At 71.9% G+C, this 43,696-nt stretch carries 42 protein-coding genes, 1 tRNA gene and 1 pseudogene; 21 read left to right on the top strand and 23 right to left on the bottom strand.

Translation table 11 applies throughout. The features are described from left to right. Positions 1 to 155: 155 nt before the first annotated feature. Together ACWDZ4_RS16475 and ACWDZ4_RS16470 are read left to right on the top strand one after the other, a co-directional pair. Positions 156 to 827, top strand: a complete 672-nt coding sequence (locus ACWDZ4_RS16475; protein ID WP_451509080.1) for a FadR/GntR family transcriptional regulator — start codon at positions 156 to 158, stop codon at positions 825 to 827. A gap of 200 nt (positions 828 to 1,027) precedes the next feature. Then, positions 1,028 to 2,050, top strand: coding sequence for a PAC2 family protein (locus ACWDZ4_RS16470; RefSeq protein WP_451509079.1), 1,023 nt, complete (start codon positions 1,028 to 1,030; stop codon positions 2,048 to 2,050). A gap of 124 nt (positions 2,051 to 2,174) precedes the next feature. Here ACWDZ4_RS16470 and mshC read toward each other — a convergent pair whose 3' ends face one another. The 4 genes from mshC to ACWDZ4_RS16450 all read right to left on the bottom strand — a co-directional run bounded on the left by mshC (position 2,175) and on the right by ACWDZ4_RS16450 (position 5,675). Further along, entirely contained in the window at positions 2,175 to 3,404 is a 1,230-nt protein-coding gene (gene mshC, locus ACWDZ4_RS16465) for a cysteine--1-D-myo-inosityl 2-amino-2-deoxy-alpha-D-glucopyranoside ligase (protein ID WP_451509078.1), read from the bottom strand. Between the two features lie 123 nt (positions 3,405 to 3,527). After that, on the bottom strand, positions 3,528 to 4,367 hold the full coding sequence (locus ACWDZ4_RS16460) for an SCO1664 family protein (protein ID WP_451509077.1): 840 nt from the start codon (positions 4,365 to 4,367) through the stop codon (positions 3,528 to 3,530). Continuing rightward, positions 4,331 to 4,921: a DUF3090 domain-containing protein gene (locus ACWDZ4_RS16455; RefSeq protein WP_093801625.1), complete on the bottom strand. Its 591-nt coding sequence runs from the start codon at positions 4,919 to 4,921 to the stop codon at positions 4,331 to 4,333. The genes ACWDZ4_RS16460 and ACWDZ4_RS16455 overlap by 37 nt, the downstream gene beginning before the upstream one ends. Before the next feature lie 67 nt (positions 4,922 to 4,988). After that, complete coding sequence (locus ACWDZ4_RS16450; RefSeq protein ID WP_451509076.1) at positions 4,989 to 5,675, bottom strand: histidine phosphatase family protein; 687 nt, start codon at positions 5,673 to 5,675, stop codon at positions 4,989 to 4,991. Positions 5,676 to 5,734: 59 nt separating this feature from the next. On the opposite strand from ACWDZ4_RS16450, the gene corA reads away from it, so the two are divergent. After that, the gene (corA, locus tag ACWDZ4_RS16445) at positions 5,735 to 6,727 is read left to right on the top strand and encodes a magnesium/cobalt transporter CorA (RefSeq protein WP_451509075.1); all 993 of its coding nucleotides are present in this window, start codon (positions 5,735 to 5,737) and stop codon (positions 6,725 to 6,727) included. 35 nt (positions 6,728 to 6,762) lie between these two features. Here corA and ACWDZ4_RS16440 read toward each other — a convergent pair. Further along, positions 6,763 to 7,267 (bottom strand): annotated as a pseudogene (locus tag ACWDZ4_RS16440) (ferritin-like domain-containing protein); the annotation flags it as partial. 282 nt (positions 7,268 to 7,549) lie between these two features. Next, on the bottom strand, positions 7,550 to 8,599 hold the full coding sequence (locus ACWDZ4_RS16435; RefSeq protein WP_451509074.1) for an LLM class F420-dependent oxidoreductase: 1,050 nt from the start codon (positions 8,597 to 8,599) through the stop codon (positions 7,550 to 7,552). A gap of 147 nt (positions 8,600 to 8,746) precedes the next feature. On the opposite strand from ACWDZ4_RS16435, the gene ACWDZ4_RS16430 reads away from it, so the two are divergent. Together ACWDZ4_RS16430 and ACWDZ4_RS16425 are read left to right on the top strand one after the other, a co-directional pair. Continuing rightward, positions 8,747 to 9,730, top strand: a complete 984-nt coding sequence (locus ACWDZ4_RS16430) for an aldo/keto reductase (protein ID WP_451509073.1) — start codon at positions 8,747 to 8,749, stop codon at positions 9,728 to 9,730. After that, on the top strand, positions 9,727 to 12,030 hold the full coding sequence (locus ACWDZ4_RS16425; RefSeq protein ID WP_451509072.1) for an ATP-binding domain-containing protein: 2,304 nt from the start codon (positions 9,727 to 9,729) through the stop codon (positions 12,028 to 12,030). The genes ACWDZ4_RS16430 and ACWDZ4_RS16425 overlap by 4 nt, the downstream gene beginning before the upstream one ends. Before the next feature lie 21 nt (positions 12,031 to 12,051). Here ACWDZ4_RS16425 and ACWDZ4_RS16420 read toward each other — a convergent pair whose 3' ends face one another. Then, the gene (locus tag ACWDZ4_RS16420) at positions 12,052 to 12,759 is read right to left on the bottom strand and encodes a hypothetical protein (RefSeq protein ID WP_451509071.1); all 708 of its coding nucleotides are present in this window, start codon (positions 12,757 to 12,759) and stop codon (positions 12,052 to 12,054) included. A 686-nt stretch (positions 12,760 to 13,445) separates the two neighbouring features. Between ACWDZ4_RS16420 and ACWDZ4_RS16415 the strand changes: the two genes are divergently transcribed. Further along, positions 13,446 to 13,895, top strand: coding sequence for a nucleic acid/nucleotide deaminase domain-containing protein (locus ACWDZ4_RS16415; RefSeq protein ID WP_451509070.1), 450 nt, complete (start codon positions 13,446 to 13,448; stop codon positions 13,893 to 13,895). 386 nt (positions 13,896 to 14,281) lie between these two features. Continuing rightward, entirely contained in the window at positions 14,282 to 14,470 is a 189-nt protein-coding gene (locus ACWDZ4_RS16410) for a DUF5703 family protein (protein WP_093801618.1), read from the top strand. A 71-nt stretch (positions 14,471 to 14,541) separates the two neighbouring features. Here the strand turns inward: ACWDZ4_RS16410 and ACWDZ4_RS16405 are convergent, their stop codons facing one another. The 3 genes from ACWDZ4_RS16405 to ACWDZ4_RS16395 all read right to left on the bottom strand — a co-directional run bounded on the left by ACWDZ4_RS16405 (position 14,542) and on the right by ACWDZ4_RS16395 (position 17,257). Then, positions 14,542 to 15,408: a chaplin gene (locus ACWDZ4_RS16405; protein WP_451509069.1), complete on the bottom strand. Its 867-nt coding sequence runs from the start codon at positions 15,406 to 15,408 to the stop codon at positions 14,542 to 14,544. Positions 15,409 to 15,552: 144 nt separating this feature from the next. Next, positions 15,553 to 15,786 (bottom strand): chaplin ChpH, encoded by a 234-nt coding sequence (gene chpH, locus ACWDZ4_RS16400; protein ID WP_451509068.1) that lies wholly within the window; start codon positions 15,784 to 15,786, stop codon positions 15,553 to 15,555. A 145-nt stretch (positions 15,787 to 15,931) separates the two neighbouring features. Beyond that, on the bottom strand, positions 15,932 to 17,257 hold the full coding sequence (locus ACWDZ4_RS16395) for a M20/M25/M40 family metallo-hydrolase (protein WP_451509067.1): 1,326 nt from the start codon (positions 17,255 to 17,257) through the stop codon (positions 15,932 to 15,934). A 136-nt stretch (positions 17,258 to 17,393) separates the two neighbouring features. Here ACWDZ4_RS16395 and ACWDZ4_RS16390 point away from each other — a divergent pair. Then, positions 17,394 to 17,481, top strand: a tRNA-Leu gene (locus ACWDZ4_RS16390). Positions 17,482 to 17,519: 38 nt separating this feature from the next. Here the strand turns inward: ACWDZ4_RS16390 and ACWDZ4_RS16385 are convergent. From ACWDZ4_RS16385 to ACWDZ4_RS16370, 4 genes are all read right to left on the bottom strand, one after another. Beyond that, entirely contained in the window at positions 17,520 to 18,158 is a 639-nt protein-coding gene (locus ACWDZ4_RS16385; RefSeq protein WP_451509066.1) for an MBL fold metallo-hydrolase, read from the bottom strand. After that, positions 18,155 to 19,243 (bottom strand): S-(hydroxymethyl)mycothiol dehydrogenase, encoded by a 1,089-nt coding sequence (locus ACWDZ4_RS16380; protein ID WP_451509065.1) that lies wholly within the window; start codon positions 19,241 to 19,243, stop codon positions 18,155 to 18,157. Before ACWDZ4_RS16380 ends, ACWDZ4_RS16385 begins: the two co-directional genes overlap by 4 nt. Before the next feature lie 66 nt (positions 19,244 to 19,309). Further along, positions 19,310 to 20,956 (bottom strand): amidohydrolase, encoded by a 1,647-nt coding sequence (locus ACWDZ4_RS16375; protein ID WP_451509064.1) that lies wholly within the window; start codon positions 20,954 to 20,956, stop codon positions 19,310 to 19,312. A 26-nt stretch (positions 20,957 to 20,982) separates the two neighbouring features. After that, positions 20,983 to 21,786: a hypothetical protein gene (locus ACWDZ4_RS16370; RefSeq protein WP_451509063.1), complete on the bottom strand. Its 804-nt coding sequence runs from the start codon at positions 21,784 to 21,786 to the stop codon at positions 20,983 to 20,985. 23 nt (positions 21,787 to 21,809) lie between these two features. Here ACWDZ4_RS16370 and ACWDZ4_RS16365 point away from each other — a divergent pair, with 23 nt between their 5' ends. Further along, on the top strand, positions 21,810 to 22,601 hold the full coding sequence (locus ACWDZ4_RS16365) for a TetR/AcrR family transcriptional regulator (RefSeq protein WP_451509062.1): 792 nt from the start codon (positions 21,810 to 21,812) through the stop codon (positions 22,599 to 22,601). 58 nt (positions 22,602 to 22,659) lie between these two features. Here ACWDZ4_RS16365 and ACWDZ4_RS16360 read toward each other — a convergent pair whose 3' ends face one another. The 3 genes from ACWDZ4_RS16360 to ACWDZ4_RS16350 form a co-directional block, all read right to left on the bottom strand. Continuing rightward, positions 22,660 to 24,120 (bottom strand): amino acid permease, encoded by a 1,461-nt coding sequence (locus tag ACWDZ4_RS16360; protein ID WP_451509061.1) that lies wholly within the window; start codon positions 24,118 to 24,120, stop codon positions 22,660 to 22,662. After that, positions 24,113 to 24,850: a FadR/GntR family transcriptional regulator gene (locus ACWDZ4_RS16355; RefSeq protein ID WP_451509060.1), complete on the bottom strand. Its 738-nt coding sequence runs from the start codon at positions 24,848 to 24,850 to the stop codon at positions 24,113 to 24,115. The genes ACWDZ4_RS16360 and ACWDZ4_RS16355 overlap by 8 nt, the downstream gene beginning before the upstream one ends. A gap of 99 nt (positions 24,851 to 24,949) precedes the next feature. Continuing rightward, positions 24,950 to 25,651, bottom strand: a complete 702-nt coding sequence (locus ACWDZ4_RS16350; RefSeq protein ID WP_451509059.1) for a FadR/GntR family transcriptional regulator — start codon at positions 25,649 to 25,651, stop codon at positions 24,950 to 24,952. A 135-nt stretch (positions 25,652 to 25,786) separates the two neighbouring features. Between ACWDZ4_RS16350 and ACWDZ4_RS16345 the strand changes: the two genes are divergently transcribed. Then, positions 25,787 to 26,317, top strand: a complete 531-nt coding sequence (locus tag ACWDZ4_RS16345; RefSeq protein ID WP_451509058.1) for a gluconokinase — start codon at positions 25,787 to 25,789, stop codon at positions 26,315 to 26,317. Positions 26,318 to 26,350: 33 nt separating this feature from the next. Next, positions 26,351 to 27,748, top strand: coding sequence for a GntT/GntP/DsdX family permease (locus ACWDZ4_RS16340; RefSeq protein WP_451509057.1), 1,398 nt, complete (start codon positions 26,351 to 26,353; stop codon positions 27,746 to 27,748). A 198-nt stretch (positions 27,749 to 27,946) separates the two neighbouring features. Here the strand turns inward: ACWDZ4_RS16340 and ACWDZ4_RS16335 are convergent, their stop codons facing one another. Next, positions 27,947 to 29,500 (bottom strand): APC family permease, encoded by a 1,554-nt coding sequence (locus ACWDZ4_RS16335; RefSeq protein ID WP_451509091.1) that lies wholly within the window; start codon positions 29,498 to 29,500, stop codon positions 27,947 to 27,949. Between the two features lie 71 nt (positions 29,501 to 29,571). Next, positions 29,572 to 30,522, bottom strand: coding sequence for a hypothetical protein (locus ACWDZ4_RS16330; protein WP_451509056.1), 951 nt, complete (start codon positions 30,520 to 30,522; stop codon positions 29,572 to 29,574). A gap of 167 nt (positions 30,523 to 30,689) precedes the next feature. Between ACWDZ4_RS16330 and ACWDZ4_RS16325 the strand changes: the two genes are divergently transcribed. Then, on the top strand, positions 30,690 to 31,130 hold the full coding sequence (locus ACWDZ4_RS16325) for an ASCH domain-containing protein (RefSeq protein ID WP_451509055.1): 441 nt from the start codon (positions 30,690 to 30,692) through the stop codon (positions 31,128 to 31,130). Between the two features lie 94 nt (positions 31,131 to 31,224). On the opposite strand, the gene ACWDZ4_RS16320 is transcribed toward ACWDZ4_RS16325, so the two are convergent. Further along, positions 31,225 to 32,880, bottom strand: coding sequence for an FAD-binding dehydrogenase (locus ACWDZ4_RS16320; RefSeq protein WP_451509054.1), 1,656 nt, complete (start codon positions 32,878 to 32,880; stop codon positions 31,225 to 31,227). A 181-nt stretch (positions 32,881 to 33,061) separates the two neighbouring features. On the opposite strand from ACWDZ4_RS16320, the gene ACWDZ4_RS16315 reads away from it, so the two are divergent. The 7 genes from ACWDZ4_RS16315 to ACWDZ4_RS16285 all read left to right on the top strand — a co-directional run bounded on the left by ACWDZ4_RS16315 (position 33,062) and on the right by ACWDZ4_RS16285 (position 38,104). Then, on the top strand, positions 33,062 to 33,601 hold the full coding sequence (locus ACWDZ4_RS16315) for an NUDIX domain-containing protein (RefSeq protein ID WP_451509053.1): 540 nt from the start codon (positions 33,062 to 33,064) through the stop codon (positions 33,599 to 33,601). 10 nt (positions 33,602 to 33,611) lie between these two features. Next, positions 33,612 to 34,010, top strand: a complete 399-nt coding sequence (locus ACWDZ4_RS16310; RefSeq protein WP_451509052.1) for a YidH family protein — start codon at positions 33,612 to 33,614, stop codon at positions 34,008 to 34,010. Beyond that, positions 34,007 to 34,333, top strand: a complete 327-nt coding sequence (locus tag ACWDZ4_RS16305; RefSeq protein WP_451509051.1) for a DUF202 domain-containing protein — start codon at positions 34,007 to 34,009, stop codon at positions 34,331 to 34,333. The genes ACWDZ4_RS16310 and ACWDZ4_RS16305 overlap by 4 nt, the downstream gene beginning before the upstream one ends. A gap of 111 nt (positions 34,334 to 34,444) precedes the next feature. Beyond that, entirely contained in the window at positions 34,445 to 34,741 is a 297-nt protein-coding gene (locus ACWDZ4_RS16300; RefSeq protein ID WP_451509050.1) for a hypothetical protein, read from the top strand. A gap of 100 nt (positions 34,742 to 34,841) precedes the next feature. Continuing rightward, positions 34,842 to 35,753 (top strand): MBL fold metallo-hydrolase, encoded by a 912-nt coding sequence (locus ACWDZ4_RS16295; RefSeq protein ID WP_451509049.1) that lies wholly within the window; start codon positions 34,842 to 34,844, stop codon positions 35,751 to 35,753. Between the two features lie 101 nt (positions 35,754 to 35,854). Next, complete coding sequence (locus tag ACWDZ4_RS16290; protein ID WP_451509090.1) at positions 35,855 to 36,880, top strand: phosphotransferase family protein; 1,026 nt, start codon at positions 35,855 to 35,857, stop codon at positions 36,878 to 36,880. 9 nt (positions 36,881 to 36,889) lie between these two features. Continuing rightward, the gene (locus tag ACWDZ4_RS16285; protein ID WP_451509048.1) at positions 36,890 to 38,104 is read left to right on the top strand and encodes an acyl-CoA dehydrogenase family protein; all 1,215 of its coding nucleotides are present in this window, start codon (positions 36,890 to 36,892) and stop codon (positions 38,102 to 38,104) included. 226 nt (positions 38,105 to 38,330) lie between these two features. On the opposite strand, the gene ACWDZ4_RS16280 is transcribed toward ACWDZ4_RS16285, so the two are convergent. The 3 genes from ACWDZ4_RS16280 to ACWDZ4_RS16270 are packed head-to-tail and all read right to left on the bottom strand — an operon-like array spanning position 38,331 to position 41,453. Continuing rightward, positions 38,331 to 38,924, bottom strand: coding sequence for a TetR/AcrR family transcriptional regulator (locus ACWDZ4_RS16280; protein WP_451509047.1), 594 nt, complete (start codon positions 38,922 to 38,924; stop codon positions 38,331 to 38,333). Positions 38,925 to 38,973: 49 nt separating this feature from the next. Continuing rightward, positions 38,974 to 40,692 (bottom strand): class I adenylate-forming enzyme family protein, encoded by a 1,719-nt coding sequence (locus tag ACWDZ4_RS16275; RefSeq protein WP_451509046.1) that lies wholly within the window; start codon positions 40,690 to 40,692, stop codon positions 38,974 to 38,976. Next, a complete protein-coding gene (locus ACWDZ4_RS16270) occupies positions 40,689 to 41,453 on the bottom strand; it encodes an SDR family oxidoreductase (RefSeq protein WP_451509045.1) in 765 nt (254 codons plus the stop codon). Before ACWDZ4_RS16270 ends, ACWDZ4_RS16275 begins: the two co-directional genes overlap by 4 nt. A 171-nt stretch (positions 41,454 to 41,624) precedes the next feature. Here ACWDZ4_RS16270 and ACWDZ4_RS16265 point away from each other — a divergent pair, with 171 nt between their 5' ends. Together ACWDZ4_RS16265 and ACWDZ4_RS16260 are read left to right on the top strand one after the other, a co-directional pair. Then, the gene (locus tag ACWDZ4_RS16265) at positions 41,625 to 42,878 is read left to right on the top strand and encodes an exo-beta-N-acetylmuramidase NamZ family protein (RefSeq protein WP_451509044.1); all 1,254 of its coding nucleotides are present in this window, start codon (positions 41,625 to 41,627) and stop codon (positions 42,876 to 42,878) included. Between the two features lie 166 nt (positions 42,879 to 43,044). Beyond that, positions 43,045 to 43,656 carry a hypothetical protein gene (locus ACWDZ4_RS16260; protein WP_451509043.1) on the top strand — a complete coding sequence of 204 codons (612 nt, stop codon included), beginning with the start codon at positions 43,045 to 43,047 and terminating at the stop codon, positions 43,654 to 43,656. Positions 43,657 to 43,696 lie beyond the last annotated feature (40 nt).

Here is a 43,696-nt window from a genome sequence, read left to right as displayed (position 1 = left end):
GCGCGCCCGAGCACACCGTCGACCCCGAGGTGCACCGCATGATGGGCGGCGACGGCACGTACTGGCCCGTCGCCCGGGTCGTGTACGGCCGTCACCGCTTGCCACCCACATAATGGGCTCATACATCGGATGTCTGAGTGACCGGGAGACCCACCGTGGCCGTCACCGACGAGGCGATCGAAAAGATCAAGGAAATGATCGTCTCGGGGGCCCTGGGCCCCGGCGACCGCCTCCCCAAGGAGAGCGAGCTCGCCGCCGAGCTGGGCCTGTCGCGCAATTCGCTGCGCGAGGCGGTGCGGGCGCTGTCGCTGATCCGGATCCTCGACGTACGGCAGGGCGACGGCACGTACGTCACGAGCCTCGATCCGCAACTGCTGCTCGAAGCGATGAGCTTCGTCGTGGACTTCCACCGGGACGACACCGTGCTGGAGTTCCTCGCCGTACGCCGCATTCTGGAGCCCGCCGCCACCGCGATGGCCTGTTCCCGGATCACCGAGGCGGAACTGGACTCACTGAGCAGTCAGTTGGACGGCCTGGGAACGGCTCCCTCGGTCGAGGAGCTGGTCGCGGGCGACCTCGAATTCCACCGCCGTATCGTGCAGGGCTCCGGCAACTCGGTGCTGTGCTCGCTGCTCGACGGGCTCTCCGGGCCGACGACCCGGGCCCGGATCTGGCGCGGGCTGACCCAGGAGGACGCGGTCAGCCGGACGCTGCACGAGCACCGCGCGATCCTCGCGGCGCTGCGCGCCCAGGACGCGGAGGCGGCCAGGGCGTGGGCGACGGCGCACATCGCGGGCGTCGAGCAGTGGCTGCGCTCCACTCTCTAGTACGTCCTCCAGCACGTCCTCCCGTAGGTCGGAGCTCCTCCGCCCGGCCGATCTCGAATGATTCGGCGGGCGCAGGGCACGCTCTCCGCGTGCGGCAGCCGCCACCGGGTCCGCCCGGTCGTATACGGGGGCTGCGACCGGACCTGCTGGACGCCGTAAGGTTGATACGTGCACAAGAGAACTTCGGAAGGAGGCACTGGGTGATCGAGCTCGAGGGGGTTCCCGAGCTGATCGACCCGGTCATGGTGGCCGCGTTCGAGGGCTGGAACGACGCCGGCGACGCCGCCTCCACCGCGGTCGCGCACCTGGACCGGGAGTGGAAGGGCGAGGTCTTCGCGGCGCTCGACGCCGAGGACTACTACGACTTCCAGGTCAACCGGCCCACGGTGTTCCTGGACGGCGGGGTCCGCAGGATCACGTGGCCCACCACCCGGCTCTCGGTGGTGCGGATCGGCGGTGACAAGCCCCGTGACCTGGTGTTGGTGCGCGGCATCGAGCCCTCCATGCGCTGGCGTTCGTACTGCAACGAGATCCTCGGCTTCGCGCACGAGCTGGGCGTCGAGATGATCGTGATCCTCGGCGCGCTGCTCGGCGACACCCCGCACACGCGGCCGGTGCCGGTCAGCGGCGTGACGTCGGACGCGGACCTGGCGCGGACCATGGACCTGGAGGAGACCAGGTACGAAGGCCCCACGGGCATCGTCGGAATCCTCCAGGAGGCGTGTACGCACGCGGGCGTACCGGCGGTGAGCCTGTGGGCCGCCGTGCCGCACTACGTCTCGCAGCCGCCGAACCCGAAGGCCACGCTGGCGCTCCTCAACCGCCTCGAAGACCTCCTCGATCTGCGGATCCCGCTGGGCGAACTGCCCGAGGACGCGCGGGCCTGGCAGGTCGGCGTGGACCAACTGGCCGCGGAGGACAGCGAGGTCGCGGAGTACGTGCAGTCGCTGGAGGAGGCGCGGGACACCGCGGAGCTTCCCGAGGCGTCGGGCGAGGCCATCGCCCGCGAATTCGAGCGGTACCTGCGGCGGCGCGACGGCGGACCCGGCGCGGGGCCCGGCACCGGCCCCGGGCACGCCACGGACGGTGGCGAGGGCAGCGGCACGTACCTGCGGGAGAACTCCGGCGGCCGTACGCGGCCTCCCAGGCCGCCGCGCGCGGAGCCCGGCGCCTCGGAAGGCACGGACGGTACGGACGGCGCGGACGACGCCTCGGAGGAGTAGCGGAGCAACTGCCGCCGCTCCGGGCCGTGGTGACGCCCTGACGCCCGCGTGAAGCGGCAAGGCGCAACGCAACCGCCCCTGGTCCCCTTCGGGAGGGGGCCAGGGGCGGCGGGGCGGAAAGCGACTACAGAGCCACACCCAGCAGGGCGTCGACGGCACGCGACACCACACCGGGGGCACCCTCGTCCGTACCGCCGTCGGACGCCTGACGTGCGGCCCAGCGGTCCACGGCGGCGAGTGCGGCCGGGGCGTCGAGGTCCTGGGAGAGCGCCTCGCGGATCTCCTCGACCACGGCGTCGGCGGACGGCCCGTCGGGGCGGGAGACGGCCGCGCGCCAGCGCCCGAGCCGCTCCAGGGCGTCTTCGAGCGCCTGGTCCGTCCACTCCCAGTCGGCCCGGTAGTGGTGGGCGAGCAGGGCGAGGCGGATCGCGGCCGGGTCCACGCCGTCGCGGCGCAGTTTCGACACGAAGACCAGGTTCCCCTTGGACTTCGACATCTTCTCGCCGTCCAGGGCGACCATTCCGGCGTGTACGTACGCCTTGGCGAACGGGTACTCGCCGGTCAGCGCGTGGGCGTGGGACGCCCCCATCTCGTGGTGCGGGAAGGCGAGGTCCGATCCCCCGCCCTGCACGTCGAAGCCCATCCCCAGGTGGTCCAGGGCGATCGCCACGCACTCGATGTGCCAGCCGGGCCTGCCCCGGCCCAGCGAGGCGCCGTCCCAGCTGGGCTCGCCGTCACGGGCGGCCATCCAGAGCATCGGGTCGAGCGGGTTCTTCTTGCCGGGCCGCTCGGGGTCGCCGCCGCGCTCGGCGGACAGCAGTCGCATCGCCTCGGCGTCGAGCCCGGAGACCTCGCCGAAGTGCGGGTCGGCCTCGACGGAGAAGTACACGTCCCCTTCGAGCTCGTACGCCGCGCCCGCGTCCCGCAGCCGCTCGACGAGCGGCACGATGCCGGGTATCGCCTCGACGGCGCCGATGTAGTGCCGCGGCGGAAGCATCCGCAGGGCGGTCATGTCCTCGCGGAACAGCGCGGTTTCGCGCTCCGCGAGTTCGGTCCAGTCCTGTCCGTCGCGGATCGCCCGCTCCAGCAGCGGATCGTCCACGTCCGTGACGTTCTGGACGTAGTGAACCTGCCGCTTGGTGTCGAGCCACACGCGCTGTACGAGGTCGAACGCGTTGTAGGTCGCCGCGTGACCGATGTGGGTCGCGTCGTACGGCGTGATGCCGCAGACATAGATACGGGCGACGGGACCGGGGTCGAGGGTGATCAACCCACTGGTCGCGGTGTCGTGGATCTGGAGGTCGCGGCCCTTGCCAGGCAGGGCGGGGACCTCAGAAGCGGGCCAGGCATACATGCCTTGAGCGTAACCGGACGCAGGTTCCGGATACGAACCGGATACGGAAACGTGTCCGGTAAGCCACTCTTGCGCAGGCGCACCGACCGACCGCACCGGGGCCGGGCCGGGACCGAACCGGGACTAGACCGGTGGCCACGGAATGGCCGGCCACTCCCCGCTCGGCTCCGGATGGCGGGCGGCCGTGCGCAGCGCCGTCACACGGTCCCGCAGCGCCTCCACCTCCACCGGGGTGATCAGTTCGGCCATACGGGTGGCGAGCGGGCCTCCCGGCGCCAGTTCCTCCGACAGCCGGGCCAGCACCTCGACGGCCTCCGCCGTCAGCGGCTCCCCCGCCCAGCCCCACAGCAGGGTGCGGAGCTTGTCCTGCGCGTGGAAGGTGACGCCGTGGTCGATGCCGTACAGCTTCCCGCCCGCGGCCGGCAGCAGGTGACCGCCCTTGCGGTCGGCGTTGTTGATGACCGCGTCGAGGACCGCGAGGCGGCGCAGGCGCGGGTCGTCGGCATGGACGAGAAGCGCCGTGCGCCCCTCCCCCACCTCGGCGAAGGCGATCGCCTTCCAGCCCTCGGCGGGCTCGTCGTCCTCGACCAGGGCCAGCAGGCCGCCGTCGGCCCCTTCCGGGTCCGTCTCGATCCACAGCTGGCACATGCCCTCGCCGTACGGACCGTCACGCAGCACGGTCGGCGGCACCAGGCCCCACCCCGTCGCCTGCGAGATCTCGTACGCCGCGACCTCGCGCTGGGCGAGCGTGCCGTCGGGGAAGTCCCACAGCGGCCGCTCGCCGGCGACCGGCTTGTACACGCAGGACGCCGTCACGCCCTCGTACTCGATGCCGCAGTGGAGCACCGCGTTGGACGCTTCACCGACGCGCCCGCGCACCGTGAGCCGCCCCTTCACCAGCACGGTGAGGAGGTCGTCCGCGGCGGTCACGCTCCGCGGCGGTATCCGTTCTGACGCGGGCATACGTGTCCCTCCGGGTCGAGCGGCAGGCTGCACAGCGGGCACGGCGGCCGGCCCGCGTTGACAACGTCGAGGGCGCGCTTGGCGAAGGCCCTGGCCTGCGCGCCGCTGAGCCGGACCCGCAGCATCGGCGGGCCGTTCTCCTCGTCCTGGAGCAGACGTTCCTCGGCTTCCGCGAGATCCTCGTCGGTCTCCACGTCCAGCTCGACGAGGGCCTGCGCCTCGATGATCATGCGCTGTTCCTGGCCGTCCCAGGCCAGCGCCATGGTGCCGACGCGGAACTCCTCCTCGACGGGGGCGTCCAGCGGCGCGCTGTCGGTGACTTCGGCGGGGGCCACGGCCGGCACGGGGGCGCTGCCCCCGGTGCGGCGTACCACTTCGTCGAGCAGCTCGTCGATCCGTTCGGCGAGCGCGGCCACCTGGGCCTTCTCCAGGGCGACGCTGGTGACACGGCCGGCCGCGGATGCCTGCAGGAAGAACGTACGGCGTCCAGGCAGCCCGACCGTACCGGCCACAAAGCGGTCCGGCGGGTCGTAGAGGAACACCTGACGGGACACGTTCTGTCTCCCTTGAAATCGTCTGTATGCGCGGTCTGGGGCGCGTCCACCCTACTGCGCGGAGCGATCACGGTGCGCCCGCGCCGCCCCCTACGGCCGCGTCTCCGTCACTGCCGCTTTCCCGCGGCGCCAGCGAGGCGAGGTCCCCGGTGTCGCCGAGGCGCACGAGAAAGGGGCGGAGCCCGGTGTACCGGATGGCCGTCAGGGAACACGGGTCTACGTGAATCCGCTGGAAGAGGTCAAGGTGAAGGCCCAGTGCGTCCGCGACGACGGACTTGATGATGTCGCCGTGCGAGCACATCACGTAGACGGCGTCCTCGCCGTGCTCGGCCTCGATGCGCGCGTTCCAGTCCCGTACCGCGTCGACCGCGCGCGCCTGCATGGCGCGCATCGACTCCCCGCCGGGGAACGTGACGGAGGAGGGGTGCTGCTGCACGGCGGCCATCAGGGGCTCGTCGGAGAGCTCGGCGAGCTTGCGGCCCGACCAGTCGCCGTAGTGGCACTCGCCGATCCGCTCGTCGGTGTGCAGCGGGAGACCGGGCCGCGCGTCGAGCAGCGGCTGGAGGGTCTGCCGGCAGCGTTCCAGGGGGCTGCTGACGGCGGCGACCAGCGGCAGCTCGGCCAGCCGGCCGGGAAGAGCGGCCGCCTGGGAGGCGCCGCGCTCGTCGAGCGTGACACCTGGCGTCCAGCCGGCGAGCAGCCCGGCGGTGTTGGCGGTGGAGCGTCCGTGGCGTACGAGGATCAGCGTGGCCATGACGGCCAGCCTAGGCGGAGGAGGGCTCCAGGGTGCGCCCGGGGCCGTACCGGGGGAGAATGCGCGCCGTGATCGTCGACTGTGCCATCTACCGGGAAGGGTGCCGCACTGAGGGCCCCTCCGACTTCTCCGACGCCCTCTCCGAGGCGCGGGCCGCCGGAGACGCCTTCCTGTGGATCGGGCTGCACGAGCCCACCGAGAAGGAATTCGATCTCGTGAGCAGCGAGTTCGGCCTGCACCCGCTGGCCGTCGAGGACGCCCTGTCGGCCCATCAGCGGCCCAAGCTGGAGGTGTACGACGACTCGCTCTTCGCGGTGCTGAAGCCGGTGCTCTACGAACCGGAGAGCGACACCGTCACGACGGGCGAGCTGATGGTCTTCGTGGGCGACTCGTTCGTGGTGACGGTGCGGCACGGCGAGGGGGCGCCGCTGGCCGCCGTGCGCCACCGCCTCGAAGCCGATCCCGGCGTTCTGCGGCACGGCCCCACCGCCGTCCTGTACGCCGTGAGCGACGCCGTCGTCGACGACTACATAGAGGTCGGCGCGGAGCTCCAGACCGACCTGGAGGAGCTGGAGGCGGAGGTCTTCGCACCGAACGGCGGAGAGTCCAAGAACACCGCTTCGCGGATCTACACGTTCAAGCGGCAGGTGCTCGAATTCCGCCGCGCGACCGTGCCGCTCGCCCAGCCCATGCTGCGGCTGTCGAGTCCTGGCCTGCCGTTCGTCGACGAGCACGCGCAGCCGTTCTTCCGGGACGTCAGTGACCACCTCACCCGCGCGAACGAGCAGGTGGAGGCGCTCGACCGGCTGCTGTCCGACATCCTGTCCGCGCATCTCGCGCAGATGAGCGTGCGGCAGAACGACGACATGCGGAAGATCTCGGCGTGGGCGGCGATGGCGGCCGTCCCCACGATGGTCGCGGGCGTCTACGGCATGAACTTCGACCACATGCCCGAGCTGAAGTGGGTGTGGGGCTACCCCGCGGTGATCCTGCTGATGGTGGTGTGCGAGGTCGGCCTGTACCGCCTGTTCAAGCGCCGGGGCTGGCTCTGACGGAGGGCCGCCGTGCCGGTCGGACGGATTCCGGCGGCGGAGGCCGCCGGGCCTCCCAGCGCGTCGTGCCGTCGCGGCGTCGTCAGGCCGGCCCTGCGTCGCCGGCCGCCGAGGCGCTCGTACGCGTACATGGCGTGCGTAGGCGTACATGGCGTGGATTCCCGCCGTGAGGGCGGCGGACCGGGACCCGGACCGCTTCAGGACGCGCCCCGAGCGGGCCATGACGGCGGGTCCGGCGTCCCGGTGGACACGGCTCTCCGCCACGGCGCACTCGCGCAGGACCCGCCGGACCGTACGGCCGGGTCCGGCACGGGCCGGCCGGAACAACTCCTCGTGGCAGGAGGCGAGGTGGTTCTCCTCGTCGCGGCTGATCATCCTGAACGGCCTGCCCACCTCGGAGTGGCCGCCGAAGTGCTCGACCAGCATGCCCGTCCGGCCGGCGGCCCGCTGCTCGGTCACCCGGCTGTGCGCGAGGTGGACGAGGACCTCGTCCTCGGTCAGCGGCTCGTCGCGGCGCAACGTGCCGTGGGCGAGGCCGAGCCGTCGAGGGCTCCTGGAAAGGGCTTTGGGACGAGAGCACCACTGACACCTCCGTGCAGGCATCCGCAAGGAGCAAGTCAATTCCGCTACGGAACGGCAGGCGACAGCTGCGCCCGTCAACACGGTCGGAAGGATGAACCCCCGGGCGGCGCGGACGCGTAACCCCACCGGCCCGTACGGCGTTGTTGTGCATGACGGCCGTGGCGGGGAAGACCCCCGAGCCCCCACCACGGCCGCGGACTTTCCTTCCGTTTCCCCGCGCCGGCTCCCCGCCCCGCCGGGTTACGCGAGACCCGCCCGCTCCAGAGCCTCGGTGCCGGCGCGCAGGGCCGTGATCCGCTCGTCGAGCGTGAACCCGGCGGGGGCCAGCGTCAGCGTCGTCACTCCGGCGGCCGCGTAGGCCGCCATCCGGTCGGCGATCCGCTCCACGGAGCCCAGCAGGGTGGTCTGGTCGATCAGCCGGTGCGGGATCGCGGCGGCGGCGCCCGCCTTGTCGCCGGACAGGTACCTGTCCTGGATCTCGGCGGCTTCCTTCTCGTAGCCCATGCGCTGCGCCAGCCGGTTGTAGAAGTTCTGCTCGCGGCTGCCCATGCCGCCGACGTACAGCGCGGTGTACGGACGGAACAGGTCGGCCAGCGCGTTCACGTCGTCGCCGACCGCGAGCGGCAGCGTGGGGCAGACGTCGAAGTCCTCCATGGTCTTGCCGGCCTTCTCCCGGCCCGCGCGCAGGTACTGGATCGCCGTGTCCTCGATGTGCTCGGCGGAGGGGAAGATCAGCAGGGCGCCGTCGGCGATCTCGCCGGTCTGCTCCAGGTTCTTGGGGCCGATCGCGGCGATGTAGAGCGGGATGTGCTCGCGCTGCGGGTGGACGGTGAGCTTCAGCGGCTTGCCGGGGCCGCCGGGCAGCGGCAGCGTCCAGTGCTGCCCCTCGTACGACAGGCGCTCGCGGGTCATGGCCTTGCGGACGATCTCGACGTACTCACGGGTGCGGGCCAGCGGCTTGTCGAACTTCACGCCGTACCAGCCCTCGGAGACCTGCGGGCCCGAGACGCCGAGTCCGAGGCGGAAGCGGCCGCCGGAGAGGGAGTCGAGGGTGGCGGCGGTCATCGCCGTCATGGCGGGCGTACGGGCCGGGATCTGGAAGATCGCGGAGCCGACGTCGATGCGCTCGGTCTGCGCGGCGACCCAGGAGAGGACGGTGGCGGCGTCCGAACCGTAGGCCTCGGCGGCCCAGCAGACGTCGTAGCCGAGCCGGTCCGCTTCCTGGGCGACGTCCAGATTGTCGCCGTCCGTCCCCGCGCCCCAGTAACCGAGGTTGATGCCGAGCCGCATGCCACTCCCCTTACTGATCAGTAACGTACCTGTGCGGGGACTCTAGCGCGCGAGGCCCCGATCCGTCAGGGCGCGGAGGGCGGGCACTCGGGTGCCGGTTGTCCACAGGTCACCTGCCGGGCGGCCCCCGGCCAGTAATCTCGCGCCATGGAGCAGAGGCATCTCGGCCGCACGGGCCTGCGCGTATCGAGGATCGGGCTCGGCACTCTCACCTGGGGGCGGGGCACCGACGAGCACGACGCCGCCGATCTGTTGAAGGCATTCTGGCGCGCGGGCGGCACGCTCGTCGACACGGCGGACGTGTACGGCGACGGAGACGCGGAGCACCTGCTCGGACACCTCATGGAGCGGCTCGTTCCGCGGCGGGACCTGGTCATCGCGACCAAGGCGGGCAGCGTGCCCGACCCCGACCGGCGCTTCGACGGCTCACGCGGCCATCTGCTGGCGGCGCTCGACGCGTCGCTGGCGCGGCTCGGCACGGACTACGTCGACGTGTGGCAGGTGCACGCCTTCGACCCGGCGACGCCGCTCGACGAGACGCTCCAGACGCTCGACATCGCGGTCGGCAGCGGCCGGGCGCGGTACGCGGGGGTGTCCAACTTCTCCGGGTGGCAGCTGGCGAAGGCCGCCACCTGGCAGCTCGCCGCGCCCGGTGTGCGCACCCGGCTCGCCAGCACACAGATGGAGTACTCGCTGCTCCAGCGGGGCGTGGAGCGGGAGGTACTGCCGGCCGCGCTCGATCTGGGGGTCGGGCTGCTGCCGTCGTCGCCGCTCGGCCGGGGCGTGCTCACCGGCAAGTACCGGCACGCCGTACCGCCCGACTCGCGCGGTGGGTCGGAGCAGCTGTCGGGGTTCGTGGCGCCCTATCTCGGCGACGCGGCGAGCCGGATCGTGGACGCGGTCGCGACGGCCGCGGACGGGCTGGCCGCGACCACGCTCCAGGTGGCCCTCGCCTGGGTCCGGGACCGGCCGGGCGTGGTGGCCCCGATCGTGGGCGCGCGCAACGCGCAGCAGCTCACGGAGGCATTGTCAGTGGAGACGCTTAGTCTTCCGGATGAGATCTGCCGGGCGCTCGACGACGTGTCGGCGCCCGTGCACCGCTACCCCGACCAGGACTGGAGCACGCTGTGACTGCGCTTCCCCGGGGGGCAACCCCCGGACCCCCGGCCGAAGACCGCGACACCACCGCGGCGGACGGCGCCGGCCCGACCGCCGATTCCGCGGTCCCGGCGCCGGGAGCCGCGGTGGGCGGTGCGACGGACGACGCGACGGAAACCGACGGGGGCCCTGCGCTCACCGGCGAGGACGCGGGAGCCGGCGCCGGAGAACCGGCGGACGGTGCCGGTGCCGGTGCAAGTCCGGTGGGCGCCGAAGGGCCGTCGAGCGAGGGCGAGGCCGCTGCTGAGACCGGCGGTGCGCCGCAGTTGTCGGAGGCCGAGGCGGAGATCGCCGCCCAGCGGGCGTTGCGGGAGAAGATCGAGCAGCGCAAGGCCGAGAAGACCGCGCCCGTCGAGGCCGGTGCCAAGCTGAGCGGGCAGGCCGCCGAGCTGCTCGCGGCGGTACGGGCCGTGGAGAGCGGCGCGAAGTCCGGGGACGCGTTCTTCGCCTCCCCGGCGCCCGCGCCGCACCGCAGCGCGCCCGGGCCCGGCCCTGTCGCGGCCGCGCCGGTACGGGCTGCCGAGCCCGCCCCCGCCGCACCGGAGACCGTGGCGTCCGTACGGGCCGTACTGGCCGAGGGCGGTGCCCCCGAGGCACTGGCCGGGCCGGTCGCGGGCGTGCTCGGGGAGCAGGCCGGGCAGGTGCTGCGCGACGACCCGTGGCAGCTGCTGTCCGTGCCCGGGGTGCGGCCCGAACAGGCCGACGGATTCGCGCGCGCCCTGCTCGGCGCCGAGTGCGGCCCCGGCGACCAGCGACGGACGGCGGCGCTCGTCGGACGGCTCCTGGAGCGGGCGGCGGTCCGGGGCCACACCGCCCTGGAGTCGGGCGCCGTCCGCAAGGCACTGAGCGAACACCAGGTGCCCGACCCGGACGAGGCCATTCAGAACGCGGTCGCCGAGGGCGTGGTGCTGGCCTTCCAGGACGGCGCCCAAGGCGGCGCGGCCGACGAGCCCGCCGACGGCGAGGCGCCTGTGGAAGTCCTGCTGGGGCTCGACCGGTACGCCCTCGCCGAGGAAAGCCTCGCCGAGGGCCTCGCCCGACTGGCCAGTACGTTCGACGGCGAGGCGGCGGAAACGGCCGGCTGGGACGTCGGCGGCGTCCCGCCCTCCGCCGCCGAACTGATCCGCGCCGTCGCCGTGAACGGCCTGGTCGCCCACAGCGGCGGCGAGGCCGCCCGCGCCGAACCGGCCGCGCTGGTCGCCGCGGCGCGCGGCCTCGGTCTGCGGGCGTACGCCGCGTCGCACAGCGCCGACGGCCGCCGGCGTCTCGCCGCCGCGCTCGACGACGCGTCGGCCTCGGTCACCGTCTCCGGCCTGCTCGCCGGGGTCGAGGGCCCCGGCCGGGACGAGGACGGCGCGTTCGTCCTCGATCTACTGGTCGTGCTGGACGCCCCGCAGCTGGACGTGGAGCGCGCCGCGGTCCTCGTGGAGTCGCTGGCGGACGGCACCCGGTTCGTCCTCAGCGGCGACCCGAACATGCTGCCGTCCGCGGGCGCGGGCCGGGTCTTCGCGGACCTGCTGGCCTCCCGCGCGTGCCCGCACATCGTCTCGCGTACGCCCGACCCCGGCCCGATCGGCGAGCTGGTCTCCGGTGTCGGGATCGGCGAGCTCAACCAGGTCGAGGCGCCCGGCAAGGAAGTGGTGATCGTTCCGGTCCGTGAGGCCGGGGAGGCCGTGCACCGGACCGTCCAGCTGGTCGCCGACTCGGTGCCGCGCGCCTTCGGGGTGTCCGCCGCGCAGACCCAGGTGATCACCCCCGGGCACGGCGGTTCCGCGGGCACCCGCGCGCTCAACGCGGCGCTCAAGCAGCGGCTCAACCCCGGCCCGGGCCGGTTCGGCGGCTTCGACCCGGGAGACCGGGTCGCCCATGTCCCGGCGCCCGGCAGGACGCTGCCCGGCACGGTCGTCTCGGCGGACGCCGACGGCCTCCACCTCGACTGCGAGGGCACGCCCGTCGTCGTACCGAAGGACCGGGTGGAGACCGAGGTGCGGCACGCCTGGGCGCTCACCGCGCACCAGGCGACCGGGATGCGGTGGCCCGCGGTCGTGGTGGTCCTGCCCGGTGACGCCGCCCAGGCGCTGAGCCGCCCGTGGATCTACACCGCGTTCAGCCGCGGGGAGCGGCACCTGTCCGTGGTCCACGGCGTCGACCAGGCACTGCCCCGCGCGGTGGCCGAGATCCCGGACCGGCCCCGCACCACCCGTCTGCGCACCTTGCTCCAGCCCCCCGCCGCACGACCGGACGAGCAGCAGGGCGAGCAGCCCGCCCCCTAGGGATGCGGCGGAGGCCGACGGTCAGCGCTGGTCGTGACCGTCGGCCTCGTCCAGCTCGTCGTCGAAGACGGAGCTGACGTCGAAGCGGCACACGACCCGCTGCGGATCGGCCTGCTCGAAGGGTGCGTTCAGCCACTCCCCGGGCTCGGGCAGGTCTTCCGCTGCGGCGACCCACAGCGTGGAGTCGCCCTCCTCCAGCCCGAACTCCTTGTGCCGGGAGGCGATTTCGTCCGGTTCGTACTCACCGAAGAGCACGCCCAGGGCGGCATGGACGCTGCCGCCGACGATCGCCGCCGTACCGCCCCGCTCGTCGGCGTCGAGATCGGCATCGGCATCGGCATCGGCATCGGCATCGATCATCGGGCCGTCGACGTCCGGGTCGAGATCGGCGATCCGCTGTGCCTGGGCGAGCAGCCGTTGCGTCTCCACCACCGCGTAGTCGCGACGGATGAGGACGGTCACCGCATTGGGCTCCTCGGGCCCGGTGTACGGCGGCATGGAGTCGTCCGACCCCGGGATCTCGAAGGGTGTGACCTCGTCGTACCGGTCGTAGAGCCGCTCGTCGTACGCCTCGGCGGCCGCGGCGAGCTCGTTGAACGCGTCGTAGACGGCCGGGTCGTCGTCCCCGGTGCGGCGTTCGACCGCGTCGAGGTGACGGTCGAGCGCGGCTTTGACCGCCTCGGCGGCGGCGCGTACCTCGGCAGCGGTGGGATGCGCAGCATCAGACATAGTGCAGACGCTATCCGTACTGGGGCTCTGCCCGCACAATAGCTACGCATCCGACGCTGAGGCGACCTGCGGAAATTGCAGGCTTACCCTTCTGATCAGGCAAAACGCCCAACCTTCATCTCCCCCGGCTTCACACAGCTTCCTGCTGTCATGTGTACGGCATACGCACGGCCGTGCAACGGCCCCCTCTCTGAGCCGAGGCAGATGCGAAGGCGCCGCGTACGTCCTCGATGTCGGGCCGGTCCTCAGGGGCGTAGCCGAGCATCGCCTCGACTGTCCTGCCGAACGCGCCGAGCAACTCGAAGCTCCGCCGCTCGCCATCGCGGCGTAGACGATGACCTCGAGATGTCGGCGTCGGTCTCCTTCCGCCATGCCGGGAGGACGGGAGGCCGGGCCAGTCTGCGCCGCAGCCCGGCTTGGAATCCTCGGAGTGCTCGTACATCTGCGCTGTCCAGCACGCTGTCACGGCCCGCCACCGCAGCGAGGCGCCCGCCGCGAGGTCAGGATGCGGGAGTTCGACCTGGGCTGGGTCGTGTGGGCCGCGCCCGCGCCGCTGGAGCGTGACCCCCAGACCGGACAGCGGCGACCGCCAGCCGAGATCGGGGACGCGTGCGGGGTCGTGGACCGGCGCACGGGTGAGCCGACGGTGTGGCCCTCGGTGCGGTGCCGGTCGAGGAGTCGTGGGGATGTACCGGCAGAAGCACGGCGGCGGTTCGGCCCCGGCGGAGGGCGGCCGTCCGGTGACCGGCCCGGGCAACACCGCCGTCTTCACCTGCACCGACCCGGCCACCGGCGAGGAAACCACCCTCTTCCGCAACTCCGGACCCGGCCTCCCGCCGTCCGAATACCAGGCGGCGGGCGAGCTGCGGCGGATGGGCGTACCCAACGAAGACATCCTCGCGACCCACACCGGCCTGCGCCCCAGCCTGCTGCCCGGCGGCTACACCGCCGAACTCCCCACACGTACAGGAACGCCGTCCTCTCCTGCACCCAGACCTACGGCGCCCGCCCCGAGACCCGCGCCGAGGGCATCGCCGGACCGATCCAGCACGTCGAGACGGTGCACCAGGTCGCCGGCCAGCAGCCACCGCCCCGCCCCCACCGCACCCCGGTCCCCGCACACGTACCCCCCTTGAGCGACCACGGCCAACGGGCCCATCCACGAACCGGCTTCTCCGGCTGTCTCAGTCACGGCACGGAGCGAACAGCTCGGTACGGCCCTGGGTGGACGGGGACGGCCGCGATGCGCACGAGCTGCCATGACGCCAGACACCTGCGCGCACCTGTGGCCGGACAGGCTTGACGACTTGATGACTTGATGAGGTTGCGGACGCGCTCGACGGAGGCCGTAGAGCGGTTTTGAACGCACCTGGAGCGATGCAAGATCCATAGCAGTGTGTACGCCATGTGTACTGCACGCTCCGGCCAGCTCGGGCCCGCAAACGATACGCGGCCCGTGACCAGGATTCCTGCCCGATCAGGGCCGTTGCTGCTCCAGGCCGCTGCCCGCACAATGGATGAGATGCCGGAATACGAATTTGTCGACGTGTACGTACCTCGCGGGGTCTCCCGCAAGGACGCGACCCGTCTGCTGACCGACCACGCCGAGTACGGACACTGGGAGTTGGACCGACTGAGTCTGCACCGGGACGGCAGCCGCCGCGTGCGGCTGCGCAGGCGGATCATCCGCCAGCTTCGCGCCACCTGGTGAAGACGGAGCGGGCCCCGCGATCGCGGGGCCCGCTCCGTTTCGTGCCGGTCCTGCCGGTACTTTTTCCCGCGTTACGCCGCGGAACGTGTCCTGCGGTACAGCACCGCACCTGCCAGCAGCAGCCCCGCCCCGGCCGGGACGACCAGGCCGAGCGGAGCGCCGGCGCCGGTCTGCGCGAGCGCTTCGGTGCCCTTGGGCTGGGTGACGGTCTGGGTACCGGGGCCGTTCGGAGTGCCCGGCTTGCCGGGCTCCCCGGGCTCTCCCGGCTTTCCCGGCTCCGCGGGCACGTCCGGCTTCTCGGGGTCTTCCGGCGCGCCCGGGTTGCCCGGCTCACCCGGGTTGCCCGGCTCCCCGGGGTTACCCGGCTCACCAGGCTCTCCCGGATTGCCCGGCTCACCAGGCTCTCCCGGCTCCCCGGGATTGCCCGGCTCTCCCGGCTCCCCGGGGTTACCCGGCTCGCCCGGCGGCTCCTCGGGGCCCGGTCCCGGCGGAGTCCCGGTGGAGTCGTTGCCGCAGCCGTTGTTCACGGCGGGGTTGGCGAGGCCGCCGACGGTGATGCTGTTCCCGCAGACGTTCACGGGTGCGTCGACCGGCGCCTGGACCTGGTTGCCCGAGCCGACACCGGGTGAATTGCTCGCGTGCCCCTCGGCCGCCGCTCCGCCCCCGTTGTGGTTCTTGCCGGGCTTCGAGCCCCTCGATCCATTGGCACAACGGTTGCCGACGGCGGGATTGAGCACCCCGACCACATTCACGGTGTTTCCGCACACATTGACCGGGGCGTGCACGGGAGCCTGCACGGAATTCCCGGACAGCACGCCCGGGGAATCCGACGCGGACCCTCCGGCCCCCGAGCCGGCGTGCGCGTTCCCACCGCCCACAGCCAGCAGACCGCTCGCGGCCGCCATGGTGATCAGGCTGTTTCTCGTTACCTGACGCATTCGTACGTTCCCCTGACTTTTACCTTCACCGAATGCCCACGGGACGTTGCCGACCGCAGGCCGAATACCCAGCGGCCCCGGAGTGCATGGCGCGCACTCCGGGGCCGCCCGGGACTTCAGACCCTTACGGGTTCATGCCCAACGTCACTTGTTGATGCAGGTGTTGCCGAAGGCGGGGTTCAGCACCCCGATCACGGAGACCGTGTTGCCGCACGCGTTCACCGGGATGTGGATCGGGGCCTGAACGACGTTGCCCGAAAGCACGCCGGGGGACCCGACAGCAGCACCCTGGGCACCCGAGTCAGCAACCGCCATACCCGCGCCGGCGAGAACCAGACCACTAGTAGCAGCCGCAGCAGCGACGACCTTCTTGATCATTACTTTTCCTCCTTGTTGGCAAATGCGGTTCAGCCGCGAACCACACCCCTCGTAACGAAGGGAAAGCAATTGGGCTACTAGCGTATGGTCGCATTCACTCTTTTCGGTTGAATAGCACACTCGGCCGATTATTTGGATTTTCGTTTCAGCAGTTGTCCAGGAAACGGTCCAGGACGCGCACGCCGAACTTCAGCCCGTCCACCGGAACCCGCTCGTCGATGCCGTGGAACATTCCGGCGAAGTCCAGCTCGGGCGGCAGCTTCAGCGGCGCGAAGCCGAAGCAGCGGATCCCGAGGTCGTCGAAGGACTTGGCGTCGGTGCCGCCGGAGAGCATGTACGGGACGGCGCGCGCGATGGGGTCCTCGGCCCTGAGCGCCACCTGCATCGCGTCGACGAGGTCCCCGTCGAAACTGGTCTCCAGGGCCTTGTCGCCGTGCACGTCCTCGCGCCGCACGCGCGGGCCGAGGACCCGGTCGAGGTCGGCGAGGAACTCGTCCTCGTACCCGGGCAGGAAGCGCCCGTCGACGTGCGCGGTCGCCTGCCCGGGGATCACGTTCACCTTGTAGCCCGCGCCGAGCATGGTCGGGGCGGCGGAGTTGCGCAGCGTGGCGCCGATCATCTTCGCGATGCCGCCGAGCTTGGCGAGCGTCGCGTCCATGTCCTCGGGGTCGAGCGGGGTGCCGAGCGCGTCCGAGAGCTCGTCCAGGAAGGACCGTACGGTCCTGGTCATCCGCACCGGCCACTTGTGCCGCCCGAGCCGCCCCACGGCCTCGCACAGCTCGGTGATCGCGTTGTCGCTGTTGGTCATCGAACCGTGGCCGGCCGTGCCGTCCACGGTGAGCCGCATCCAGTGCATGCCCTTCTGCGCCGTCTCGACGAGATACAGCCGCAGGTTCTCGTTGACGGTGAAGGAGAAGCCGCCGACCTCGCCGATGGCCTCCGTGACGCCGTCGAAGAGGTCCGGGTGCTTGTCGACGAGATGCCGGGCCCCGTACGTGCCGCCCGCCTCCTCGTCGGCGAGGAAGGCCAGCACGATGTCGCGCGGGGGCTTGCGGCCGCTGCGCATCCTGTCGCGTACGACCGCGAGGGTCATCGCGTCCATGTCCTTCATGTCGACCGCGCCCCGGCCCCACACGCAGCCGTCCGCGATCTCCCCCGCGAAGGGGTGGTGCGTCCAGTCCTGGGCGTTGGCCGGTACGACGTCGGTGTGCCCGTGGATGAGCAGTGCGGGCCTGGACGGGTCCTCGCCCTCGATCCTGGCCACGGTGGAGGCCCGTCCCGGGTGGGACTCGAAGATCTGCGGTTCGAGCCCCACCTCGGCGAGCTTCTCGGCGACGTACTCCGCCGCGGCGCGCTCTCCCGGTCCCGAGTGGTCCCCGTAGTTGCTGGTGTCGATCCTGATCAGGTCACGGCAGAGATCGACGACCTCGTCCTCGCCCGGAACCGTCCGGTCCGTCTTCGACTCGCTCACGCTGCTTCCTCCCACTGGCGTTGCTGGTGGCCGCCCTCATCCTCCCGCTGCCGGTCCGGGGGTGTGATCAGGGGGTCTGAATGTTTGCTATGGTTTTCCACGTCGGAACGGCCCGGGGCCGCGAGACAGACACCTTGTCCGGGTGGCGGAATGGCAGACGCGCTAGCTTGAGGTGCTAGTGCCCTTTATCGGGCGTGGGGGTTCAAGTCCCCCCTCGGACACCAGCGAAGAACCCCCAGTGGAACTGGGGGTTCTTCTGTTTTCAGTGCCCTCTGGCGATCCACTCCTGGAGGTGCGGGGCCTCCGCCCCGATGGTGGTGCCGTCGCCGTGGCCGGTGCGGACCGCCGTGTCCGGGGGCAGGGTGAGCAGGCGGTCGCGGATCGAGTCGACGATCGTGGGGAAGTGGGAGAAGGACCGGCCGGTGGCGCCGGGGCCGCCGGCGAAGAGGGTGTCGCCGGTGAAGACGGTGGCCAGCTCCGGGGCGTACAGGCAGACCGCGCCGGGGGCGTGTCCCGGGGTGTGCAGGACGGTCAGTGTGGTGCCTGCGACGGTGAGGGCCCGGCCGTCGGTGAGTTCGCCGTCGGGAGCGCGGTCGGGGTGGGTGTGCTTCCACAGGGGCAGGTCGTCGGGGTGGAGCAGGATCGGTGCGCCCGTGGCGGCGGCGAGGGCCGGTGCCGCGTCGATGTGGTCGTTGTGGGCGTGGGTGCAGACGACGGCGCGCAGGGTGCGGCCGCCGAGGGCGGTCAGGATGGCGTCGGCGTCGTGGGCGGCGTCGATGACGATCGCCTCGGTGTCGTCGCCGACGATCCAGACGTTGTTGTCGACCTCCCAGGTGCCGCCGTCGAGGGAGAAGGTGCCGGAGGTGGTCAGGTGGTCGATGCGTGCGGATGCGGAGGTCATGCGAATTCCACCACCGAGCGCAGTACGTCGCCCTGGTGCATGCGGGTGAAGGCCTTCTCGACGTCGCCGAGGCCGATGGTCTCGGTGACGAAGGCGGCGAGGTCGATACGGCCCTGCTGGTGCAGGTCGATCAGCATCGGGAAGTCGCGGGAGGGCAGGCAGTCGCCGTACCAGGAGGACTTGAGGGCTCCGCCGCGGCCGAAGACGTCGATCAGGGGGAGGTCGAGCCGCATGTCGGGGGTGGGGACGCCGACGAGGACCACGGTGCCGGCCAGGTCGCGGGCGTAGAACGCCTGCCGGTACGTCTCGGGGCGGCCCACCGCCTCGATGACCACGTCGGCGCCGAATCCGCCGGTGAGTTCGCGGACGGCCTCGACGGGGTCGGTGGAGCGGGAGTTGACGGTGTGGGTGGCGCCCATGGTGCGGGCGGTCGCCAGTTTGCGGTCGTCGATGTCGACCGCGATGATCTTCGATGCGCCCGCGAGCCGGGCGCCCACGATCGCCGCGTCGCCGACCCCGCCGCAGCCGATGACGGCGACCGAGTCGCCGCGGCCGACCCGGCCGGTGTTGACGGCGGCGCCGATGCCCGCCATGACGCCGCAGCCCAGCAGGCCGGCGACTGCGGGCGAGACGGACGGGTCGACCTTGGTGCACTGGCCGGCCGCGACCAGGGTCTTCTCGGCGAACGCGCCGATGCCGAGCGCCGGGGACAGCTCGGTCCCGTCGAGCAGGGTCATCTTCTGCCGGGCGTTGCGGGTGTCGAAGCAGTACTGGGGGCGGCCGCGCAGACAGGCCCGGCACTGGCCGCACACCGCACGCCAGTTGAGGATGACGAAGTCGCCGGGGGTGATGCCGGTGACGCCTTCGCCGACCGTCTCGACGATGCCCGCCGCCTCGTGGCCGAGGAGGAAGGGGAAGTCGTCGTTGATGCCGCCCTGCTTGTAGTGCAGGTCGGTGTGGCAGACGCCGCACGCCTGGATTCTCACGACGGCCTCGCCGGGGCCGGGATCGGGGACCAGGATCGTCTCCACCCGCACCGGCTCGTTCCTCCCCGGGGCGATTACCCCCTGGACCTGCTGTGTCATACGTGAACTTCCTTCCTCGCGCGTGGAGTAGTGGAATACGGGCACCGCATCCGCACCGTACTCGCTCTACAGACCGGCGTCGTAGACCCGCTGTCCGCCCACGTAGGTGCCGGCGACGCGGGTCTCGGCGATCTCTCCGGGCGGTGCCGCGTACGGGTCGCGGTCCAGCACCACCAGGTCGGCGAGGGCTCCGGCGCGGACGCTGCCGGTGTCGTCGAGGTGGTTCACATGGGCGGAGCCCGCCGTGTACGCGGCGAGGGCTGCGGTCAGGCCGATGCGCTGGTCGGGGAGGAAGGCGGGTCCTGTGCCGCCCGGCGCGATCCGGTTGACCGCGGTGTGGACGCCGTGCAGCGGGTCGGGGCTGCTGACCGGCCAGTCGCTGCCCGCCGCGAGGGTGGCGCCGGAGCGCAGCAGCGCCGCGAAGGGGTACTGGTGGCCGGCCCGCTCCGGACCGAGGAAGGGGATGGTCAGTTCGTCCATCTGCGGTTCGTGCGCGGCCCACAGGGGCTGGATGTTGGCGGTGGCGCCGAGTTCCCGGAAGCGGCCGATGTCGTCGGGGTGGACGACTTGCAGGTGGGCGAGGTGCGGGCGGGTGTCCCGCCGTCCGTTGGCGGCGCGGGCCGCTTCGATCGCGTCCAGGGCCTCGCGTACGGCGCGGTCGCCGAGGGCGTGGAAGTGGGTCTGGAAGCCGAGGGCGTCGAGTCCGGTGACGTACCGGCACAGGTCGGCGGGGGCGATGAAGCTGGTGCCGCGGTTGGCCGTGGCGCAGCCGCAGCCGTCCAGGTACGGGGCGAGGAGGGCGGCGGTGCCCGTCTCGGCGACTCCGTCCACCATGATCTTCACCGATCCGGCGCGGAACCGGCCGTGGCTCAGCTCCTCGCGGCGGGCGACGAGCCCGGGTATCTGCTCGGCGCCGCGCTCGCGGTCCCACCACAGGGCACCGGTGACGCGGGCGGTGAGCGATCCGTCGCGGGCGGCGGCGACGTACGCGTCGGAGGGGTCGTCCATCGCGCCGAAGGTGCCGACGATGGCGTCCTGCCAGGCGGTGATGCCGTACGAGTGGAGCAGCCGCTGGGCGCGGAGCAGGGCGGCGAGCCGGTCGGCGGGTGTGGAGGGCGGGGTGAGGCGGGCGACCAGGTCCATGGCGCCCTCCTGGAGGAGGCCGGTGGGCTCGCCGTGGGCGTCCCGTTCGATGCGGCCGTCGGCGGGGTCGGGGGTGGTGCGGTCGATGCCGGCGAGGTCCAGGGCGCGGCTGTTGGCCCAGGCTCCGTGGTGGTCGCGGTTGGGGAGGTAGACGGGCCGGTCGGGGACCACGGCGTCGAGCAGGTCCTTGGTGGGGCTGCCGCCTTCGAACGCCTCCATGGACCAGCCGCCGCCGGTGATCCACTCCTCTTCGGGCCGGGACTGGGCGTACGCCCGTACGGCGGCCACGGTCTCGGCGGCGGTACGGGCACCGGTCAGGTCGCACTGGGCCAGTTCCAGGCCGGCCGAGACGGGGTGGATGTGGGCGTCCTGGAAGCCGGGGAGGAGTAGTTTCCCGGCGAGGTCGACGACTTCGGTCTTCGGGCCGATGAGGTCGCGGACCTCGTCGTGGCCGACGGCGGTGACGCGGTCGCCGGTGACGACGACGGTGGTGGCGCGGGTGCGGGCGGCGTCCAGGGTGAGGACGGGGCCGCCGGTGAAGACGAGGTCGGCGGGAGAGTGGTGGGCCATGTGCGGTTCCCCTCGGTCGGGAGTGGTCAGGCGGGTTCGGTGGGGGTGGGGGCTGTGCTGGTCTGTCCGGTGGCGAAGTACGGGGACTTGCGGAACCACTTCGCCCAGGCCGCGGCCACCACTCCGCCGAGCAGCATGAGCCCGGGACACAGGAGCATGAACCATCCGTTGTCCGGGCTGACTTCGAAGTGGTCGGCGGAGGTGCAGAACGTCCAGCCGAGGTAGCCGCCGAGGCCGAGCAGAACGGCGTACTCGAAGGCCAGCAGGTACTTCTGGAGGTTCGCGGCGGACCGGGTCCCGGTGACGGCGGTGAGGGTGACGGCGATCAGGACCAGGATGCCGAGGGAGGTGGACTGGGCGGTGGAGTCCGGGTCCAGGCGCAGTCCCGCGACGGTGCGCAGGCCCGCCTCGCCGGCCAGGTGCAGCAGGGCGGAGCCGGTGACGGCCGTGGTGTAGGCGAGGAAGACGACCGTGGCGACGACGCCGATCCAGCCGGCAGGAAGCCGAACCAGGGGTTGAGGGAGCGGCCGACCCAGGCGTAGCCGTTGCCCATGCTGGGCTCGTCCTTGTTGAGCCGGGTGTACGCGCTCGCGGTGACGCCCAGGCCGATGCCGATGCTGGTGGTGGCCGCGGTGGAGGAGGCGATGGCGATGCCGTCCAGTACGCCGAGGCTCTTCCTCAGGGGTGCGGGACCGGTCGCCGGCCGCCCGGGGGCGGGCGGGCCGACCCGGTGGGGGGTGCGTGAAACCGTCATGTCGCTCCTTCGCCGGGGGCTCGTCCGTCGGCCCCGCCGGCGGCACATCGAACTCTTCGGGGACTCCACACGTCAACGGCGTTGTCATAAGGTGCGCGCATGAGTGAGCGAGTGGTGGCGGAGCGGGCCCGGCGGCGCAGGCGTCCCACCAAGCAGGGCACGGTCCTGTCGGAGCGCCTGATCGTGGACACCGCGCTGCGGCTGATCGGGGAACACGGGGCGGCGGCGCTGACGGTGCGGCGGCTCGGCGCGTCGCTGGGGGCCGACCCCAGCGCGCTCTACCGGTACTTCCGGGACACCGACGATCTGCTGCTCGCGGTGGCGGACGAGCTGATCGGCCGTACGCTGCGGCGCTTTCGGCCGAGCGGCGAGTGGCGCGCCGACCTGCGCACGCTGGGTCTGATGATGCACGCCGACTACCAGGCGCATCCGCAGGCGGCGATGCTGACGTGCGCGCGGGTGACGGGGCGGGCGAACGAGATCCGGGCGGTGGAGACGATCCTGGGCGTCCTGCGCCGGGCCGGGTTCCCGGACACCGAGGCGGTGCGGATCTACCACGTCTTCGTGGACCAGACGCTGTCGTTCGCGGCGCTGGACGCGGCGACGCTCGCGCTGCCGGCGGGGGCGCGGGAGGCGGAGGAGCGGGCCTGGCGGGGGACGTACGCGCGACTGCCGGAGGACAGCCATCCGCACATCGCCGCGACCGCGCGGGTGCTGGTGGCGGAGATGGGGCACAGCGGGTATCCGGCCGCGCTGGAGATGGTGCTGGCGGCGGCGGAGGCCCGGCTGGGGGCGGTTCTTCCCCCCGCCCCGCCCGCTTCCACCGCCCCGCCCGCTTCCACCGCCGGGGCTCCGCCCCGGGCCCCGGTCCGTGAACGCCGGACGGGCTGAAGCCGCCCGGCGACTTCAGCCCGTCCGGTGGTCGCGGGCACGCCCGCGCAGGCACGTCCTAGAGGCTCTTGCGCTCCGCCGCGATCGTGTCGACCCGCTTGCGGACCACGAACCAGCCGCCGACCAGGGCCGCCGCGATCAGCGGGAGGCACATCACGGTCGTACGGCCGATGCCGCCGCCCCACCACATCAGGACGACGACGCTGGCGAGGAAGGCCAGCGTGACGATCTGCGTGTACGGGGCCCAGGGCAGCCGGTAGGAGGGGCGGGTGACCTTGCCCTCCTGGGCGCGGCGCCAGAAGAGCAGCGAGCACAGCATGATCATGCCCCAGGTGCCGAGGATGCCGATCGACGCGAAGTTGAGGACGATCTCGAAGGCCTCGCCGGGCATGACGTAGTTGAGGCCGACGCCCAGGACGCCGAAGCCGGCGGTGAGCAGGATGCCGCCGTACGGGACCTGGCCCTTGTTCATGCGGCCCGTGAACTTCGGCGCGGAGCCCGCCAGCGCCATGGAGCGCAGGATGCGGCCGGTGGAGTACAGGCCGGAGTTCAGGCTGGAGAGGGCCGCCGTCAGGACGACGAGGTTCATGACGTCGGCGGCGCCGGCGACGCCGAGCTTGTTCATGACGGTGACGAAGGGGCTCTCGTCGCCGGAGTACGCGGTGTACGGGAGCAGCAGCGCGAGCAGGACGACGGATCCGACGTAGAAGATGCCGACGCGCCACATGATCGAGTTGATCGCCTTCGGCATGATCTTCTCGGGGTTCTTGGTCTCGCCCGCGGCGACGCCGCACAGTTCGACCGAGGCGTACGCGAAGACGACGCCCTGGATGACCAGGAGCATCGGCAGCATGCCGACCGGGAACAGGCCGCCACCGTCGCTGATGGTGGAGAAGCCCGGGGTGTGGCCGTCGAGCTGGTGCTGGGTGACGACGAGGTAGATGCCGATGGCCATGAAGACCACCAGGGCGGCGACCTTGACGATCGCGAACCAGAACTCCATCTCGCCGAAGTACTTCACCGAGATCAGGTTCGCGGTGAGGACGACGGCGAGGGCGATCAGGGCGAGGAGCCACTGGGGTACGTCGCTGAACATGGCCCAGAAGTGGGCGTAGGTCGCGGCGGCCGTGATGTCGGCCACCGCGGTGGTCGACCAGTTGAGGAAGTACAGCCAGCCCGCCGCGAAGGCGCCCTTCTCCCCCATGAACTCACGGGCGTAGGAGACGAAGGCGCCGGAGGACGGGCGGTAGAGGACCAGCTCGCCCAGTGCGCGGACGACGAAGAAGGCGAAGACGCCGCAGACCGCGTAGGCGATGGCCAGGGACGGGCCCGCGCCCGCCATCCGGCCGCCCGCGCCCAGGAACAGGCCGGTGCCTATCGCTCCGCCGATGGCGATCATGTTGATGTGGCGGGACTTGAGGTCCTTGCTGTAACCCTCGTCACCCGCATCGACATGTGGGGATGTCGACACGGGGTCGGCGGGACCGGCCGGGGCCGCAGACAGAGTGCGGTCACTCATGAATTTTTTCGCCTTCATTTGGGGGGAGTGCGGCACCGGGCCGCACGATCGCGTGAAGAGTGGTCTCGACGTGTTCGAGGTGGGCGGTCATCGCCTGTAAGGCCGCCCCCTCGGAGCCGCGGACGATGGCGTCCACGAGGGCCCGGTGTTCGAGGTCCGACTGGCGTCGCCGGTCCCCGAGCTGGTTCAGGAAGGTGGACTGCCGGGCGAGAGCGTCCCTGATCTCTTCGATGATCTTGCGGAAGACAGGATTGCCCGAAGCCTGTGCGACACAGGTGTGGAAGAGCGTGTCCAGCGTCACCCACGCGGCGGGATCGGACTCCTGCTCCATCTTCCCGATCAGACGCGTCAGCAGGTCGACATCGTCCTGCGTCCGCCGAAGAGCAGCGTAACCCGCGACGGGGATCTCGACGTGCCGCCGCACTTCGAGCAGGTCGCGGGAGGAGTACGCGCCGAAGACCGGATTCTGGTCGGGCCCGTTCGCCGCGACGTACGTGCCCTTGCCGGCCCGGGACACCGTGAGACCGAGCGCCTGGAGGGCGCGCAGGGCCTCCCGCACGACGGAGCGGCTGACCTCGAAGCGCTTGCCGAGCTCCGCCTCCGTGGGGAGTTTCTCGCCGACGGCGAGCTCTCCCCGCTCTATCGCCTCCCGGAGGTGGGTGAGGACGGCTTCCATCGCGCTGATGCGCCGGGGTGAGTCCCCACCTGTCCGGCTGTCTGACAAGACCATGCGGAGAATGCTCGGAGGTCGGACACGCAAGCGTCAAGAGTGACCGAAGAGTTGATTTAAGGCGAAGAAAAGGATAATGAGACGGACATTCGGGACGTATCACGGGGCGAGGACATCGAGCTCCTGGAGGGCGCCGACGGCGATCTCGCGGGTGAGCCGCTCGGCCCGTACCGCGTCACCTTCCCTTACGGCTTCGGCGACTTGGACGTGCAGCGTGACGGCAGTGGGGTCCGGGTCCTCGAACATCACCTGGTGCCTGGTGCGCCCGGTGAGGACCTCCGCCACCACGTCGCCGAGCCGGGCGAACATCTCATTGCCTGATGCACGCAGTACCACGCGGTGGAAGGCGATGTCGTGCACGAGGTACGCGTCGAGCTGCCGGCCGCGCGAGGTGGCGACCATGCCGAGCGCGCGCTCGGTGAGCTCCGCGCACTGCTCCGGGGTCGCGAACTGCGCGGCGAGTCCGGCGGCCACCGGCTCCACGGCGGAGCGCAGGACGGTCAGGGAGCGCAGCTGGCGGGGGCGGTCGGCACCGGCCAGCCGCCACCGGATGACCTGCGGGTCGTAGACGTTCCACTCCTCGGCGGGGCGCACGGTCACGCCCACCCGGCGCCGGGACTCCACGAGGTGCATCGACTCCAGGACCCGGACCGCTTCGCGGATCACCGTGCGCGAGACGTCGAAGCGCCGGGCGAGCTCGTCCGTACGCAGCACGCTGCCGGGCGGGTACTCACCGGCGGTGATCGCGGGACCGAGGCATTCCAGCAGCTGGGCGTGCAGTCCCCGGGCCTGGTTGGTCATGGGGTCAGCGTACGGGGCGCCCGCCGGGAACAAAAAGTACGACGTTTATGTCACAGCCTCTTGAATACGTCGTACCTAATAGGTTTCAGTAGCGCGACGGACCGATGTCGAAGAAGACAGCGAGGCACTCGACTCATGAACAGCCCCCACGTCGTCGTGGTGATGGGCGTGGCAGGGACCGGCAAGACCACCATCGGTCCCCTGCTCGCCGGACGGCTCGGCGTCCCGTACGCCGAGGGTGACGACTTCCACCCCCCGGCCAACATCGCCAAGATGTCCGCCGGCACCCCGCTGGACGACTCGGACCGGTGGCCCTGGCTCGACTCGATCGGCCGGTGGGCGCACGGCAGGGCCGGGCTCGGCGGCGTCGTGAGCAGCTCCGCGCTCAAGCGGTCCTACCGCGACCGGCTGCGGGCGGCCGCCCCCGACGCCGTGTTCCTGCACCTCACGGGCGACCGGAAGCTGATCGAGGAGCGGATGCGCGAGCGCAGGGGCCACTTCATGCCCACCGCGCTGCTCGATTCGCAGTACGCCACCCTGCAGCCGCTCCAGGAGGACGAGGCGGGCGTGTCCGTGGATGTCTCCGGCACCCCCGAGGACATCACCGAGCGAGCCGTCGCGGCCCTGCGCCGGCTCGACAGCGGCCGGTCCGACAGCGGCCGGTAAGACTTCAGGAAGAACTTCAGAAAGAAGAAGACCGTGACCAGTCTCAGCGTCGAGACGCTGGCAGCGGACGTCGTCGAGCCGATCACCTCGGCGGGCAACGGCCAGTTGGGGATAGCAGTCCTCGCGGGCATCGCCGTCATCGTCCTGCTCATCACGAAGTTCAAGCTCCACGCCTTCCTGGCGCTGACCATCGGGTCGCTGGCGCTCGGGGCGTTCTCGGGCGCCCCTCTCGACAAGGCCATCTCCAGCTTCTCGACCGGCCTCGGCAACACGGTCGCGGGCGTCGGCGTGCTGATCGCGCTCGGCGCGATCCTCGGCAAGCTGCTCGCCGACTCCGGCGGCGCGGACCAGATCGTCGACACGATCCTCGCGAAGGCGAGCGGCCGGGCGATGCCCTGGGCGATGGTGCTGATCGCGAGCATCATCGGTCTGCCGCTCTTCTTCGAGGTCGGCATCGTGCTGCTGATCCCGGTGGTGCTGCTGGTCGCCAAGCGCGGCAACTACTCGCTGATGCGGATCGGCATACCGGCGCTGGCCGGTCTGTCCGTGATGCACGGGCTGATTCCGCCGCACCCCGGCCCGCTGGTCGCGATCGACGCGATCGGCGCCAACCTGGGCGTCACGCTGGCGCTCGGTGTGCTCGTCGCGATCCCGACCGTGATCATCGCGGGCCCGCTCTTCTCGAAGTACGCCGCCCGCTGGGTCGACGTACCGGTGCCCGAGAAGATGGTTCTCCAGCGTCCGTCCGAGGACCTGGAGCGCCGTCCCGGCTTCGGCGCGACCGTCGCCACGGTGATGCTGCCGGTCGTGCTGATGCTGGCCAAGGCGCTCGTGGACATCGTGGTCGACGATCCCGGGAACGTCGTCCAGCGGGCCACGGACGTCATCGGCTCGCCCCTGATCGCGCTGCTCGCGGCCGTACTGGTGGGACTCTTCACGCTGGGCCGCGCCGCCGGCTTCACCAAGGACCGCCTCTCCACGACCGTCGAGAAGTCGCTCGCCCCGATCGCGGGCGTGCTGATGATCGTCGGCGCGGGCGGCGGCTTCAAGCAGACGCTCATCGACGTGGGTGTCGGCCAGATGATCCTGGACTTCTCCGAGGACTGGGCGATCCCGACGCTGCTGCTGGCCTGGCTGATCGCCGTCGCCATCCGGCTCGCGACGGGCTCGGCGACCGTGGCCACCATCTCGGCGGCCGGTCTCGTCGCCCCGCTCGCGGCCGACATGTCGACGTCGCACGCGGCGCTGCTGGTCCTCGCGGTGGGTGCGGGCTCGCTCTTCTTCAGCCACGTCAACGACGCCGGATTCTGGCTGGTGAAGGAGTACTTCGGCATGGACGTCGGCCAGACCGTCAAGACCTGGTCGGTGATGGAGACGATCATCTCGGTGGTCTCACTGGTCTTCGTGCTGCTGTTGTCACTCGTCCTGTAGGCGCCGGTGGCGCGGAACTTCGTGTTCCGCCGCCCACAGCGGGTGTTCCCGTTCCGCCCACCGGCGGTCCGCAGTCCCGGTGCGCACCAAGCGCCGGGACTGCGGGCGCATCGGGGCCGTCCCCCGTGTCCGGCGACAGGGACCGCGGGTGGCCGTCGGACGTGCGTCCGGTTCGCGTCCGGTCCGTCCCGGGCGCCGTCAGGCTTCGGTGGCCTGCTTCTCCAGCTGGAACGCCTCGTTGCCCAGGCCGATCCGGGCGTGCACCTCGGGCTTCGCGCGGCGCAGTACGGCGCCGTACACCAGGCCCGCGACGAGTGCGGCGCCGATGACGCCCGGCAGGACCCAGCTCAGTGCGGAGCCCGGACCCGCGCCCACGAGTACGTCGAAGTCCTTGACCGTGTAGAACGCGATGACCAGCAGGGCCGCCCCGGCGATGCCGGAGGCCACCAGACGCCCCGCCTGCGCCCGGCCGGCCCCGCGGCGTACGAAGAAGGCGATGACCGCGAGCGACGCGGCGGCCATCAGCACGATGACGCCGAGCGCTCCGACGTTGCCCATCCAGGTGAACAGGTGCAGCACCGGCACGGTCGGGTCGCCGACCGGTGTGTCGTCGGTGAGCGCGAAGGCGAGGACGACGGCCGCGGACACGCCGGACTGGAGCAGCGATCCGGCGGCGGGCGCGCCGCTCGTCTTGTTCGTACGGCCGAAGGAGGCGGGCAGCAGTCCCTCGCGGCCCATCGCGAAGGCGTACCGCGCGACGACGTTGTGGAAGCTGAGCAGCGCCGCGAACATGCCGGTCACGAAGAGGATGTGGAGCACGTCGGTGAAGGTGGAGCCGAGCCTGCTCTCGGTGAGGGTGAAGAGGAGGCCGGGCCCCTGCTCTCCGGCGACCTTCACGATCCGGCCGGGACCGGCGGCGACGCTGAGGGCCCAGGCGCTCAGCGCCAGGAAGAGCGCGGCGTAGCCGACGGCGAGGAACATCACGCGGGAGACGACGATCTGCGGGCGGCTGGTCTCCTCGGCGTACACCGGAGCCTGCTCGAAGCCGACGAAGGCGGCGATGCAGAAGCAGAGCGCGGTACCGAGTCCGGCTCCGGTCAGGGTCTCGGGGTTGAACGCCTGGAGGGACAGGCCCTCCTTGGCCGGGTCGGCGATGGCGGCCACGTCGAAGATCACGACGAGCGCGCACTCGACGACCAGCAGGACGCCGAGCACCTTGGCGTTGAGGTCGATCTTGAGCCAGCCGAGCGCGCCGACGGCCAGCACGGCGAGGAGCGCGGGGACCCACCAGGCGAGGGTGATGTCGAGGTAGGTGGCGAAGATCCCGGAGATCTCGAAGCCGAGGATGCCGTAGATGCCGACCTGCATGGCGCTGTACGCGACGAGGGCGACCAGGGAGGCTCCGGCCCCGGCGGTCGGGCCGAGGCCGCGGGCTATGTAGGCGTAGAAGGCGCCGGCGTTGTGGACGTGGCGGCTCATCTCGGCGTATCCGACGCTGAACAGCATCAGGACCACACCCAGGATGACGAAGAGGAGGGGCTGTCCGACGACGCCCATCACGCCGTATGTGGTGGGCATGACACCCGCGACGACCATGAGCGGGGCGCTCGCGGCCAGCACGGACAGAAGGAGACCCGTCGTGCCGAGGCGGCCGGCCCGCAGCGCGCGCTCCTGCCCCTTGTACGTACGGATCTCGCCGCTTGCGCCGGTGCTTCTGCTCTTCTCGCTCGTGCTCGAACTGCCCGTCGACATGGCGGGGTTGTCCCTTCGCTTCGGTGACGTGTCGTGCGGAGTCATGCGGTGCCCCGTCATGCGGTGCCGAGTCATGCGGTGCCGAGCGCGGCACTGCGCGCGGCGCGGAAAGCCTGCTGCGGGTCCCGGCCGGGGTACGACCACGGGGCTTCGGTGGCGTGCGGGCCGATGCGGCCCAGCAAGGCGGCCGCCTCGGCGGGCCTGCCCTCGCAGAGCTTGGCGTGGGCCAGGAAGTTGAGGTCGACGAGGCGGCGCGGGTGGCCCTCGTGCTCCCACTCCAGCCACCAGTCGAACGCCGCCTTCATCACCTGGCGGGCGCGGCGGCCGGTCCAGTGGCCGGACGCCCCGGGGTCCGTCGACTCCCGGCCCGCGACGGCGAGGGCGCGGTAGCGCTCGGCGTGGGCGACCACGGGGAGTACGGCGAGCGGGGAGTCGGCCGGGGCCTGTTCGGCGGCCCAGGCGGCGAAGTCGTACACCTCGTGGAGCGGGTCGCTGCCGGTGTCCGGCCTGCGTTCGGCGAGGCGGGCCGCCATCAGGTGGTGGGCGTGGTGGTGCTCGGGGTGGCGCAGCCGTACCTGGTCGAAGAGCTGGGTGACCTCTTCCTCCGTACCGAGGGAGCGGGCCAGGAGCAGCAGGGCGAGCCAGGGGGTCGGGTCGGCGGGCGCGCGTTCGGCGGCGCGGCGGCACGCCTCGCGCGCCAGGGCCTCGGGTTCCTTGCCGCGCAGTGTGCCGAGGACGGCGGCGCAGGCGACGAGGGTGACGGCGTCGGCGCTCTCGGGCTCGGCGAGCAGCCAGTCCCCGGCCCAGGCGGCGACGCCGGCGGCCTGGGCGAGTACGACGAGGCGGTGGCCCCGGCGGTCCCAGTCGTCGCCGGTCGCGGCGATCAGGGAACGGGCCTTGGTCCAGCGGCCCTGGATCAACTGGGCGCGCACCTCGACGAGTGCGGTGTCGTCGAGGGCGGGGTCGAAGGAGCGGTCGGTACGGCGGCGCGAGCGGCCGAGGGATGGCGGAAGTGGGGGCATCCGCGAGTCCTCCACGGCGCAGTGTGCGAGCGTCTGATCACGCACAGCAAACCGGTAGGGGATGCTTCGCGTCAAGGCCGGTCTAAACCAACTTTGAGCTGCGGCGCGGTAGTTGAAAACGCTCCGACCTCCCGCATCCCGCTTCCCCCAAGCCCTAGGCTTGTCCCATGCCTGAACGCCCACCGCTGCCGCCGTGCCTGTTCGCCTTTCCCGGGCCGCTGCGCGACCGGCTGGTCGCCGCCGTGCTGTCCGGCGAGAAAGTGTCGACGACCGGTCTGCTCGCCGAGTACGAGGCGGAGAAGGAGGAGCTGCCGCCGGTCGGTGAGCGTTCCGTGGTGATCGGCTCGGACGGCCGCGAGGTCGCGGTGGTCGAGCTGACCGAGGTGCGGGTGCTGGCGCTCGGCGACGTGGACCTCCAGCACGCGCTGGACGAGGGCGAGGGGTACGCGTCGGTGGCCGCCTGGCGTGCGGGGCACGAGAGGTTCTGGCACAGCGAGGAGATGCGGGAGGCGCTGGGCGACCCGGAGTTCACGGTCGACGACACGACGGCGGTCGTCGCCGAGCGCTTCCGGGTCGTGGAGCGGCTGGACGGGACGGCGTTGGTGTAGGCGGTGCGCCCGCACCAACGCCCGCGCCAACGCCCGCACCACGCTCTTACGCCACCGCCACCGCCACCGGCTTCGCCGCCGCCCATGCCGGCGCCTACGCCACCGCCTTCGCCGCCGCGCGGCCCGCCGTGCGGCCGGAGAAGAGGCAGCCGCCCAGGAAGGTGCCCTCCAGGGAGCGGTAGCCGTGTACGCCGCCTCCGCCGAACCCCGCAGCCTCGCCCGCCGCGTACACGCCGGGCAGTGCGTCGCCGCCCTCCGTGAGCACCCGCGAGGACAGGTCGGTCTCCAGGCCGCCGAGCGACTTGCGGGTGAGGATGTGCAGGCGTACGGCGATGAGCGGACCCGCCTTCGGGTCGAGGATGCGGTGCGGCGGGGCCGTACGGATGAGCTTGTCGCCCAGGTAGTTGCGGGCGCCGCGGACCGCCATCACCTGGAGGTCCTTGGTGAAGGTGTTGGTGGTCTCCCGGTCGCGGGCGGTGATTTCGCGGCGCAGCGCGGCCTCGTCGATCAGCGGCTCCTCGGTGAGCGCGTTCATGCCGCGCACCAGTGAGGCCAGGTCCTTCTCGACGACGAAGTCCGCGCCCTTGTCCATGAACGCCTTGACGGGGCCGGGGACATCGGCCCGCGCGCGGCCGATGACGTCACGGACCGACTTCCCCGTCAGGTCCGGGTTCTGCTCGGACCCCGAGAGGGCGAACTCCTTGCCGATGATCTTCTGGTCGAGGACGAACCAGGTGTAGTCGTACCCCGTCTTCATGATGTGGTCGAGCGTGCCCAGGGTGTCGAAGCCGGGGAAGAGGGGTACGGGCAGCCGCCTGCCGCGGGCGTCGAACCAGAGGGACGAGGGGCCGGGGAGGATGCGGATGCCGTGCTTGGCCCAGATCGGGTCCCAGTTCTGGATGCCCTCCGTGTAGTGCCACATCCGGTCACGGTTGATCATGCGGCCGCCGGCCGCCTCCGCGACGCCGAGCATCAGGCCGTCGACGTGCGCGGGTACGCCGGAGAGCATCGAGGCGGGCGGCGTGCCGAGCCGCTGCGGCCAGTTGGCGCGTACGAGATCGTGGTTGCCGCCGATGCCGCCCGAGGTGACGATCACCGCCTGGGCCCTGAACTCGAAGGACCCGGCCGTCTTCCGGCTGCTGGCGGCGCCGCGCACGGCGGCCGAGGGCTCCAGGACCTCCCCGGTGACGGTGTCCACCGACCCGGCGCTGCGGGCGAGACCGGTGACGCGGTGGCGGAACCTCAGCCGGACCAGACCGCGCGCCACGCCGTCGCGCACACGGCGCTCGAAGGGGGCGACGAGCCCGGGGCCCGTGCCCCAGGTGATGTGGAAGCGGGGTACGGAGTTGCCGTGCCCGGTGGCGTCGTAGCCGCCGCGCTCGGCCCAGCCGACGACCGGGAAGAAGCGCACGCCCTGCCCGTGCAGCCAGGCCCTCTTCTCACCGGCGGCGAAGTCGACGTACGCCTCGGCCCATTTGCGCGGCCAGTGGTCCTCCTCCCGGTCGAAGCCGGCCGTGCCGCGCCAGTCCTGGAGGGCCAGCTCGCGGCTGTCCTTGATGCGCATGCGGCGCTGCTCGGGCGAGTCGACGAAGAAGAGCCCGCCGAAGGACCAGTGCGCCTGGCCGCCGACGGACTGCTCGGGTTCCTGGTCGAGCAGGATCACCTTGCGGCCCGCGTCGACGAGTTCCGCGGTGGCCGCCAGGCCGGCGAGGCCCGCCCCGATCACGATCACATCAGCGTCGTACGCCATGGTTTCCGTCCTTGCCGGGGCGAGTGGAACGATCCGAGCGCGAGGTTACTCGTGCGTCAGATCTTCGGCAGCGGCGAGCGGAGCGTCAACAGGTCCCCGGGGGTGGGATGGGATGGCCCGTATGAATCCTGCGCGTCCTGAGGGCCCCGAGAGTCCGGTGGGCCCGAGTCCCCGGAGCCCGGTGAGTCCCGCTGAAGAAATCCTGGACATCGTCGACGAGAACGACGAGGTGACCGGGCAGGCCCCGCGCGGTGAGGCGTACGCGCGCGGTCTGCGCCACCGCTGCGTCTTCGTCCTGGCGCGGGACGGCGAAGGCCGGTACTTCGTGCACCGCAGGACGCCGGTGAAGCTGGTCTTCCCCTCGATGTACGACATGTTCGTGGGCGGGGTCGTCGGCGCGGGCGAGTCGTACGACGAGGCGGCGCTGCGGGAGGCGGAGGAGGAGCTGGGCGTCCCGGGGCTGCCCGCTCCCGTGCCGCTGTTCAAGTTCCTGTACGAGAGCGACGACGCCACGCGGACCTGGTGGTCGTACGTCTACGAGGTGCGCTGCGACCTGCCGGTGGACCCGCAGCCGGAGGAAGTCGCGTGGCACGGCTTCCTGACCCGGGCGGAGCTGGAACGGCGGCTCGCCGGCCCGGGGTGGGAGTGGGTGCCGGACGGCCTGGCGGCGTGGGAACGGCTGCGCGCCTTCGAAGGCGGTTCGGCCGAATCCGGCCGGTAGGGTGCGGTGGATGATCGAGTTCGCGCGGAGTCTGCGGCTGTGGTTCGCGCCACAGCGCATCAGGGAGGAAGGCGAGACCCCCGACTACCGCTTCTCGCTGGCCAACGAGCGCACCTTCCTCGCCTGGATCCGTACCGCGCTGGCTCTCATCGGCGGCGGTTTCGCGGTCGACCAGTTCCTGCCGGGCCTGGCCTGGGGGGTCCGGGCCGGCATGGCGCTCGGGCTGCTGGCGGCCGGGGTGCTGTGCGCGCTGCGGGCGGTCAACCACTGGGTGCGCTGCGAGCGGGCCATGCGGCGCGGCGAGGATCTTCCCGTCACCCGCTTCCCGACGCTGCTGAGCCTCGTGGTCGCCGTCGTCGCGGTCGCCATGGTGGTGGTCGTCCTCTTCGGCTGGGGGGGCAGCCGTTGACCTCCGCCACCCCCGTTCCCGCCAGGGACCCCGGCCTTCAGCCGGAGCGGACCCGGCTGGCCTGGCGCAGGACCACGCTGTCCTGCACGGTGGTGGCCGTGCTCGCGGCGAAGCAGGCGGTCCAGGACGGGGCCGGCGTGGCCCCGGTGATCGCCGCGGCGCTCTGCGTGCTCGTCTGGCTGGGGTTCCTGCGGGTCGCCCACCGCCGCATCCAGGCCGTCGGCGGCACGGCCCGGCCGGCCCCGATGCCGGTGGGCGCCGCGCTGACGGCGACGGCCTGCACGATCGCCCTCGCCGGGTTCGCCGTGGCGATCGTGGTCTGACCCGGGACCGGACCCGGACCCGGAACCGGAGGCGGACCCGGATGAAGCGGGCGTTCGGGACTAGCCTTGAAGTACCGCAAAGCATCTGGAATCGCACCAGAGGTGAGTACGATGACCCTCCTCCACCAGGAGCACGCCACTCACGGGCACACGCACGGCCAGGACTGCGGGCACACCGCGGTGCCGCACGGCGACCACACCGACTACGCGCACAACGGGCACCTGCACCGGGAGCATTCCGGGCACTGGGACGAGTGCGAGTCCGCGGATCACATCACGCACGGCAGTCACCCGCATCAGCACGGCCAGGACTGCGGGCACAGCGCCGTCACACACGGCGACCACCTCGACTACGTCCACGACGGCCACCGCCACGCCGCTCACGACGGCCACTGGGACGACCACTGATCACAGGATTCCGGTCCGGCCCCCGGTCTCCCTTCCCCCGGGCGGCCGTCAACTGGCAGGCTCGGTCCGACCAGTTCGGCCACCGACCGGGGGAACCCCATTGCCCGCCACCGACCCGTACACCGTCCGGCTCGCGCCCCAGGTGCACGCCTACATCCAGCCGGACGGCGGATGGTGCCTGAACAACGCGGGATTCGTCAGCGACGGCGCTTCGACCCTCCTCGTCGACACCGCCGCCACCGAGCGCCGCGCGCACGCCCTGCGCGAAGCGCTCCTCGCGACTGGCGCGCCACTCCCCCGCACCGTCGTCAACACCCACCACCACGGCGACCACACCTACGGCAACAGCGTCTTCCTGCCCGAGGCCACCGTCGTCGGGCACGACACCTGCCGCGCCGAGGTCCTGGCCGCCGGGCTCCAGCTGCACCTGGTGTGGCCGCACAACGACTTCGGTGACATCACCGTCACCGCCCCCGCCCTCACCTACAGCGAACGGCTCACCGTCCACGCGGGCGGCACCGAGGTGCGGATCCTCCACCCGGGCGTCGCGCACACCACCGGCGACTCGGTCGTCCACCTGCCGGAGTACGGGATCGTCTTCACCGGTGACCTGGTCTTCCAGGGCGGCACGCCCTTCCTCCCCATGGGATCGCTCAGCGGTTCCCTGCGCGCGCTCGACCTGCTCCGCTCGCTCGGCGCCGACACCGTCGTGCCCGGCCACGGCCCCGTCACCGACCCGTCGGCGTACGACGCGACCGAGCGCTACCTGCGGTACGTCGCCGAGCTCGCCGAGGCCGGGCACGCCAAGGGGCGTACGCCCCTGGAGACCGCGCAGGAGGCCGGTCCCGGGGACTTCGCCGAGCTGCGCGAGAGCGAGCGGCTCGTCGCCAATCTGCACCGCGCGTACGCCGAACTGGACGGTCTGCCGGAGGGCTCGCCGCTCGATCCGGTGCTCGTCTTCGGTGACATGGCGGTCATGAACGGCGGGAAACCGGTCGCCTGCCACGCGTGATCCCCGTCTCGGGGCACGTCGGCACACTGGACGGCATACCGACTGGTCGGCATGATGAGGCGCGACGATTGTTCGCCCCCGGAGGTGCCCCCATGAGCGCAGTGAGCGCAGTCCACCCGCCAGGTCTCGATCCCGATCGGCTGCGCGGTCACCTCGACTGCGAACGGCCGGGGCTGGTGCGCGGACCGCTCGGCGCCCGGCTCATCGAGGGGGGCCGCTCGAACCTGACGTACGCCGTCACGGACGGCACGTCCCGGTGGGTGGTGCGGCGGCCGCCGCTCGGCCACGTGCTGGCGACCGCGCACGACATGAAGCGCGAGTTCCGGGTGATCAGCGCCCTGCATCCGACGGACGTGCCGGTGCCCGCGCCGGTGCTGCTGTGCGAGGACGAGTCGGTCCTGGGGTCGCCGTTCTACGTCATGGAGTTCGTGGAGGGCGTTCCGTACCGTACGGCCGACGAGCTCGCCGCGCTGGGCGCCGAGCGCACCCGCGCCGCCGTACTGGGTCTCGTCGACACCCTCGTCGCCCTGCACGCCGTGGACCCCGAGGCGGTGGGTCTCGGCGACTTCGGCCGTCCCGAGGGCTTCCTCGACCGGCAGCTGCGCCGCTGGGGCAAGCAGCTCGACGCCTCCCGCAACCGCGAGCTGGCGGGCATCGACGAGCTGCACGCCGCGCTCGGCCGCTCCCTGCCCGGCTCCCCCGTGCCCACGGTCGTGCACGGCGACTACCGGCTCGACAACGTCCTGATCGGTGGCCCGGGCGACCGGATCAACGCCGTCCTCGACTGGGAGATGTCGACGCTCGGCGACCCGCTGACCGACCTCGGGCTCCTCGTGATGTACAGCTCCGAGCTGGGCCTGCCCGACTCCCCCGTCTCCACGACGTCCGGCGCCCCGGGCCACCCGTCGGCGCGCGAGATCGTCGAACGGTACGCCGCCGGGTCCGGCCGGGACACCTCCGGCATCGCCTGGTACACGGCGTTCGCCTGGTTCAAGCTCGCCGTGATCCTCGAAGGCATCCACTACCGCTACACGCTCGGGCAGACCGTCGGCGCCGGCTTCGACCGGATCGGCGACCTCGTGCCCGTCTTCATCGAGCACGGTCTGACCACCCTCCAGGAAGGCTGAGGCACCATCATGGACTTCGCATACGACGCCCGGACCGAAGAGCTCCGCGCCGGACTCCTCGCCTTCATGGACGAGTTCGTGTACCCGGCCGAGGCCGTCGCCCACGAGCAGCGCGCACGCCTCGCCTCGCCGTGGGACACCCCGCAGGTGGTGGAGGACCTCAAGGCGCAGGCGCGCCGGCAGGGCCTGTGGAACCTCTTCCTCCCCGATGCGGGGTACGGAGCCGGGCTGACCAACCTCCAGTACGCTCCGCTCGCGGAGATCACCGGCCGCAGCCCCCAGTTGGCGCCGACGGCCCTCAACTGCGCGGCTCCGGACACCGGGAACATGGAGCTGCTCGCCCAGTTCGCCTCGGACGAGCAGAAGAAGCAGTGGCTGGAGCCGCTGCTCGCGGGCGAGATCCGGTCGGCGTTCGCGATGACCGAGCCGGAGGTCGCCTCGTCGGACGCGACGAACATCGAGACCCGGATCGAGCGTGATGGCGACGAGTACGTCGTCACGGGACGCAAGTGGTACATCTCCGGGGCGATGAACCCGGACTGCAAGATCTTCATCGTGATGGGCAAGACCGACCCGGACGGCGCGGACGTCCGCCGTCAGCAGTCGATGATCCTGGTGCCGCGCGACACGCCGGGGGTCGAGATCCGGCGCGCGATGCAGGTGTACGGGTACGAGGACCACTCCCACGGGGGCCACGCCGAGGTCGTCTTCGACGGGGCGCGCGTGCCCGCGTCCGCTCTCGTCGGCGAGGAGGGCGGCGGCTTCGCCATCGCCCAGGCCCGCCTCGGCCCGGGGCGAATCCACCACTGCATGCGGCTGATCGGCATGGCGGAGCGGGCGATCGAGCTGATGTGCCGCCGGGCGGTGGAGCGTACGGCCTTCGGCAAGCCGCTCGCCCAGCAGGGCGTCGTGCACAACTGGATCGCGGACGCGCGGGTGACGGTCGAGCAGCTGCGGCTGCTGGTGCTCAAGACGGCGTGGCTGATGGACACGGTGGGCAACCGCGGGGCGCACACCGAGATCCAGGCGATCAAGATCGCCACGCCGCGGGCGGTCGTCGACATCATCGACAAGGCGGTGCAGCTGCACGGCGCGGGCGGGGTCAGCCAGGACTTCCCGCTGGCGGAGCTGTGGGCGGGAGCGCGGACGCTGAAGCTGGCGGACGGGCCGGACGAGGTGCACCAGCGGTCGCTGGCGCGGCGCGAGCTGAAGAAGTACGTCTAACGAGGTGTGGGGGGCGTGGGGTACGGGTGCGCCTGCGGCGGGCCTGCCCCCGCGCGGCCCCTTCCCGAGCCGGGGCGCTGCCCCGGACCCCGCTCCTCGAACGCGCGTAGGACGTCCCGGGGGCGTCCCGGGGGCGTCCTGGAGGTCTGGGGGGTTGCCCCCGGTTTCGGGAGGGGGCGGGCGGGGGAAAGCCCCGCGCGGCCCCACCCGACCCCGGCGCCGCCCCCTACGGCCGCAGCGCCCGCAGCAACAGGTCCGCCAGGTGGTCCGCCACCTGCTGCGGCGTGAGGGGGCCGTCCGGGCGGTACCACGTCGACAGGTGGTGGACGGAGCCGAAGTGATAGTCCACCACCAGGTCGGCCGGGGTCGCCGTCGAGAAGACCCCCGCCTTCTGGCCCTCTTCGACCAGCGCGCGGAACCGCTCGTGGTAGCGGCGCCGTTCCGCCCGTACCTGCTTGTCCTTCTCCGGGCTCAGGTGGTGCATGGAGCGGAAGAAGATCGACGCGTCGTCCAGGTTGTCGATGGTCGTGACCACCACGTCCGCCGCCGCGTCCCGCAGCCGCTGCTCCACCGGCGCCTCGGCGTCGGCGAACGCGTCGAGGCGCTCCTGCTGGAGGCGCAGGACACGGGCGTACACCTCGTGCAGCAGGTCGTCCTTGGAGCCGAAGTAGTGGTAGAGCGCGCCCTTGGTGACACCGGCCGCCTCGACGATCTCCTGCACCGACGTGCGGTCGTAGCCGCGCTCGGCGAAGAGGCGGGTGGCGGCGGCCAGCAGTCGCTGGGGGACGGGGATGCCGCTCCCGTCCGTCGTCCTGGCCATTGCCGCCACCTGCCTTTCGTCGAAACAACCTGGGGGGAGTGTGGAGAGTTCAGGAACGGGAACGCAGTTCCCGCCTGAGGATCTTCCCACTCGTCGTCTTGGGAAGTTCCGGCAGGATCTCCACTGCGCGCGGGTACTTGTACGCGGCCAGCCGCTCCTCGCAGTACGCCGAGATCTCCGCCGGCGCCACCTCGGACCCGGGGCGCAGGCTGACGTACGCCTTGACGCTCTCCCCCCGGTACGCGTCGGGGACGCCGACGACGGCCGCCTCGCGCACCGCCGGGTGGGTGTAGAGCACGTCCTCGACCTCGCGCGGCCAGACCTTGAAGCCGGAGGCGTTGATCATGTCCTTCTTGCGGTCGACGACGTAGAGCCAGCCGCCCTCGTCCATGAAGCCGATGTCACCGGTGCGCAGCTCCCCGCCGGGGAAGGTCTCGGCGGTCGCCTCCGGGCGCCGCCAGTAGCCGGGGACCACCTGCGGACCGCTGACGGCGATCTCGCCCTGCTCGCCGAAGGGCACGTCCTCGCCCTTCTCGTCGACGATGCGCACCACGGTCTCGGGACCCGGTACGCCGACGGAGAGCGTGCCGGAGACCGGGTCGACCGGGGCCTCCTTCTCGGGCGGCACGGACGCGCAGGGCGCGGTGCACTCGGTGAGTCCGTAACCGTTGCGGATGTACGGGCCCAAGCCCGCCCGGAACTTCTCCACCAGGGCGGGCGGCAGCGGGGCCCCGCCCGAGGAGATCACCTGGAAGGACGCGAAGTGCTCGCGGGTGACGCCCGGGGCGGCGGCGAGCGCCATGAAGGCGGTGGAGGGGCCGACGGTGTAGGCGGGGCGGTGCTCGGTGAACGCGTCGAGGACGACGCCCGGATGGAAGCGGTAGGCGAGGACGAGGGTGCCGGCGTTGGCGACGCAGGTGGCCAGTTCGCAGACCATGCCGGTGATGTGGAAGAGGGGGGCCAGGGCGAAGTACGCCGAACCCTCGGCTATCGAGTGCCCGGTGCGCTGGCGCTCGGCGTTGTACATGATCCCGCCGTGGGCGTTCATGGCGCCCTTGGGGGTGCCGCTGGTGCCCGAGGTGTAGCTGATCAGCGCCACGTCACCGGCGGTGAGTTCGCGGTCGGCGGGGGCGGCGAGGCCCTGGCGGGCGACGGTCACCAGGTCGTCGGCGTCGGACGCCTGCGGCGCCACCCGCTCGAAGTCCAGGACCCGGGTGTCGTTCCTGGTCTGGAGGTCCAGCTCGCAGGCGGTGAGGGCGATGCGTACGGGCGAGTCCGCGGCGGCGAGGCGCAGGTACGCCTCCCACGCGCGGTCCGAGCAGATCAGCGCGGTCGCCCCGGCGTCCCCGAGCGCGTGGGCGACCTCGGCCGACTTGTACATCGGGTTCAGGGGCACGACGGTGGCGCCGGCCTTCCAGGCGCCGAGCAGCGCGATGACGAAGTGCGGGCTGTTCTGGAGCATGACCGCGACCCGGTCGCCGCGCCGCAGGCCCTTGGCCGCCAGGTGGCCCGCGACGGAGTCCGAGAGCGCGTCGGTCTCGCGGTAGGTCAGCCGGCCGTCGAAGTAGGCGAGGGCGGGGTGGTCGGGTGCGCGGTCCACCGCGCCGGCGAAGGCGTGCAGCAGGGTGGCCGGCGGGTCCGCGGGCGCCCGCTGGGCCTCGCTGAGCTGGGCGAGCCAGGGCCTGGCCGCGTAGACCGACACGCTCGACGCGCGCGTCGCCCTGCTCGGGTTGTCCGACTCGCCCGGCTTGCTCGTCGTGCCACTCATCGGCCGGCCTCTTCCCACTTCTGCTGCAGGTGGTTCATGCCGGTCAGCCAGCGGTCGGGACTCCCGGCGCGTGCCTGGTAGTACCCGGCGACCTCGGGGTGCGGCAGGATCAGGAAACGGTCGGCCGCGATGCCGTCGAAGAGCGCCTCGGCGACGTCCTCCGGCTCGACGGCGGTGGGCGCGAGGACCAGCGCGCCGGCCGAGCCCGCGGCGGTCAGCATATCCGTGCGTACGCCCTGCGGGCAGATCGCGTGGACCTTGACCCCGCGGTGGCGGTAGGTCAGCGAGAGCCACTCGGCGAAGGCCAGCGCGCCGTGCTTGCTGACGCTGTACGGGGCCGCCCCGACCATGCTCAGCAGGCCGGCCGCCGAGACGGTGGACACGAACCGGCCACTGCCTCGCTCCAGCCAGTCGGGCAGCAGCGTCCTGGCCGCCCTGACGTGGGCCATCACGTTGACGTCCCAGGCCGCGGCCCAGACCGCTTCGTCGGCGAAGGCGTCGCCGGGCGAGGCGAGGCCCGCGTTGGCGCAGTACACGTCGACCGTGCCGCCGAGCGCCTCGCGGGCCTCCTCGACGATCGCGGAGGCGTCGCCCGCGACGGCGGTGGCGCCGGTCTCGTCGGCGATCGCCCTGGTCTTCTCCGGGTCGAGGTCGTTGACGACGACGCGCGCGCCCCCGGCCGCGAATCTGCGGGCGAGCGCGGCTCCGATGCCGCCTCCCGCACCGGTGACGACGACTCCCGCGTCCTGGAACTGGCTCATCCTTGAGGCCCGCCTCTCCTGCCGACAACCTCAGCAGACTAACCAGTCGGTATGGACCGGCGGAAGGGGGGCGGAGGACCGAACCCGCCGTGTCCGCCTCGTTCCCCGGGACCGCCACGCGCGCTAGCGTGCGTGGCCATGACAGACGGCGCCGATGACGGAGGTACGGGAATGAGCCTGTCCAGACGCGGACTGCTGGCCGCCACGGGAGCGGCGGGCGCCGCCGGAGCGCTCGCCGCCGCGGCCCCCCCGGCCGCCGCCGGCCGCCCCGGCCGCTTCCGGGTGCGTACCGGCTTCGACCGGCTGGCCGCCGACGGGTACGCCCTCCTCGCGGGGCAGAAGGTCGGCGTCGTCACCAATCCGACGGGCGTCACCTCGGACCTGCGCCACATCGTGGACGTCATGCACGCCGACGACCGGGTGAACCTCACCGCCGTCTTCGGACCCGAGCACGGTTTCCGCGGCACCGCGCAGGCGGGCGGCTCCGAGGGGCGCTACGACGATCCGGCGACCGGGCTGCCCGTGTACGACACGTACGTGAAGAGCGGGCAGCCGCTCGCCGGCATCTTCACGGCGTCGGGCGTGGACACGATCGTGTTCGACATCCAGGACGCGGGCGCGCGTTTCTACACGTACATCTGGACGCTGTACGACTGCATGGTGGCCGCCGTGCTCGCGGGCAAGCGGTTCGTGGTGCTCGACCGGCCGAATCCGGTGTCGGGGCGCGCCGCGCTGGGGCCCGTGCTCGACAAGGCGTTCGCGACGTTCGTGGGGCGCGAGCCGATCGCGCAGGCGCACGGGATGACGGTCTGTGAGCTGGCGCGGCTCTTCAACGGCGAGTTCCTGGCGCGGCCCGTGGCGCTGGAGACGGTGCGGATGACGGGCTGGCGGCGCGGCGATTTCTTCGACGCCACCGGTCTGCCGTGGGTGCCGCCGAGCCCCAACATGCCGACGCCCGACACCGCGCTGGTGTACTCCGGCACCTGCCTCTTCGAGGGCACGAACCTGTCGGAGGGGCGGGGCACGACCCGGCCCTTCGAACTGCTGGGCGCGGAGGGCGTCGGCCGCGAGTGGGCCCGGGCCGCGAACGCCGCCGGGCTGGAGGGCGTGCACTTGCGCGAGGCGTACTTCGCGCCGACGTTCTCCAAGTTCCAGGGGAAGACCGTCGGCGGCGTACAGCTGCACGTGCACGACCGGGAGGTGTACGACCCGGTGCGCACGGGCATCGCGCTGCTCGTGACGGCGAAGAAGAGCTGGAGCGGCTTCGCGTGGCGGGCCGACCACTGGATCGACAAGCTGACGGGCAGCACACGGGTCCGCACGATGATCGACGCGGGCGCCGGGACGGACGAGGTGGTGGGCGCCTGGCGGTCCGAGCTGGCGGCGTTCGGCGCGGTGCGCCGGGAGTACCTGCTCTACCGCTGACGGTCCGGCCCGGTCCCACCATGTGGGACGAACCGGGGACGAACCGGGTCGGTACGCCACTCTTTTCTCATTGATGACGGCCATTCAATTTTCGATGGAGCCGATCGGGGCACCCGTACGTCCACTCTGTGACGCCGAAGCACCAGCGACGGAGGTGGCAAGGGCAATGGCCGGTTTCCGCAGTCTTGCGAGACAGGTGCGCGACCCGCGGTGCGATCTGGCACTGCGGCGCTATTCGCTGCGCAAATGCCTGGAACGGTTCGCCCCTTACGGGCACCGGGCGACCTGGGACCATCTGTGCTCACGGCACAGGATCGAACCGGAGGACAGGGCACCCGATCCGGCGCGGCTGGTGGCCGCGCTCGACGAGTTGGAGGAGGCGCGGGCCGTCTGGCTCGCGTACGAGGTGGAGTTCGCCCGGCGCCGCAAGCGCGAGAAGCACGACGGGCTGCGGCGGCCCGGCTCCTTCGACGACTGGCACCGCCGCACCTGGGGAGGGTTCGGGGTGGCCTGGTGCGACGACCCCTCGGTCCATCCGGTGGCGCCGCTCGGCGACGTACTGCGCCGCCTGATCTCCGCCCTGGAGAGCGGGCCCGGGGCCGACTGCCCGGTGTGCGCGGAGAGCGAGATCGCATGGGAGCAGGGGCTGGCCCATGAGCCGTGGTCCGGGCCGGTCTGCACGGGCTGCGGCATTCTGGTGCCGCAGCCCGTTCTGACGCCCGAGGCCCTGGCGGAGTCCAAGAGGGTACGGCGCCGGGAACTCGCGACGGTGGCGTGAGCGCGCGGGGGCGCGGCGCGGGCTCGTCACACCGCCGTGC

This window comes from Streptomyces sp. NPDC003016, from assembly GCF_053591455.1.
Note: the sequence above shows the minus strand (reverse complement) of the source record. Positions and strands in the feature narration are given on the sequence as shown.

What these genes read in the sequence shown, in the direction of transcription:
- ACWDZ4_RS16265 (WP_451509044.1), top strand. Translation starts at nt 41,625, where the DNA reads ATGAGCCTGTCCAGACGCGGACTGCTGGCCGCCACGGGAGCGGCGGGC.
- ACWDZ4_RS16405 (WP_451509069.1), bottom strand. Translation starts at nt 15,408, where the DNA reads ATGCGTCAGGTAACGAGAAACAGCCTGATCACCATGGCGGCCGCGAGC.
- ACWDZ4_RS16335 (WP_451509091.1), bottom strand. Translation starts at nt 29,500, where the DNA reads ATGTCGACGGGCAGTTCGAGCACGAGCGAGAAGAGCAGAAGCACCGGC.
- chpH (WP_451509068.1), bottom strand. Translation starts at nt 15,786, where the DNA reads ATGATCAAGAAGGTCGTCGCTGCTGCGGCTGCTACTAGTGGTCTGGTT.
- ACWDZ4_RS16380 (WP_451509065.1), bottom strand. Translation starts at nt 19,243, where the DNA reads ATGACACAGCAGGTCCAGGGGGTAATCGCCCCGGGGAGGAACGAGCCG.
- ACWDZ4_RS16360 (WP_451509061.1), bottom strand. Translation starts at nt 24,120, where the DNA reads ATGAGTGACCGCACTCTGTCTGCGGCCCCGGCCGGTCCCGCCGACCCC.
- ACWDZ4_RS16310 (WP_451509052.1), top strand. Translation starts at nt 33,612, where the DNA reads ATGATCGAGTTCGCGCGGAGTCTGCGGCTGTGGTTCGCGCCACAGCGC.
- ACWDZ4_RS16260 (WP_451509043.1), top strand. Translation starts at nt 43,045, where the DNA reads ATGGCCGGTTTCCGCAGTCTTGCGAGACAGGTGCGCGACCCGCGGTGC.
- ACWDZ4_RS16285 (WP_451509048.1), top strand. Translation starts at nt 36,890, where the DNA reads ATGGACTTCGCATACGACGCCCGGACCGAAGAGCTCCGCGCCGGACTC.
- ACWDZ4_RS16460 (WP_451509077.1), bottom strand. Translation starts at nt 4,367, where the DNA reads ATGCCCGCGTCAGAACGGATACCGCCGCGGAGCGTGACCGCCGCGGAC.
- ACWDZ4_RS16350 (WP_451509059.1), bottom strand. Translation starts at nt 25,651, where the DNA reads ATGACCAACCAGGCCCGGGGACTGCACGCCCAGCTGCTGGAATGCCTC.
- ACWDZ4_RS16280 (WP_451509047.1), bottom strand. Translation starts at nt 38,924, where the DNA reads ATGGCCAGGACGACGGACGGGAGCGGCATCCCCGTCCCCCAGCGACTG.
- ACWDZ4_RS16365 (WP_451509062.1), top strand. Translation starts at nt 21,810, where the DNA reads ATGAGTGAGCGAGTGGTGGCGGAGCGGGCCCGGCGGCGCAGGCGTCCC.
- ACWDZ4_RS16320 (WP_451509054.1), bottom strand. Translation starts at nt 32,880, where the DNA reads ATGGCGTACGACGCTGATGTGATCGTGATCGGGGCGGGCCTCGCCGGC.
- ACWDZ4_RS16375 (WP_451509064.1), bottom strand. Translation starts at nt 20,956, where the DNA reads ATGGCCCACCACTCTCCCGCCGACCTCGTCTTCACCGGCGGCCCCGTC.
- ACWDZ4_RS16450 (WP_451509076.1), bottom strand. Translation starts at nt 5,675, where the DNA reads ATGGCCACGCTGATCCTCGTACGCCACGGACGCTCCACCGCCAACACC.
- ACWDZ4_RS16410 (WP_093801618.1), top strand. Translation starts at nt 14,282, where the DNA reads ATGCCGGAATACGAATTTGTCGACGTGTACGTACCTCGCGGGGTCTCC.
- ACWDZ4_RS16270 (WP_451509045.1), bottom strand. Translation starts at nt 41,453, where the DNA reads ATGAGCCAGTTCCAGGACGCGGGAGTCGTCGTCACCGGTGCGGGAGGC.
- ACWDZ4_RS16415 (WP_451509070.1), top strand. Translation starts at nt 13,446, where the DNA reads ATGTACCGGCAGAAGCACGGCGGCGGTTCGGCCCCGGCGGAGGGCGGC.
- mshC (WP_451509078.1), bottom strand. Translation starts at nt 3,404, where the DNA reads ATGTATGCCTGGCCCGCTTCTGAGGTCCCCGCCCTGCCTGGCAAGGGC.
- ACWDZ4_RS16275 (WP_451509046.1), bottom strand. Translation starts at nt 40,692, where the DNA reads ATGAGTGGCACGACGAGCAAGCCGGGCGAGTCGGACAACCCGAGCAGG.
- ACWDZ4_RS16420 (WP_451509071.1), bottom strand. Translation starts at nt 12,759, where the DNA reads ATGTCTGATGCTGCGCATCCCACCGCTGCCGAGGTACGCGCCGCCGCC.
- ACWDZ4_RS16325 (WP_451509055.1), top strand. Translation starts at nt 30,690, where the DNA reads ATGCCTGAACGCCCACCGCTGCCGCCGTGCCTGTTCGCCTTTCCCGGG.
- ACWDZ4_RS16300 (WP_451509050.1), top strand. Translation starts at nt 34,445, where the DNA reads ATGACCCTCCTCCACCAGGAGCACGCCACTCACGGGCACACGCACGGC.
- ACWDZ4_RS16435 (WP_451509074.1), bottom strand. Translation starts at nt 8,599, where the DNA reads ATGCGGCTCGGCATCAACCTCGGTTACTGGGGCGCGGGGACGGACGGC.
- ACWDZ4_RS16345 (WP_451509058.1), top strand. Translation starts at nt 25,787, where the DNA reads ATGAACAGCCCCCACGTCGTCGTGGTGATGGGCGTGGCAGGGACCGGC.
- ACWDZ4_RS16355 (WP_451509060.1), bottom strand. Translation starts at nt 24,850, where the DNA reads ATGGTCTTGTCAGACAGCCGGACAGGTGGGGACTCACCCCGGCGCATC.
- corA (WP_451509075.1), top strand. Translation starts at nt 5,735, where the DNA reads ATGCGCGCCGTGATCGTCGACTGTGCCATCTACCGGGAAGGGTGCCGC.
- ACWDZ4_RS16385 (WP_451509066.1), bottom strand. Translation starts at nt 18,158, where the DNA reads ATGACCTCCGCATCCGCACGCATCGACCACCTGACCACCTCCGGCACC.
- ACWDZ4_RS16430 (WP_451509073.1), top strand. Translation starts at nt 8,747, where the DNA reads ATGGAGCAGAGGCATCTCGGCCGCACGGGCCTGCGCGTATCGAGGATC.
- ACWDZ4_RS16330 (WP_451509056.1), bottom strand. Translation starts at nt 30,522, where the DNA reads ATGCCCCCACTTCCGCCATCCCTCGGCCGCTCGCGCCGCCGTACCGAC.